This is a genomic window from Vibrio cionasavignyae (assembly GCF_050337155.1).
Taxonomy (GTDB): domain Bacteria; phylum Pseudomonadota; class Gammaproteobacteria; order Enterobacterales; family Vibrionaceae; genus Vibrio; species Vibrio nomapromontoriensis.
This window is the reverse complement of the sequence record NZ_JAKJSR010000030.1, coordinates 1-57,671: the sequence shown is the minus strand read 5'-3', so window position 1 is coordinate 57,671 and position 57,671 is coordinate 1. Positions and strand designations below refer to the sequence as shown.

55 protein-coding genes (1 of these 55 running past the window's edge) are annotated in these 57,671 nt (G+C 44.4%); 24 read left to right on the top strand and 31 right to left on the bottom strand.

Features of this window, described 5'->3' with window-relative positions; genetic code table 11:
• On the top strand, nt 1-668 hold the 3' portion of the coding sequence (locus L4D74_RS21805) for an anhydro-N-acetylmuramic acid kinase (protein WP_428754599.1). The gene continues 451 nt to the left of window position 1, outside the view; the window shows 668 of its 1,119 coding nt (coding positions 452-1,119); the start codon falls outside the window, past its left edge; its stop codon occupies nt 666-668.
• 8 nt (nt 669-676) lie between these two features.
• Nucleotides 677-1,621: an N-acetylmuramic acid 6-phosphate etherase gene (gene murQ, locus L4D74_RS21800; RefSeq protein WP_428754598.1), complete on the top strand. Its 945-nt coding sequence runs from the start codon at nt 677-679 to the stop codon at nt 1,619-1,621.
• 122 nt (nt 1,622-1,743) lie between these two features.
• On the opposite strand, the gene L4D74_RS21795 is transcribed toward murQ, so the two are convergent.
• A complete protein-coding gene (locus L4D74_RS21795; RefSeq protein ID WP_428754597.1) occupies nt 1,744-2,085 on the bottom strand; it encodes a DUF2799 domain-containing protein in 342 nt (113 codons plus the stop codon).
• Between the two features lie 276 nt (nt 2,086-2,361).
• Between L4D74_RS21795 and L4D74_RS21790 the strand changes: the two genes are divergently transcribed.
• The gene (locus L4D74_RS21790) at nt 2,362-3,846 is read left to right on the top strand and encodes a carbon starvation CstA family protein (RefSeq protein ID WP_428754596.1); all 1,485 of its coding nucleotides are present in this window, start codon (nt 2,362-2,364) and stop codon (nt 3,844-3,846) included.
• Between the two features lie 166 nt (nt 3,847-4,012).
• On the opposite strand, the gene ispH is transcribed toward L4D74_RS21790, so the two are convergent.
• From ispH to murJ, 6 genes are all read right to left on the bottom strand, one after another.
• Complete coding sequence (ispH, locus tag L4D74_RS21785) at nt 4,013-4,969, bottom strand: 4-hydroxy-3-methylbut-2-enyl diphosphate reductase (protein WP_428754595.1); 957 nt, start codon at nt 4,967-4,969, stop codon at nt 4,013-4,015.
• A 49-nt stretch (nt 4,970-5,018) separates the two neighbouring features.
• Nucleotides 5,019-5,450 carry an FKBP-type peptidyl-prolyl cis-trans isomerase gene (gene fkpB / locus L4D74_RS21780; protein WP_428754594.1) on the bottom strand — a complete coding sequence of 144 codons (432 nt, stop codon included), beginning with the start codon at nt 5,448-5,450 and terminating at the stop codon, nt 5,019-5,021.
• A gap of 132 nt (nt 5,451-5,582) precedes the next feature.
• On the bottom strand, nt 5,583-6,086 hold the full coding sequence (gene lspA / locus L4D74_RS21775; RefSeq protein ID WP_250617531.1) for a signal peptidase II: 504 nt from the start codon (nt 6,084-6,086) through the stop codon (nt 5,583-5,585).
• An 8-nt stretch (nt 6,087-6,094) separates the two neighbouring features.
• Nucleotides 6,095-8,935 (bottom strand): isoleucine--tRNA ligase, encoded by a 2,841-nt coding sequence (gene ileS / locus L4D74_RS21770; protein ID WP_428754593.1) that lies wholly within the window; start codon nt 8,933-8,935, stop codon nt 6,095-6,097.
• Nucleotides 8,936-8,997: 62 nt separating this feature from the next.
• Nucleotides 8,998-9,933, bottom strand: a complete 936-nt coding sequence (gene ribF / locus L4D74_RS21765; RefSeq protein WP_428754592.1) for a bifunctional riboflavin kinase/FAD synthetase — start codon at nt 9,931-9,933, stop codon at nt 8,998-9,000.
• Between the two features lie 69 nt (nt 9,934-10,002).
• Entirely contained in the window at nt 10,003-11,565 is a 1,563-nt protein-coding gene (murJ, locus tag L4D74_RS21760; protein ID WP_428754591.1) for a murein biosynthesis integral membrane protein MurJ, read from the bottom strand.
• A 258-nt stretch (nt 11,566-11,823) separates the two neighbouring features.
• Between murJ and rpsT the strand changes: the two genes are divergently transcribed.
• Entirely contained in the window at nt 11,824-12,084 is a 261-nt protein-coding gene (gene rpsT / locus L4D74_RS21755) for a 30S ribosomal protein S20 (RefSeq protein ID WP_102469934.1), read from the top strand.
• A 123-nt stretch (nt 12,085-12,207) separates the two neighbouring features.
• Here rpsT and L4D74_RS21750 read toward each other — a convergent pair whose 3' ends face one another.
• The gene (locus tag L4D74_RS21750; RefSeq protein ID WP_265676406.1) at nt 12,208-12,507 is read right to left on the bottom strand and encodes an ArsR/SmtB family transcription factor; all 300 of its coding nucleotides are present in this window, start codon (nt 12,505-12,507) and stop codon (nt 12,208-12,210) included.
• Between the two features lie 157 nt (nt 12,508-12,664).
• The gene (gene nhaR, locus L4D74_RS21745) at nt 12,665-13,558 is read right to left on the bottom strand and encodes a transcriptional activator NhaR (RefSeq protein ID WP_428754590.1); all 894 of its coding nucleotides are present in this window, start codon (nt 13,556-13,558) and stop codon (nt 12,665-12,667) included.
• Nucleotides 13,559-13,953: 395 nt separating this feature from the next.
• Here nhaR and L4D74_RS21740 point away from each other — a divergent pair, with 395 nt between their 5' ends.
• Nucleotides 13,954-15,099 carry a Na/Pi symporter gene (locus L4D74_RS21740; RefSeq protein WP_428754616.1) on the top strand — a complete coding sequence of 382 codons (1,146 nt, stop codon included), beginning with the start codon at nt 13,954-13,956 and terminating at the stop codon, nt 15,097-15,099.
• A 110-nt stretch (nt 15,100-15,209) separates the two neighbouring features.
• On the opposite strand, the gene L4D74_RS21735 is transcribed toward L4D74_RS21740, so the two are convergent.
• Nucleotides 15,210-15,782: a Slp family lipoprotein gene (locus tag L4D74_RS21735; protein ID WP_428754589.1), complete on the bottom strand. Its 573-nt coding sequence runs from the start codon at nt 15,780-15,782 to the stop codon at nt 15,210-15,212.
• 260 nt (nt 15,783-16,042) lie between these two features.
• Between L4D74_RS21735 and L4D74_RS21730 the strand changes: the two genes are divergently transcribed.
• Together L4D74_RS21730 and L4D74_RS21725 are read left to right on the top strand one after the other, a co-directional pair.
• Nucleotides 16,043-16,363, top strand: a complete 321-nt coding sequence (locus tag L4D74_RS21730) for a YMGG-like glycine zipper-containing protein (RefSeq protein ID WP_428754588.1) — start codon at nt 16,043-16,045, stop codon at nt 16,361-16,363.
• A 99-nt stretch (nt 16,364-16,462) separates the two neighbouring features.
• On the top strand, nt 16,463-17,203 hold the full coding sequence (locus L4D74_RS21725) for an SDR family NAD(P)-dependent oxidoreductase (protein ID WP_428754587.1): 741 nt from the start codon (nt 16,463-16,465) through the stop codon (nt 17,201-17,203).
• Nucleotides 17,204-17,255: 52 nt separating this feature from the next.
• Here the strand turns inward: L4D74_RS21725 and L4D74_RS21720 are convergent, their stop codons facing one another.
• The 5 genes from L4D74_RS21720 to rppH are packed head-to-tail and all read right to left on the bottom strand — an operon-like array spanning nt 17,256 to nt 22,550.
• Nucleotides 17,256-18,107, bottom strand: a complete 852-nt coding sequence (locus L4D74_RS21720; RefSeq protein ID WP_428754586.1) for a thymidylate synthase — start codon at nt 18,105-18,107, stop codon at nt 17,256-17,258.
• An 11-nt stretch (nt 18,108-18,118) separates the two neighbouring features.
• Nucleotides 18,119-18,934 (bottom strand): prolipoprotein diacylglyceryl transferase, encoded by an 816-nt coding sequence (gene lgt, locus L4D74_RS21715; RefSeq protein WP_428754585.1) that lies wholly within the window; start codon nt 18,932-18,934, stop codon nt 18,119-18,121.
• 32 nt (nt 18,935-18,966) lie between these two features.
• Complete coding sequence (locus tag L4D74_RS21710; RefSeq protein WP_428754584.1) at nt 18,967-19,758, bottom strand: sulfite exporter TauE/SafE family protein; 792 nt, start codon at nt 19,756-19,758, stop codon at nt 18,967-18,969.
• A gap of 21 nt (nt 19,759-19,779) precedes the next feature.
• Complete coding sequence (gene ptsP, locus L4D74_RS21705) at nt 19,780-22,029, bottom strand: phosphoenolpyruvate--protein phosphotransferase (protein WP_428754583.1); 2,250 nt, start codon at nt 22,027-22,029, stop codon at nt 19,780-19,782.
• A 2-nt stretch (nt 22,030-22,031) separates the two neighbouring features.
• Nucleotides 22,032-22,550: an RNA pyrophosphohydrolase gene (gene rppH, locus L4D74_RS21700; RefSeq protein WP_250617519.1), complete on the bottom strand. Its 519-nt coding sequence runs from the start codon at nt 22,548-22,550 to the stop codon at nt 22,032-22,034.
• A gap of 619 nt (nt 22,551-23,169) precedes the next feature.
• On the opposite strand from rppH, the gene mutH reads away from it, so the two are divergent.
• On the top strand, nt 23,170-23,844 hold the full coding sequence (gene mutH, locus L4D74_RS21695; protein ID WP_428754582.1) for a DNA mismatch repair endonuclease MutH: 675 nt from the start codon (nt 23,170-23,172) through the stop codon (nt 23,842-23,844).
• Here mutH and L4D74_RS21690 read toward each other — a convergent pair.
• Complete coding sequence (locus tag L4D74_RS21690; protein WP_428754581.1) at nt 23,836-24,144, bottom strand: DUF6482 family protein; 309 nt, start codon at nt 24,142-24,144, stop codon at nt 23,836-23,838. The genes mutH and L4D74_RS21690 overlap by 9 nt on opposite strands.
• A 163-nt stretch (nt 24,145-24,307) precedes the next feature.
• Here L4D74_RS21690 and L4D74_RS21685 point away from each other — a divergent pair, with 163 nt between their 5' ends.
• A complete protein-coding gene (locus L4D74_RS21685) occupies nt 24,308-25,342 on the top strand; it encodes an NADP(H)-dependent aldo-keto reductase (protein WP_428754615.1) in 1,035 nt (344 codons plus the stop codon).
• 89 nt (nt 25,343-25,431) lie between these two features.
• On the opposite strand, the gene L4D74_RS21680 is transcribed toward L4D74_RS21685, so the two are convergent.
• From L4D74_RS21680 to xerD, 8 genes are all read right to left on the bottom strand, one after another.
• The gene (locus L4D74_RS21680; protein WP_428754580.1) at nt 25,432-25,686 is read right to left on the bottom strand and encodes a DUF1127 domain-containing protein; all 255 of its coding nucleotides are present in this window, start codon (nt 25,684-25,686) and stop codon (nt 25,432-25,434) included.
• Between the two features lie 107 nt (nt 25,687-25,793).
• Nucleotides 25,794-25,919, bottom strand: a complete 126-nt coding sequence (locus L4D74_RS21675; RefSeq protein WP_428754579.1) for a hypothetical protein — start codon at nt 25,917-25,919, stop codon at nt 25,794-25,796.
• Nucleotides 25,920-26,363: 444 nt separating this feature from the next.
• A complete protein-coding gene (locus tag L4D74_RS21670) occupies nt 26,364-27,692 on the bottom strand; it encodes a sigma-54-dependent transcriptional regulator (RefSeq protein WP_428754578.1) in 1,329 nt (442 codons plus the stop codon).
• 213 nt (nt 27,693-27,905) lie between these two features.
• On the bottom strand, nt 27,906-29,423 hold the full coding sequence (gene lysS / locus L4D74_RS21665; RefSeq protein WP_428754577.1) for a lysine--tRNA ligase: 1,518 nt from the start codon (nt 29,421-29,423) through the stop codon (nt 27,906-27,908).
• Nucleotides 29,424-29,452: 29 nt separating this feature from the next.
• Nucleotides 29,453-30,551 (bottom strand): peptide chain release factor 2 gene (gene prfB, locus L4D74_RS21660; protein WP_265676420.1). Its coding sequence is split into 2 segments (ribosomal slippage): nt 29,453-30,475 and nt 30,477-30,551, totalling 1,098 coding nucleotides; the frame shifts between segments, so codons are not numbered across the junction.
• 104 nt (nt 30,552-30,655) lie between these two features.
• Nucleotides 30,656-32,395, bottom strand: a complete 1,740-nt coding sequence (recJ, locus tag L4D74_RS21655) for a single-stranded-DNA-specific exonuclease RecJ (protein ID WP_428754576.1) — start codon at nt 32,393-32,395, stop codon at nt 30,656-30,658.
• 37 nt (nt 32,396-32,432) lie between these two features.
• Nucleotides 32,433-33,221: a bifunctional protein-disulfide isomerase/oxidoreductase DsbC gene (dsbC, locus tag L4D74_RS21650; protein ID WP_428754575.1), complete on the bottom strand. Its 789-nt coding sequence runs from the start codon at nt 33,219-33,221 to the stop codon at nt 32,433-32,435.
• A gap of 74 nt (nt 33,222-33,295) precedes the next feature.
• Complete coding sequence (xerD, locus tag L4D74_RS21645) at nt 33,296-34,204, bottom strand: site-specific tyrosine recombinase XerD (protein WP_428754574.1); 909 nt, start codon at nt 34,202-34,204, stop codon at nt 33,296-33,298.
• 157 nt (nt 34,205-34,361) lie between these two features.
• On the opposite strand from xerD, the gene fldB reads away from it, so the two are divergent.
• Nucleotides 34,362-34,880: a flavodoxin FldB gene (gene fldB, locus L4D74_RS21640; RefSeq protein ID WP_428754614.1), complete on the top strand. Its 519-nt coding sequence runs from the start codon at nt 34,362-34,364 to the stop codon at nt 34,878-34,880.
• 126 nt (nt 34,881-35,006) lie between these two features.
• Here fldB and brnQ read toward each other — a convergent pair whose 3' ends face one another.
• The gene (gene brnQ, locus L4D74_RS21635; RefSeq protein ID WP_428754573.1) at nt 35,007-36,317 is read right to left on the bottom strand and encodes a branched-chain amino acid transport system II carrier protein; all 1,311 of its coding nucleotides are present in this window, start codon (nt 36,315-36,317) and stop codon (nt 35,007-35,009) included.
• A gap of 296 nt (nt 36,318-36,613) precedes the next feature.
• Between brnQ and L4D74_RS21630 the strand changes: the two genes are divergently transcribed.
• On the top strand, nt 36,614-37,336 hold the full coding sequence (locus L4D74_RS21630) for a tRNA1(Val) (adenine(37)-N6)-methyltransferase (RefSeq protein WP_428754572.1): 723 nt from the start codon (nt 36,614-36,616) through the stop codon (nt 37,334-37,336).
• Nucleotides 37,337-37,431: 95 nt separating this feature from the next.
• Nucleotides 37,432-38,661, top strand: coding sequence for an ATP-dependent RNA helicase SrmB (srmB, locus tag L4D74_RS21625; protein ID WP_428754571.1), 1,230 nt, complete (start codon nt 37,432-37,434; stop codon nt 38,659-38,661).
• Nucleotides 38,662-38,746: 85 nt separating this feature from the next.
• On the opposite strand, the gene yaaA is transcribed toward srmB, so the two are convergent.
• Together yaaA and L4D74_RS21615 are read right to left on the bottom strand one after the other, a co-directional pair.
• Nucleotides 38,747-39,520: a peroxide stress protein YaaA gene (gene yaaA, locus L4D74_RS21620; RefSeq protein ID WP_428754570.1), complete on the bottom strand. Its 774-nt coding sequence runs from the start codon at nt 39,518-39,520 to the stop codon at nt 38,747-38,749.
• Between the two features lie 113 nt (nt 39,521-39,633).
• A complete protein-coding gene (locus tag L4D74_RS21615) occupies nt 39,634-41,076 on the bottom strand; it encodes an alanine/glycine:cation symporter family protein (protein ID WP_428754569.1) in 1,443 nt (480 codons plus the stop codon).
• Between the two features lie 702 nt (nt 41,077-41,778).
• On the opposite strand from L4D74_RS21615, the gene L4D74_RS21610 reads away from it, so the two are divergent.
• From L4D74_RS21610 to L4D74_RS21565, 10 genes are all read left to right on the top strand, one after another.
• Nucleotides 41,779-41,964, top strand: coding sequence for a DUF3545 family protein (locus tag L4D74_RS21610; RefSeq protein WP_250617504.1), 186 nt, complete (start codon nt 41,779-41,781; stop codon nt 41,962-41,964).
• A gap of 218 nt (nt 41,965-42,182) precedes the next feature.
• Nucleotides 42,183-43,103: a helix-turn-helix domain-containing protein gene (locus L4D74_RS21605; protein WP_428754568.1), complete on the top strand. Its 921-nt coding sequence runs from the start codon at nt 42,183-42,185 to the stop codon at nt 43,101-43,103.
• 122 nt (nt 43,104-43,225) lie between these two features.
• Nucleotides 43,226-45,367: a TonB-dependent siderophore receptor gene (locus L4D74_RS21600; RefSeq protein ID WP_428754567.1), complete on the top strand. Its 2,142-nt coding sequence runs from the start codon at nt 43,226-43,228 to the stop codon at nt 45,365-45,367.
• Nucleotides 45,368-45,464: 97 nt separating this feature from the next.
• Nucleotides 45,465-46,187, top strand: a complete 723-nt coding sequence (locus L4D74_RS21595; protein WP_428754566.1) for a siderophore ferric iron reductase — start codon at nt 45,465-45,467, stop codon at nt 46,185-46,187.
• A gap of 312 nt (nt 46,188-46,499) precedes the next feature.
• Nucleotides 46,500-47,267 carry a DUF3450 domain-containing protein gene (locus L4D74_RS21590; RefSeq protein ID WP_428754565.1) on the top strand — a complete coding sequence of 256 codons (768 nt, stop codon included), beginning with the start codon at nt 46,500-46,502 and terminating at the stop codon, nt 47,265-47,267.
• On the top strand, nt 47,267-48,610 hold the full coding sequence (locus L4D74_RS21585) for a MotA/TolQ/ExbB proton channel family protein (RefSeq protein ID WP_428754564.1): 1,344 nt from the start codon (nt 47,267-47,269) through the stop codon (nt 48,608-48,610). The genes L4D74_RS21590 and L4D74_RS21585 overlap by 1 nt, the downstream gene beginning before the upstream one ends.
• Complete coding sequence (locus L4D74_RS21580) at nt 48,600-49,193, top strand: MotA/TolQ/ExbB proton channel family protein (RefSeq protein WP_265676433.1); 594 nt, start codon at nt 48,600-48,602, stop codon at nt 49,191-49,193. Before L4D74_RS21585 ends, L4D74_RS21580 begins: the two co-directional genes overlap by 11 nt.
• Nucleotides 49,190-49,594 carry an ExbD/TolR family protein gene (locus L4D74_RS21575; protein WP_265676434.1) on the top strand — a complete coding sequence of 135 codons (405 nt, stop codon included), beginning with the start codon at nt 49,190-49,192 and terminating at the stop codon, nt 49,592-49,594. The genes L4D74_RS21580 and L4D74_RS21575 overlap by 4 nt, the downstream gene beginning before the upstream one ends.
• Nucleotides 49,594-50,220 (top strand): energy transducer TonB, encoded by a 627-nt coding sequence (locus L4D74_RS21570; protein ID WP_428754563.1) that lies wholly within the window; start codon nt 49,594-49,596, stop codon nt 50,218-50,220. Before L4D74_RS21575 ends, L4D74_RS21570 begins: the two co-directional genes overlap by 1 nt.
• Complete coding sequence (locus tag L4D74_RS21565) at nt 50,217-51,404, top strand: tetratricopeptide repeat protein (protein WP_428754562.1); 1,188 nt, start codon at nt 50,217-50,219, stop codon at nt 51,402-51,404. Before L4D74_RS21570 ends, L4D74_RS21565 begins: the two co-directional genes overlap by 4 nt.
• Nucleotides 51,405-51,464: 60 nt before the next feature.
• On the opposite strand, the gene L4D74_RS21560 is transcribed toward L4D74_RS21565, so the two are convergent.
• From L4D74_RS21560 to nfo, 3 genes are all read right to left on the bottom strand, one after another.
• Nucleotides 51,465-52,016: a hemerythrin domain-containing protein gene (locus tag L4D74_RS21560; RefSeq protein ID WP_265676439.1), complete on the bottom strand. Its 552-nt coding sequence runs from the start codon at nt 52,014-52,016 to the stop codon at nt 51,465-51,467.
• An 85-nt stretch (nt 52,017-52,101) separates the two neighbouring features.
• On the bottom strand, nt 52,102-52,788 hold the full coding sequence (ung, locus tag L4D74_RS21555) for a uracil-DNA glycosylase (RefSeq protein WP_428754561.1): 687 nt from the start codon (nt 52,786-52,788) through the stop codon (nt 52,102-52,104).
• Nucleotides 52,789-53,139: 351 nt separating this feature from the next.
• Nucleotides 53,140-53,991 carry a deoxyribonuclease IV gene (gene nfo / locus L4D74_RS21550; protein ID WP_428754560.1) on the bottom strand — a complete coding sequence of 284 codons (852 nt, stop codon included), beginning with the start codon at nt 53,989-53,991 and terminating at the stop codon, nt 53,140-53,142.
• Nucleotides 53,992-54,360: 369 nt separating this feature from the next.
• Between nfo and grcA the strand changes: the two genes are divergently transcribed.
• On the top strand, nt 54,361-54,738 hold the full coding sequence (gene grcA / locus L4D74_RS21545; RefSeq protein ID WP_428754559.1) for an autonomous glycyl radical cofactor GrcA: 378 nt from the start codon (nt 54,361-54,363) through the stop codon (nt 54,736-54,738).
• Nucleotides 54,739-54,944: 206 nt separating this feature from the next.
• Here the strand turns inward: grcA and tyrS are convergent, their stop codons facing one another.
• Complete coding sequence (tyrS, locus tag L4D74_RS21540; protein WP_265676219.1) at nt 54,945-56,132, bottom strand: tyrosine--tRNA ligase; 1,188 nt, start codon at nt 56,130-56,132, stop codon at nt 54,945-54,947.
• Between the two features lie 129 nt (nt 56,133-56,261).
• Here tyrS and shyC point away from each other — a divergent pair, with 129 nt between their 5' ends.
• Nucleotides 56,262-57,551 carry a peptidoglycan DD-endopeptidase ShyC gene (shyC, locus tag L4D74_RS21535; RefSeq protein WP_265676221.1) on the top strand — a complete coding sequence of 430 codons (1,290 nt, stop codon included), beginning with the start codon at nt 56,262-56,264 and terminating at the stop codon, nt 57,549-57,551.
• Nucleotides 57,552-57,671 lie beyond the last annotated feature (120 nt).

The window sequence follows — 57,671 nt, the reverse complement described above, 5'->3', positions numbered from 1 at the left end:
CGTTTCACCGCTACTTGTATGGCACCAATACTTCCTCACTCGTGATTCTTAATATTGGCGGCATCGCCAACGTATCGATTCTTCAGCCCAATGGCTCTGTCATAGGGTTTGATACCGGACCTGGAAATACTCTAATGGATACCTGGTGCTCAACTTTCCTCAACAAAGCCTTTGATGAAGATGCACAAGAAGCCAAGCAGGGTCTGGTTAACCAACCATGGCTAACACAGTTACTGACTGATGAGTACCTATCTCGTCCTGCCCCTAAAAGCACCGGTCGAGAATACTACCACCAAGAGTGGCTAGACTTACAATGTGCTCAACAGACGCCTTTACTATCGGTTCACGATACCTTGCGCACACTCACTGAGTTTACGGTACAAACGATCGTTGCTGCGCTGATTCCATACCAACAAGGCACACACCCTAAACTATTAGTTTGTGGCGGCGGCGCTAACAATCCAATCATTATGCAGCGCCTCAATGCGCTCCTTGATGGTTGGCATGTAGCAAAAACCGACAGTGAAGCCATCAGTGGTGATTATATGGAGTCCATGGCATTTGCATGGTTAGCGCATTGTTATATTCACCAAATTCCAAGCAACTTACCTTCAGTAACAGGCGCAAGTAAGGCCGTGCCACTTGGCGTGCTTTACTCCGCAAACTAGGAAACATTATGACTAACGACGCACTACTGCATGCCCTGACTCAATTGGTTTCTGAAGGGCGCAACTCTGACACGATGGATATCGACCTGTTATCAAGCCAAGATATTGTCCAGCGCCTCAATCAGCAAGATCGTCTCGTCCCACTCGCGGTGGAACAAGTCATTCCTGACATCGCGCGAGCTGTAGATACTATTACTCATGCTTTCAAAAACAATGGTCGGCTTATTTATATCGGAGCTGGGACCAGCGGACGCCTTGGGGTATTAGATGCTTCAGAGTGCCCCCCTACTTTTGGAACGTCACCGGAGATGGTGGTTGGCATTATCGCAGGCGGCAATGATGCCATGTTTAAAGCAAAAGAGGGCGCGGAAGATGATCCTGAATTAGGTCAGGGCGATCTTATCAATATCGAGCTTAACGCCAATGATGTCGTTGTTGGCATCGCCGCTAGCGGACGAACCCCTTATGTGATTGGTGCACTCGAGTATGCCAATGAGATTGGAGCAGCAACTGTCTCACTATGTTGTAACCCAGATTCGACATTGGCGACTATCGCCTCTATTGCTATTAGCCCGGTTGTGGGACCAGAAGCGTTAACAGGCTCGACAAGACTCAAGTCTGGAACCGCGCAAAAGCTGGTGCTCAATATGTTAACAACTGCCAGTATGATTCGTCTTGGTAAAAGCTATGAGAACCTTATGGTGGACGTAAAAGCCACAAATGCGAAATTAATCGCCCGCGCCGCTCGTATCGTTATGCAAGCAACAGACTGTACTGAACACGTTGCCAAGCAAGCCTTAAAAGACACAGACCACAATGTCAAACTTGCCATTTTGATGATCCTGACAGGCCTTAATAAACAGGATGCACAACAACAGTTAATGGAAAAAGAAGGCTTCTTACGAAAGGCTGTCAACGCCAATACAAATACTTCCAACACGAAGACTTCTTGAGACTGATAAGAACCCGGCGTCAAGCTAGCCTATGCGCTAAAAAAACAACCTACAGCAGAAAGAGTAATGGGAGCATTAGATCCCATTACTCTTTCAAATTGAGGCTTAATACAAATAGAGGCTTAATTCGAGTACTCGCTCCAACCGCGCTGCCATTCCATGCGAAAGCGCTGTGCGTCGGGAAGCCCTTCACAAGCGCCTGTATAATACTGCCCAGAAAGACCAATCTGATAAGCAAAATCCGCATCACAAAACTCGATGACACCGATTTGATAGCCGCGTTCATATTCAGCATGGTTAGCAGGACCGAGCTCTTGTAACGCGGAGTATGTGCGAGGTAATTGCCCTCTCACGCCATCTTGATACCCTATTTTATTCCAGCTTCCCTGCTTGGCGAGCTCTTCAACACCATTGGCGCACCCAAATAATAATAGCCCAGCAAGTACAGTAATAATGGCTTTCATCGTCATCCTTTGTATCACATATGAATGCTGACACAATGCCAGTATTCCCTTAAGAAAGCCACTACTCACAGGCTTTAGTGATGCAACTCACGCTTCTCTACGACCGCTCAACCTATTATTTAGACCTCTTAAGCGACCATAAAACCACTTAACCTAGCTATTGACCACTTAATCAGCTATTTCACCACTCACCGAATAACAGCCGATCCTAGCCATCAAGTCACGTTATGATCACTGACAGATTTTAATACTATTACAAACAAAGGATAACAAACTATGTTGTGGTTCTTAACCTGCGTTGCCGCACTGATTGGCGGTTATTTTCTTTACGGCGCTTTTATCGAGAAAGTGTTTGGCATTAACGAAAAGCGTCAAACTCCCGCCCATACCAAAGCTGACGGCGTGGATTACGTTCCCATGTCGACAAAGAAAGTTTACTTAGTGCAACTGCTAAATATAGCGGGTGTTGGTCCAATCTTTGGTCCAATTATGGGTGCACTCTATGGCCCTGCTGCAATGCTTTGGATTGTACTTGGCTGTATCTTTGCCGGCGCAGTGCATGATTACTTCTCTGGCATGCTATCCATTCGCAACGGCGGTGCTTCCGTACCCACTATCACAGGTCGATACCTAGGCAATGGCGCCAAACATTTTATGAACATTTTTGCCATTGTCCTGCTATTGCTCGTTGGTGTCGTGTTTGTCTCAGCCCCTGCAGGCATGATCACCAACTTGGTCAACGACCAGTTTGATATGTCTATGAGCATGACAACCATGGTTATTGCAATTTTCGCGTATTACATCATCGCAACGATTGTACCAGTTGATAAAATCATCGGTCGCTTCTACCCACTGTTTGGCGCGCTGCTTATCTTCATGTCGGTCGGTCTAATTACTGCTGTAGCGATGTCGAGTGAGCACACGGTCATGGGCAACTTTGAAATCAGCGACATGTTTAGCAACATGAACCCGAATGACTTGCCGTTATGGCCTGCGCTATTCATTACTATTGCTTGTGGTGCGATTTCAGGCTTCCACGCGACGCAATCTCCATTAATGGCGCGTTGTATGGAAAATGAGAAAAATGGTCGTTTCGTTTTCTACGGAGCAATGATTGGTGAAGGTATTATCGCGCTTATCTGGTGTGCACTTGCGTTATCATTTTTTGGCTCAGTCGATTCATTAGCAGAAGCGGTGAAAAATGGCGGCCCAGGTAATGTTGTCTACAGTGCTTCATTTGGTCTACTCGGTGTATTTGGTGGCATCCTAGCCTTCCTTGGTGTTGTTATCTTACCGATTACCTCTGGTGATACCGCGTTCCGTTCTAGCCGTCTTATCCTTGCTGAATACTTCAACATGGAACAGAAGACGCTGCGTAACCGCCTACTTATGGCACTACCACTATTTGTTATCGGTGGCATCTTGACTCAAGTTGACTTCGGTATCATCTGGCGCTACTTCGGCTTCGCTAACCAAACAACAGCGGTAATGATGTTGTGGACGGCTTCCGCTTACTTACTACGTCACAATAAACTGCACTGGGTCACGACAGTTCCAGCCATGTTTATGACAACGGTTGTTATCACTTTCATCCTAAATAACAGCACGCTAGGCTTTGGACTACCAATGCAACTATCCACCATCCTTGGTATCGTAGGTTCACTTTCTATCACTGCATACGTGATGAAGAAGTCGAAAGGAAAAGGCGATATTGAAGCTGAGGAAGAAGAAAAACCACAGGGTAAAACTGAAACAGCCTAACCCTTATAGCGCTTCCCCCTAAAGACGCTATTCAATCCGAGTCCTGTTCATGGGCTCGGATTTTTTTGTCGTTAATACTACCCTCGTTGATTCCCATATAACCAAATAATAAAAAGCCCCAGCTGCAATACAGTTGGGGCTTGTTTAACGTATTCGAAATTGGGTGTTAATCGATTTGCTTAATCTGTAACTCTCTTGGCACTTCAAAGAACATGTTCTCTTCACGCCCTAAAACTTCTTCAACATCGCTCGCCCCTAAATCTCGAATGCGATCGATGATTTGATTAACCAGCTCTTCCGGAGCAGAAGCCCCCGCTGTCACACCAACAATCACCTTACCTTCAAACCATGCTGAATCGATAAGATCTGGAGTATCGGTTAAGTACGCTGGTGTACCCAACTTTTCTGCAAGCTCTTTTAAGCGGGTAGAGTTCGAGGAATTGGTCGATCCAACGACCACCATGACATCCACCGCTTCGGCTAATTCACGCACCGCATCTTGACGATTTTGAGTCGCATAGCAAATATCATCTTTACGCGGCCCTTGGATCTCTGGGAAGACTTCTCTCAAACGCTCAATAACATCGGCCGTTTCATCCACAGACAAGGTGGTTTGACTCACGTAATGCAAGTTACTTGGATCTTTGACTTGCAATGAATCCACATCAGCGGGTCGCTCTACTAAATACATGCCGCCTGTGCTACTGGCATACTGCCCCATCGTCCCTTCGACTTCAGGGTGGCCAGCGTGCCCAATAAGCACCACTTCCATATTCTTACGGCTCGCACGAGCCACTTCCATATGCACTTTTGTCACCAACGGGCAGGTCGCATCAAAGACCGTGAGCTCACGTTCTTTGGCTTCTTTACGAACAGCCTGAGAAACACCATGCGCCGAAAAAATAACGATATTGTCATCAGGAACTTCCGCTAGCTCCTCGACAAACACGGCACCGCGCTGCTTAAGGCCTTCAACGACAAAACGGTTGTGCACCACTTCATGTCGAACATAAATCGGTGGCTGATATAGCTCAAGCGCGCGCTCTACGATACTAATTGCTCTATCGACTCCAGCACAAAAGCCGCGTGGATTTGCTAATTTAATTTTCATGTCATTACTCATCAGTACACACCGATTGTTGCTTACTCTTTAGAAACAGGGCGACGAAACGTTATTCTACGGTGAGAATCTCGACTTCAAATGTTACATCTTGTCCTGCAAGCGGATGATTAAAATCCACCGTCACAGAATCCCCAGCAATGTCAGTAATAATGCCAGGAATTTCCATCCCGTCTGGGCCAGAAAAAGCCATTATTGTACCGACTTCCACCTCAGAGTCACCCACAAACTTGGCTCGGTCCATATGGTGAATATTATCGGGATTTGGTTGGCCAAACGCGTCTTCGGCTTTTAGTTCTATCGCTTGTTGGTCTGTTTCAGACATCCCAATCAAGCACTGTTCAAAGTTGTCACTCAGGCTACCATCACCAATAACAAGCTTGGCAGGCTTGCCCATGTTATGAGTGCTATCTGCGACGGAACCATCTTTAAGTTTAATGGTGAAATGCAGCGTTACTGCGCTATCTTGCTTTATTGTTGTCACGTTACGGCTTCCTTGTAATCAAGCGCTTATTATCAAACGACTACTTTCAAAATTACTGTTATCAAACGCTGTTATATAAAAAAGCGCCGTACGAATCAACGTACAGCGCTTAAGGTTATTCAAATTATGTCGCTAACTCGGCTGTTTTTTGCGGAAACTGTCGAGAATAATCAGGCCCGCACCAATACAAATAGTCATATCAGCCAGGTTAAAAGCAGGCCAGTGGTAAGTTCCCCAGTAAAAATCTAGGTAGTCCACGACATAACCATGTACCACACGGTCAAATACGTTACCAACAGCACCACCAATAATCATGGCGTAAGCAATATTGTTCCACTTTTCCGTTGCCGGTAATTTGCTCATCCAGTAGGTCAGCATTCCCGTAACAACAAAAGCGATACCAGTAAAGAACCAGCGCTGCCAACCTGCTTGGTCACTTAAAAAGCTAAACGCAGCGCCGTAGTTATGAACATATAAGAGGTTGAAAAATGGCAAAATCTCAATACGATTTGCCCATCCATACCCCATGCTGTCCATCACAACTAACTTGATAGCAATATCAGCAACGAAGATGAGTGCCGCTAGCCATAGCCAGCGGACTCCAGATTGTTTTAATGAAAACGTCTGCTCTGTCATTATATCGTTTAGGCGAACTTACGAACTTCGCCTTCACCTTCTACGTTAGTCACACAACGACCACAAATTTCTTCGTGACCTGCAATAGTGCCAACATCAGGCGTGTGATGCCAGCAACGATCACATTTCTTAGCTTCCGTCGCCGCGACTTCAACGAACAGACCTTCAACGTCTGTACTGTGTGCTGCCTCTGATTTTTCACTCAACGGCTTCACTTGCGCTTTCGACGTCAGAAGAACAAATCGTAGCTCATCTTCTAGCTTGTTGATCGTCGTTGCTAAAGCATCATCAGCAAAAATAGTCACTTCTGCTTGCAGTGAACCACCAATAGTTTTCTCTTTACGAGCGTCCTCTAACAGCTTGTTCACACTGCCACGAACCGCTTGAATTTGAGTCCAAAACTCATTGTTCAGCTCTTCACCTTCAGCAAGGTCAAACAGACCTTCATACCACTCGCCAGTGAATACAAATTTATCACGAGCGCCTGGCATTTCGTTCCAGATTTCATCTGCAGTAAATGACATGATTGGCGCCATCCAACGAACAAGCGCTTCAACAATGTAGTAAAGCGCACTTTGACAGCTGCGTTGAGCGTGACCGCCCTGCTTTGCTGTGTATTGGCGATCTTTAATCACATCCAGGTAGAAAGAACCCATTTCGATGGAGCAGAACTGCATAAGACGTTGAGTCACACCGTGAGTGTTGTATTCACCGTAAGCTTTAACAATCTCTTCTTGCGCCGCAAATGCACGACCCACAGCCCAGCGATCCAACGCCACCATTTCTTCAGCAGGCACCAAGTCGGTCTCAGGGTTGAAGCCGTTTAGGTTAGCCAAGAAGAAACGTGCTGTGTTACGAATACGACGGTACGCATCCGCAGAGCGCTTAAGGATTTCATCAGAAACCGCGACTTCACCAGTGTAGTCCGTTGAAGCAACCCATAAGCGAAGGATATCAGCACCAAGCTTGTTAGTGACATCTTTCGGTGCCACAACGTTACCGATGGATTTAGACATCTTACGTCCATTACCATCAACAACGAAGCCGTGCGTTAGCACTTCTTTGTAAGGTGCTTCGTCTTTCATCGCAATGGATGAAATTAATGAAGACTGGAACCAACCACGGTGTTGATCTGAACCTTCTAGGTAAAGATCGGCACTGTGACCGTTGTACTCTTCGCGAGAATCCACTACCGAGTAGTGCGTCACGCCTGAGTCAAACCATACGTCTAGCGTATCCAATACTTTTTCGTATTTATCAGCGTCTTCAGCACTCATCAGCTCTGCAGGATCAACATCCCACCACGCTTGAATGCCTTTTTCTTCAACTAATTTAGCCACTTTCTCGATAAGAGCTGGGCTCTCCGGGTGTAGTTCTGCAGTTTCTTTGTGAACAAACAGAGCAATTGGCACACCCCAAGTACGCTGACGAGAGATACACCACTCAGGGCGACCTTCAATCATACCTTCAATACGGCTTTGACCCCATTCAGGCATCCACTCAACATTCTTAATCGATTCTAGTGCTTTAGCACGCAGACCAGCTTGATCCATTGAAATGAACCACTGTGGTGTTGCACGGAAGATGATTGGTGTTTTATGTCTCCAACAGTGCGGGTAGCTGTGCTCATACGCGTGATGGTGCAATAGCGCCCCTTTCTCTTTTAGCACTTCTAAAACAGAATCGTTCGCTTTGAAAACGTGCTGGCCAGCAAACAATTCCGTGTCTGGCAAGTAAACACCGTTAGAACCTACAGGGTTCGCAACTTCCAAGCCGTATTTTTTACCAACAATAAAGTCTTCTTGACCATGACCAGGCGCAGTATGGACTACACCAGTACCAGAGTCTGTCGTTACGTGCTCACCAAGAATGGCCGGTACAGTAAAATCATAAAACGGGTGATTAAACTGAGCTAACTCAAGATCTTCACCTTTTGCGAAACCAAGATTATGGAAGTGCTCGATACCCGCACGGTCCATCACATCTTTCGCAAGTTCAGATGCCACGATGATACGTTGCTCTTGCTGTTCACCTTTGGCTTCAACTTGAACCAATACATACTCTAAATCGTCACGTAAACATACTGCACGGTTAGCAGGCAGCGTCCAAGGCGTCGTTGTCCAAATAACAATAGACAACTCACCTTGACCAGCGTGGCCTTCAGCTAGAGTAAATTTCTCTAGTAGGGCAGCTTCATCTGCGGCAGTAAATTTAACATCAATAGATGGCGACACTTTATCTTTATATTCAACTTCTGCTTCAGCCAGCGCTGAACCACAATCCGTACACCAGTGAACGGGCTTAAAGCCTTTCAACAAGTGACCGTTGTCGGCAATTTTGCCTAACGCACGAATGATGTTCGCTTCGGTACCAAAGTCCATTGTGCGATAAGGCTTATCCCACTCACCCATGATACCAAGACGCTTAAAGCTCTCTTTTTGACCTTCAACTTGGCCAGCGGCATATTTACGGCACTCTTCGCGGAATTCAGAGGCAGAAATCTTCTGTCCTGGCTTGCCTTTTTTCTTCTCTACCATCAGTTCGATAGGAAGACCGTGACAATCCCAACCTGGAATGTAAGGCGCATCAAAACCAGAAAGGGTTTTGGATTTAATAATAATGTCTTTAAGAATCTTGTTCAGTGCGTGGCCGATATGAATATCACCATTCGCGTATGGAGGGCCATCATGTAAAACAAATGACTTTTTGCCTTTTTTAGCCTTACGGATTTCACCGTAAAGATCTTCTTTATACCAACGCTTCAGCATCTCTGGCTCACGATTAGCCAGATTACCGCGCATAGGAAACCCTGTTTCAGGTAGGTTCAGGGTATCTTTATACTCACTCATCGATTCTTAATTCCGTTGTATTGGGCGACAGTTAGACATTATGTTAGCGGTGGAATCTCCCACTAACCCATACACTGAAGTAGCCACACCCTTGCGACTTCAGCATCCAATTCTATTTGCTGTTTTAACAGCTGCAACGAGTCAAATTTCTTCTCATTGCGTATTTTGTGAAGCAATGCGACTTCAATTTGCTTTCCGTACAGATCGCCTTCAAAGTCAAACACATGTACTTCTAAATCTTGCTTGGTACCATTGACAGTTGGTTTATTTCCGATGTTAGCTATGCCGCCTCGTGGTATAGAGTCTATCCCCATCACTTGTACCGCATAGACACCACTTACCGGTGAAACATGACGCTTCAAAGAAACGTTAGCCGTCGGAAAACCAAAATCACGCGCTAATTTTTGACCGTGAGCGACACGGCCCGATACGGTATAGTCCCGCCCCAGCATTTTTGCACTGGCATCAAGTTCATCATTCGCTAATGCTTGACGAATCGCCGTACTGCTGACCCGTGCCTCACCGACACGAAAACTATGTGTATTGACGACCTCAAAGCCAAACTGTTCTCCAGCTTGCTTAAGCATGTCAAAGCTACCTAGTCGGCCTTTACCAAACCGAAAGTCATCACCAATTACCAAGTATTTAACACCGAGCTTACTCACCAATAAATCACGTATAAATGACTCTGGTGACAAATCCGCAAAATGACGATTGAAATTAACACAAAGCAAACGGTCTATGCCCATTTGCTCAAGCAATTCAAACTTATCACGTAAGCGTGTTAAACGCGCCGGTGCTTTATCTTTGGCAAATAACTCCATCGGTTGCGGTTCAAATGTCATTACCACAGAAGGCAAATTCAAAAGCTGTGCTTTCTCTTTTACCTGTTCGAGTACACGTTGGTGACCTAAATGTACACCATCGAAATTACCAATCGTCAACACACAGCCATGATGTTGATCTCTTAGGTTGTGGATGCCTCGAATAAGTTCCATGAAACGACTAAACCACCTGTTGAAGTTAATAATAGCAGTGTGAAACCGACGGATTATAACGAAACATTGCTAATCTGTCGCTGCTTTTAAATCCTTCACTCTAATGCCAAGTAGCAAGAGTGTAAATAGGTAGGTTGCCCCACCAAGCACAATCAACATTGTTAGCGTTGTAGCGCGCTGTGCGAGCCCCCAAGATAACCACTGTTGCATGTCATCTAAACGCCACACAACTACCGCCACCATCACGATGGCACTCACGGCTAGTTTGGCAATAAAAATCAGCGTTTGCTTAGTTACTCGGTATACCTGCTGAATATGAAGACCTCGATACAACAGCACCATATTGACCAACGCCGATAAGGCTGTCGCCATCGCAAGACCAACATAGCCATAGAAATAAGCGAATATGGCATTAAACACCATATTAGAAGCCATCGCGATAATGCCGTACTTAACTGGCGTTTTGGTGTCTTGTCGCGAGAAATACCCCGGAGCCAGAACTTTAATCAACATAAAGTTAAGTAGCCCTGACGCATAAGCCAACAAAGACATCGAAGCTTGCTCTACATCATGAGGGGTAAATTCACCACGCATGAATAACACCATCAGCATTGGTTTAGCGAGTACCATCAAACCAAGCATGGCTGGCAACCCAAGCAACACCACCATTCTTACTCCCCAATCCATCGTCGATGCAAACCCTTGGCTATGGGCATCGACATGTTTTCGAGATAAGGCGGGAAGAATAACGGTGGCAATCGCAATACCAAATAACCCTAACGGAAACTCTAGTAATCGATCGGAGTAATACAGCCAACTGATAGAACCCGTAGCAAGAAAGCTGGCAATAAACGTATCAAACAACAAATTAATTTGGCTGACCGACACACCAAAAAGAGCAGGAATCATTAACGTTCGAATTTTAACAACGCCAGGATCACGCCACCCCCACTTAGGTTTCACTAATACCCCAGCCTTAACTAGGAAGGGAATTTGAAACACAAACTGCACAAAGCCACCAAGAAAAACACCAATCGCCAAACCAATTTCGGGCTGTTCAAGACTTGGGGCAATAAACCATGCGCTGCCAATAATCATCACGTTTAAGAAAACAGGTGTAAACGATGAGACCGCAAATTTCCCCAAGGTATTGAGAATGGCACCGGACAAGGCGACAAAGGTAATAAACCATAAATAGGGAAAGGTGATCTTCAACATCAAGCTGGCTAGCTCAAACTTAGGCGCAGCAGGCCCATCATTAAGCCAATCTAGGAACCAACCAAAACCAAATAACGCCGTCACGACACCGGAACCGAGGACACCAAACAGTGTCACTATCGATACAAGCACACCAAGCGTCCCTGACGCCTTGGCAATAAGATCTCGAGTTTTCTCTTTATCACCCGCGGCATGGTACTCTGTTAAAACGGGTACGAAAGCTTGCGAAAATGCCCCTTCAGCAAACAAGCGACGTAAAAAGTTAGGTATTTTGTTGGCAAAAAAGAACACATCCGCACTGGCACCGGCTCCCATTAAATTTGCCACGACAACATCGCGAACCAGTCCCAATACTCGGGACACAAGTGTCATTGCACTCACAATCATGCCTGACTTAAGAAGCCTTTTACTCACTTGAACCCCTAATTACCTTGCTAATACCTTGTCACAGAAAGGTTTCTATCGTCTTTGTTATTGAAGAGCGGATTAGTATTAGCATTGGTTGAAAAATACTGTTAGAATCCCCGCCATCTTAACCGCGAAGACCTCCAGATATCAAAACTTGTTTTATATCGTTGGGTTTTTGCACAAATCAGTTGACATTTAAGTGCAAATAGAGGATATTCCTCGCCCTTAAATTGTCACCGAACTAAGTTTTTGGGAGTTAGACCCTTGGCAAACAGTAAATCTGCTAAGAAGCGCGCTATCCAAGCTGAGAAACGTCGTCAGCACAATGCTAGCCGTCGTTCTATGATGCGCACTTACATGAAAAAAACTATCGCTGCTATTGAAGCAGGCGATAAAGAAGCAGCAACAGCGGCACTAGTTGAAGTTACACCTCTTCTAGACCGTATGGCGACTAAAGGCCTTATTCATAAGAATAAAGCGGCTCGTCATAAGTCTCGCTTCACTGCAGCAATCAAAGCTCTTTAATTAGAACTTGATTTGCATTAAAAAACCGGCCTTGGCCGGTTTTTTTGTATCTATTACTTTTATACTTCGTTGCTAATGAAGGACTACGTTCACGCAACGATAATCCTCCAACACCGTACTGCTTTACTCTTCTTTGCAATACAAGCCATGTAGTAGCTCAATCATTTGACGAACTTCGACACTGCTTAATGTGTAGAAGACAGTCTGAGCCTCTTTGCGTGTCGACACTAGCCCATCCCGACGCAGCCACGCCAAGTGCTGAGAAAGCGCTGATTGGCTTAGCTTTAAATAATCGCACAACTCACCAACTGACAACTCAGTATTATGCAGCATGCAAAGTATTTGCAGACGACGCTCGTTGGCCATCGCTTTTAGGAGAACAACCGCTTGTGGTGCGTTTTTTTCCATCTCCTGCAAATTCATATTTTACCTCTTTCTTTTCAGCAACGTCAGACACGAGCTTTTGTCTTAATAGCCATGCCTTGTCAATTAGTACAATTCATCACATTTTACATGGCTATAATCAAACTGCGTAACAGTTTTTAAACAAATTCATGGCTCTTTAACGATAGACAATTTCCTAAACGTTTAACAACTCGCTAAAGTCTGCTTCGCATACCCCTTTCACCGCGGGGTGCTGAATCATTCTCTCTGCAAAAATGACATAATATTCTTCTTTAAGATCATCAATATCACCAATATGCTGAAGTGGGCGCCGATCGGAAATCTCGGACATATACAAGCTTGGAGCCAAAAAGATGACGTCTTCTTTATACATGGAGAAAGCTTTCATCAAGGCGACATCATCAAATTCGCCTAAAATGTTGGGCTGAATGCCTTGTCGATCGAACCATTGGTGAATTTTTCGTCCCATCGATGTTCGACTTCCGGGAAGAAGGAGCTTTCTTTGCTCCAATATTTCAGGGAAATGCCCCCCCTCAACATGGCCGGAAGTAAAGAAACTCATACGACTTTCTCCAAGCTTTTTACTAAATAGCCCAGGGCTTTGACTGGAATCTACTGGACAGTCCGACAAAATCATATCCAGTTTATGTTGAGAAAGCTGTTCTAATAACATTTCGTGAGTCGACTCAAAACACCTTAAGTGAATACTGTTGTCATCAGGAATAGTAGTCATGAGTATTTTGCTCACTAAACGTTTTGATAATGCATCTGCTACGCCGACATCAAAAAGAATATTTGAGCGTTGGCTGTAATTGACAATATCGAGCATTTCATAACTCAAGCCAAACATGCGATCCGCGTATTTATAAACAAGCTGGCCTAACTCTGTCGGCTCAACGCTTCTTCCATTTCGCTTCGTTAGCTTGCCATCCATTCTTTCCTCTAGTGCTTTGATCTGCCCAGTCACCGTTTGAGGCGTTAAAAATAGAGCATCTGCCGCCTTAGTTACCGAGCCTTGTTTGCACACCATCCAGAAATAGTACACGTGGTTATAGTTTAAATGTGACATGACTTACCGCCTTAAAATTCTCCACACCTTTATAGCAAAATCTCTCGAACCCATCAATTATCGATAAAACCGAACCAAACAAACACAAACATCGTTTTTACCGAATAAGTCACAGTCATAGCTGTCATATTACTATCGCTATAAAACGATAAAATCGAATTTACTCATTAAAAATCGTCTATTTATCTATTTTTCTCACGATCAACAAACCAATTAAAAATCAATAGGTTAAAACAAAACCGCTCGATTAGTACTTTAAAAAAACCACAAATATCGCAGTTATTAACGAGCGACACATTATCGTCATATTACTGTCATATTTCAGATCTACTATCGCTGCAGATTCAACTACAGACCTACAACAAACTTATTAAGGTCACACGGAGAAAACTATGATTAACCAAGCAACGACAGCTGCGACACCTACGTCGAATTCGACACGTTGGCTACGCTGGGCTAACTTGGCATTCATGCTGTATTTACTACTTCTTGCTGTATCTATGGTAGGCAGTGGATTTAAGATCGCAACGGGTGAACAGGCTAAGGTCTTGTTTGAGTTTGCATCTCATCCTATTGCTGGGTTAATGATTGGTCTCGTCGCTACGGCCCTGATCCAATCATCAAGTACCGTTACTTCAATCATTGTTGGTCTTGTTGCCGGCGGACTTCCGGTCACCGTCGCTATTCCGATGATCATGGGTGCAAATATTGGCACCACGGTAACCAATACATTGGTTAGTCTTGGCCACGTGCGCTGCAATACTGAATTTAAACGTGCCTTTGCAAGTGCCACTATTCATGATTTCTTTAATCTATTAGCCGTCCTCATTTTCTTACCACTAGAAATGATGTTTGGCATTTTTGAAAAAGTCTCCCATTGGCTAGTTTCACCAATGCTTGCAACAGGTGATATGAGTATGGGTGGTTTGAACTTTATCAAGCCAATGACAAAGCCTGTCGTCTCTGCTATCCAAGAGCCATTAATGCAATTTGGTAACGTGACAGGCGGTGTACTACTGATTGTGCTTGGTATCGCCACTATCTTTGTCGCTATCACCGTGATGGGCAAGCTAATGAAGAGCCTAATGGTAGGACGTGCTCGTGAAATCCTGAAAAACGCGATTGGTCGTGGCCCTATCCACGGTATCGTTTCGGGCTCTATCGTTACGGTCTTAGTTCAGTCTTCTTCAACAACAACAAGCTTAATGGTTCCACTTGTTGGTACTGGTACGTTGAAAGTACGCGATGTTTACCCATTCACTCTGGGTGCTAATATCGGCACGTGTATCACTGGCCTGCTTGCCGCGACTGCTGTTTCTGGAGAATTCGCTATTTTCGCTCTTCAGATTGCTCTGGTTCACTTGGTCTTTAACGTATTCTCAACCATCTTTATCTTTGGTATTCCGTTCTTAAGAGAGCTACCAATTAAAGGGGCAGACTACCTTTCTGAGATGGCGATCAAAAACAAAGCCGTAGTTGCTGGATACCTTGCTTCTATCTTTGTTGTGATTCCGGGTACGATCCTCGCACTAACAGCATAAGCATAAAACCAAGAACGACACCGCTCCACATAAAGTGGTGAACGAAAAAACGAAGCCCAACTTACGATAAGTTGGGCTTTTTCGTTATCTGTTACCAATTGTGGGCATAGCTAGTAGTCACCATAGTCATAGGCATCGTACACGTCATAGTGTTCAATCAAATCCACTTCATCCACGTAATCCCAATAATAATGGCGGTCGTAATAGTAGTCATAATAGGGATCGCCTACATAGTAGGTTTTAATACGCTTATCATTGGTCCATAGATAGTAATTCGATGCTTTAAGCACCGGAACTTGTAACACTTGCTGACCAACCTTAATCGTCTCACTGGCCGCTATGACCCCGACAAATGTCATCGGTTTTCCTTGCATAAACACCGCAGGGTCTAAAAATCGTTCCACCTTAACGACAAAACGCGAAGAGCCTTGCTGTGTTTCATCTGGCCTTCCTTTGTCATCGAGTTCAAATTGGCTGATTTCTACTACACTTGAACCCTCTGTAGGGTTGCTGACTTTCGCAATAACCCCTCCCCATCTGGCTGGCTGGCCAACGACACTATTTCCATCACTCACTGCCGTTTTATAGGCCACTAATTGCTTTTCATCCGCGACTTTTATTTCCGAGGGCGCACTGCTGCAACCCGCTAACACCACCAACAATACAAGTCCAAACCATCGCATAATATGCTCCTTTGCAAACGCCTCTTTTACTATTATGAGCGACACAGACCGTTGCTCGCAAGGTGAAGGGGCTATTCAGCCTATTAATGTCTCAGCCCCAAAACGCCGACAGTGATGCGAGCACCCGATACAAGCAAGCTAATTATCACCAACAGCAATAAACACACACGATGCTGACTAAACGTTTACCTGCGGTGGGTTATGTTTTTCTCAGCGGTTATTTACCCTACCTCAAAGTCCAATAACAATGTGAATTCCTTATGAAAATCAAAACACTTCTTCTTATCGCTATGTTGAGCTCGCCTTCTTATGCATATTACTGTGATCAAACCTCTGATGGTGCTATCGACGGCGCGGTTGATGGAGCCATTACTGGTGCCGTTGTGGGCGGTATCGTGGATGGTGGCTCAGGCGCGGCGGCAGGAGCGGCTATTGGTGGTGGTGCAGGCGCGGTAGGCGGTGCAATCGATGGCGCTTACGATGAAGAAGCTTGTGAAGTGGTCGGTGATGTAGTGGAAGAAGATGTCATTGAGGAGGAGATCGTCGAAGAAGAGATCATCGAAGACGAGTACTACGACTAACTGTTACCTATGTAACTAAAGTAACCTTGAGTTTGTTACTGACCGTAATAAGAAATTTATCTTACACTGCCTAATAATTAAAACGGGAGTATGGTCATAATGAAAAAGATTGCTTTAGTTACTGGTGCTTATCAAGGTCTTGGGCTAGCCACTTCGGCTCTATTAATGGAACAAGATTACCATGTCATTATGGCCGATGTGCAATCTTGTAGCCCACTTGCCAATCAGTTTCGTCGACAAGGCTACTCTGCCTCGCACCTAAAGCTCGATCTTGCCATGTCCTCAATATTTCCTGCTATCGCCAATCTAATTGATGAGCAATTTGGTCAACTGGATGTATTGATCAACAATGCCGCTATCTTAGTCGATATGGGGCAGCACCCCTCCCAACTGGATGAAGATACGTACCGCAGAGTGCTTGAGATCAACCAAATAGGTCCGTTCTTGTTAACGAAAGCGCTAACGCCTTTGCTAAAGAATGCCAAACAAGCGCGCATCGTGAATGTCTCCAGTCAAGTTGGGCAACTCGCGCAACTTTCGGATATGAACTCCCCGATTAAAGAAGATATTTGCGCTGCCTACCAAGCATCAAAGATTGGGATTAATGCGAACACTGTGCTCTTTGCCAAAGAACTTGAGCCCTATGGTATTAAAGTCAATTCTTGCTGCCCAGGGTGGGTTGACTCCGCTATGAATAGCGATGACTTACCAGACTATGGTGATAACGTAAGACCAAAGACACCACGAGAAGGCGCTGATACCGCCGTTTGGCTAGCGACACTCAACGAAGATGGCCCAACGGCAGGATTCTTTACCGATCGAACTCGTATTGATTGGTAGCCTCTCCGTTAGCACCATATAAAAATGGCCGAGTAATGCTCGGCCATTTTTGTTACACAGAAAACGGATATTTTATTGGCTCATGACACTGATAGTCACGGACCTCAAAGTCATCGATGGTCACCCATGTCTCTAAATCTTTTAATGATTTAATCTTGGGGTTAATGTGGAACGTTGCAGCAGAAAGCGGTTCACGCTTTAACTGCACATCACGCATAAGTTCGAGTTGATCTTCATAAATATGCCCATTGACGATTTTATGATAAGCCTTACCGGGTTTCTTACCAGTGATCTGCGCCATGATGGCCAAAAAGACATAGACTTGCACCATGTTAAAATTCAGCCCCAGCGGAACATCACATGAACGCTGCGTACTGTTTAAATGCAACGTATCACCAAGCAATGAAAAGTGGTGGCTGTACATGCACGGGCGTAAACAACCCATGTGGAATTCACCTGGATTATAAAAATTTAAGATTTCACCACGATCATCAACACCACGCGTTAAATCATCCACAATTTTGCCAAGTTGGTCGATATGCCCCCCATCGGGTTTCGCCCAAGCACGCCCTTGAACACCATACACACGTCCCATATCGTCTTCACCTTTACGATATGAATTGTTCAACCAAGCTTCATTAAGGTTCGCGTTCGCATCCCAAGTTTTTGTGCCTAACTTACGAAAATCTTCCGCATTATCATAGCCACGAATATAACCAAGCAATTCAGCAACCGCAGACTTCCAGAAACTTTTACGAGTCGTCACTAAAGGAAACGCATTGCCCGCAACATCATAAGTAAGATCTGCGTTGATAACGGTTAAACAGCGCTTCCCTGTTCGTTCATTTTCAACCCAAACGCCTTCATCAACAATACGCTGACATAAATCCAAATACTGCTTCATAACAATTCCTACTACTTTGCTGCGTTATGTGTCGTGTTGCTATTGACCTTGTAGGCCCATGCCACCATCAAGGCACCTAAGATAACCATCGGCAACGATAAGATCTGCCCCATTGAAATGAAGCCACCAAATAGGCCTAAATGCGCATCAGGTTCACGAACATACTCAATAAGGAATCGGAAACAACCGTACCCTAACAAGAATAAGCCAGATACCGCACCTTCAGGGCGTGGTCGTTTAATAAACCAATTTAGAATAAGGAAAAGCACCACGCCTTCTAGCGCGAACTCATACAGCTGAGACGGGTGCCTTGGAAGCGGGCCGCCATTAGGGAATACAATCGCCCAAGGCACGTCGGTTACACGCCCCCAAAGTTCACTGTTCATAAAGTTACCAATACGTCCCATCCCTAAACCGAACGGCACAAGTGGCGCGATAAAATCAGCAACATTGAAGAATGTACGACCATTCTTACGGGCATACCACAGCATGGCAGTAATCACGCCAAGTAGCCCACCATGGAAAGACATACCGCCTGTCCAGACTTTAAATAGGTATAATGGATCTTGTATTAAGGTATCAAATCCATAAAACAACACGTAACCTACACGGCCGCCGATCACCACCCCTAAAAAACCCGCGAAGAGCAAATCAGATACCTGCTCACGAGTCCAGCCAGAACCGGCCTTATCTGCACGCCTATTCGCCAACCACATCGCGAAAGCAAAACCAACTAAATACATCAAGCCATACCAGCGAACTGAAATAGGGCCAATCTCGAATAAAACGGGGTCAATACTAGGAAATTCAATAAATCCCTGAGACATAAACTGCTCTCTTAACGTTTGGGTAATAAAGGCTAAAACATCATTGAAAATGATACGAATACTAAGAAGACCGCGAAAATCTTTTTAAGTTTCGGAGTTGGTATTGTTGTCGCCAACTTAGCGCCAAATCGCGTCGTCAGCATCGAGGTCATCGCGATTGCTAACAATGCAGGTACATACACATAACCAAGGCTATATTCTGGTAGCCCATCAGCCTTGGTGCCATGGAAGATGAAGCCTATCATACCTGAGATCGCAATCACACAACCACACACTGACGAAGAGCCGACAGCTCGACGCATTTCTACACCATGCTTACTTAGAAAGGGCACCGACATCGAACCACCGCCAATGCCCGCCAAGCTCGATACCATGCCAATTATTGCCCCATACCAACTTGTCACTACCGGGGAAGGGAGTGGACGAGTCGATGTCGAGGATATCGACAAAATCATCTGGATCGCTAATGCCAATACAATCAATGCAAAGAGTTTAGGTAAGTATTGAAAAGGGACCCAATCCGCGACAAACGAGCCAACCAAACCGCCAACAATCACACCAGGCAACAGCCACTTAATGACGAAAATATCCACATTGCCAAGTTTCAGATGATTCAACGCGGAAGAACCGGAAGTAATAATGATAGACGCGAGTGAGGTAGCCAGAGCGATTTGCATCACCAACTCTGCAGAAATGCCAAACATCGGCAGTAGATAAGCCAGCGCAGGTACTACGATCAAACCACCGCCAATCCCCAGCAAACCCGACATCGTGCCAACTACTGCTCCTAAAATAAGCAGCATAAAAAGAAGTTCAAAGTTCATAATATTTCCAACAGGCAGGCGCTAAGATTTACCGGCACGAATAAAGCCAGCTAAGCCTTTTTCCTCAAAATAGTCACGCATCTGATTGTAAATCGAATTGCCATACGGTTGCAGCAATGCTTGGCTGGCTAAGTGTTTCAATTCTTCCATTGTGGTTTGACGAAGAAGATACTTCACTTTAGCTACATTTGAGGTATTCATACTCAATGTGTCATAGCCTAAGCCAACCAACAATAAGGCGCCTATCGGGTCACCCGCTAATTCACCACAGATGCACACGGGTAATTGATAAGACTGACATGTTTGGAAAATATGCTTCATCGCCGCTAACACCGAAGGATGTAATGTCTCATAGATATCAGCGACTTGTGCATTATTTCGATCTACTGCCAGCAAATATTGTGTCAAATCGTTGGTGCCTACTGAAACAAAATCGACTTTTTCCGCCATAAATGGCAGTAAATAAAGCATGGAAGGAACTTCGATCATCACACCGATCTGCGGTGGAACAATATCTTGCTGTAATTGCGCGACTTCATCATAAGCTTGATTAATCAGCGTAATCGCACCATCTAGCTCCTGAACCGAAGTCACCATTGGTAACAAAATACTTAGATTATCAAGCCCTTGACTGGCTCTTAGCATGGCTCGTAATTGAATAAGAAAAATATCGGGGTGGTCGAGCGTAAATCGAATACCGCGCCATCCAAGAAATGGATTATCCTCTTCAATCGGCAGGTACGGCAGCGCCTTATCTCCCCCAATATCCAGCGTTCTCATCACAACGCGTTTCGTCGGATAAGCCTGTAATACCGAGCGATATTGTTGCACCTGCTCTTCTTCTGAGGGAAACTGCTGCTGCAACAAAAAGGAAATTTCTGTTCGATATAGCCCGACACCATCGACACCCTTGTTCAATGAAATGCTGGTATCGGCGCTTAATCCAGCGTTGAGCAACACCTGAATGCGTTGACCATCTTTCGTGGCCGCACTCAAATCAAGCGTCTGCTCAACCATGCGAGACAACTCGCTCTCTTCCGTCACCAATTCACGGTATTCGCTTAACAGCTCTGCGCTTGGATCCGGGAATATCTCACCGCTATAACCATCAACAATTGACAGTTTGCCGCTTAAAAGCTCTGGGTTAATACTCACGCCCATGACCGCAGGTATGCCCATTGCTCGAGATAAGATAGCCGCATGGGAGTTCGCTGCACCCTCAAGCGATACGACCGCAAGCAACTTATCTTTGGGTACTGACGCTAAAATAGAGGCGGTTAGCTCTCTAACAACCAAAATTATCGGCTCAGAAAATTCGTGTACTGGCTGTTCAGAATTGTGGAGGAAAAATAATAATCGCTGACCGAGCTCTCGAACATCTTGTGCTCGCTCACGAAGGTAAATGTCGGACATTTTGGCAAAACGGTTCGCATAACTCTCTACCACTTGGCGAAGTGCCCAATCGGCTCTATCCCCCTTTGCTATCTGAATTTTCAGATCTTTTCGCAACATGGGATCATTCAGCAAATGGGTAAAGAGATCAAATATTGCTAACGCATCTTTGTTGAGTTCAAGATCCAGCTTCTTACGCATTCGCTTGAAATCTGCTAAGGCATTATCAATAGCAAGCGATAGCAGCTCTTGTTCACGATTTATATCTAACGCAGAGGCTGGAAATACGTTACTTAGCTCAGGCTGCGTGTTGTCCCACCACATAGGACCGATTGCAACCCCTGAAGAAGCCGCAATTCCTTTAACCACCGTTAGCTGATTATCGTCAAAAAAACCAAGCCCTTGTGATTTGGCATGGGCAATAAGTACCGCAACTTGCGCCGCAAGTGTTACTAAAAACGATTCTTCTGTTTCACTAAATTGACGGGATTGTTTTTGTTGAATAACAAGCACCCCTAGCACCTGCTTGCGGTGAATGATAGGGGTTCCTAGAAATGCATTGTAGGTATCTTCCCCTAGCTGAGGGAAAAATTTAAATGCGGAATGCTTGGCCGCTTGCGCGATATTGATCGGCTCAGCCGTGCGCTTTACTAGCCCTACCAGACCTTCGTCAAAGTTGATATGGATAGTATCACCTTGAAACGTTAGGCCTTGGGTCGCCATAAGCTCTAAGCGCTGTTGCTGCTCGTTAGCCAGATAAATTGTGCAGCATTCCGTATGCATAGCTGCACAAGTCTGTTTAACTAAGATTTCGAGGGCCACATGCACATTATCTTCTTTAGATACGTGCTCAACTATTTCCCTTAGTTGCGAAAGCATACTTACCCTCTTCGGTGTTTTCTTTTGCCTTTAAACTTACGTTCCTTAAAAGGCATTGCGAGAGAAGCAAATTCTTTCATCGCACGACGATACACATCACGCTTAAAAGAGACAACTTGCCTAACAGGATACCAATAACTTACCCAACGCCAACCATCAAACTCAGGGGTGCTACCGCGCTGCATATTAATCTTAGATTCATCACAATCTAAACGCAGTAAGAACCATTTCTGTTTTTGTCCAATACAGACAGGCTTCGAGTCCCAACGAACCAATCGTTTAGGTAGCTTATACCTTAGCCAATGGCGGCTAACACCGACAATTTTTACATCATCTTTTGTTAACCCGACTTCTTCGTATAATTCTCGGAACATGGCCTGCTCAGGGGATTCACCTTCGTCAATACCGCCCTGAGGAAACTGCCATGAGTGTTGCCCGTATCGTTTAGCCCAGAAGACCTGACCATGGTTGTTACAGATTACAATACCCACATTTAGTCGGTAACCATCGCCATCTATCACTGGCCAACCTCAATTAAATTTTCATTACCTTGATTTTTCCACATATCCCCAAGTTGAGCAAACGTAGACATCCGTAAATTTGAACATTTACCAGTTAATCGAACTTCTATGGATAAGTTTTGCTCACTGCATTACTTATCAACATCACAATGAGACCTAGACCACATTTATTCACCTTTTCTGTGAATAACCATGTGAAGAATCTTTGATCTTCTACTCTAACTCATCAGTGTTTTCTTACTCATCATCATGATAAAAATCACCACCAAAAAATAAACCCAGTAATAACAACGTATTAAACAGGCACAAAGAAATATAGAGCGTAAATAGATCTGCACTTCAAAGCAGGATCTTAGATCGGTCAAAGATCGACCAAAGGCAAGCTTATCCACACTCAGTAAGCTAACAATTTTATCAATCACGAATAATCAAGCATTAGTTTCACCAGTATACCTGTTTATTCATACAGACAATCAAAGATAAAAGAAATAAAAAATCAAGCTGTGGATAACTCATACATAGATCCAAACCGCCTCTCTTGTGATCTTTTTTTGTACAGGCAGCCACCATACTCCATGGTAAACTAAACGGGTCATTCATCTTTATTACATTCATTATTATGAAAGCAACCCCAACATCTGAAGCCGAATTACTTGCCCGAGCCCGAGCCATTGCTGGCCTGACATTTGGTGAACTCGCACAAGAAGCGAAAATGCACGTCCCAGAAACACTAAAACGAGATAAAGGTTGGGTTGGACAATTGTTGGAATGGCACCTTGGCGCAAAAGCGGGGAGTAAGCCAACCCAAGATTTTCCCGACATCGGTATAGAGCTTAAAAGCATTCCGATTAGTTATTCAGGAACACCATTAGAATCGACATTTGTCTGCGTCGCCCCACTTGTTGGTGTGCACGGACTGACATGGGAGCGCAGCCACATTCGTAATAAATTATCGCGCGTGCTTTGGTTGCCGGTAGAGGGTGAAAGAGAAATTCCGGTCGCAGAGCGACGAGTAGGGTCACCTTTAATTTGGAGCCCGTCAGCAGCAGAAGAACTAATGCTAAAAAATGACTGGGAAGAGTTGATGGAACACATCACGCTAGGTCAAATCAATCAACTTACTGCGCACAATGGTGAAATCTTGCAGATACGACCAAAAGCCGCTAACAGTCGCGTAACGACTGGCGCTTATGGAGCAAACGGTCAACCTATCAAAACCTTACCGCGTGGTTTCTATCTAAGAGCCAAGTTCACGGCTTACATTCTTGAGACCTACTTTAGTCGTTCAATGTAGTTTCAGTTCGATATCGCAGTAGCGATTCATTTCCCCCGCACTACCACACTCATCATAGGCGTTGTGTAAACGAAGATAGGCCTTTTCAACACCCAGTTTTTGTAACACTTCTTTTACTGAATCAAGGGACTCAAAATGAATAGGTTCATCATCTTCCTTAATAGGTTCTAGTTTATGTTTATATTCCACTGCTAATAAATAATGTGAAATATCAGCACAACCAATTACAAAGAGTTTAGGTGGGGTATAGCTGTCTTTATGATACCCATGTAACCACCGATCGAGCTGATGTTTTTGCATATTCCACCTCCTTTAGTCATCCATGTGGACAATGCTTTACTGCTTTAATTCTTTATTAATAAACTACAGTTTAGTAAAAGAAATTCAGAAGTGTCGGAATTAAACAGAAGTTTTAGTTAAAAGCGGTATAGTGAAAGAAAACCATCGCAACAAGGAAGGCTCAATGAAATATCATTCACTCCCTCATTCCTCTCTTGAAGTTAGCAAAATCGCCTTGGGCACAATGACGTTTGGTGAACAAAATACAAAAAAAGACGCATTCAACCAACTGGATTTTGCCCTAGAGCGCGGCGTCAACTTTATCGATACTGCCGAAATGTACCCGGTACCACCTAACTCAACAACACAGGGGCTAACTGAAAGCTACATCGGAGATTGGTTATCACAATCAGATAAAAGGCAAAAAGTCATACTTGCAACTAAAGTCGCAGGCCCAAGATCCCTCCCTTATATTAGAGATAATATGAGTTTAGATCGTCGTAACCTTCATCAAGCAATCGACGATAGTCTCACACGGCTCAAAACCGACTATATCGACCTCTATCAGCTTCACTGGCCTCAAAGGCAAACCAACTGCTTTGGTCAATTAAATTATCCCTACTCTGAAGGGAACGAAGGCGTCTCTTTGATTGAGACATTAGAAGCACTCAGTGAATTAATTAACGCTGGAAAAATCCGCTATATTGGCGTTTCAAATGAAACACCTTGGGGTGTAATGTCGTTATTAAAATTAGCTGAAAAACATAATTTACCGAGAATTGTTTCCATACAAAACCCTTATAATTTGCTCAATCGCAGCTTCGAAGTCGGCCTGTCTGAAATAAGCCATCATGAAGGTGTTGAGCTGCTCGCATATTCCCCTCTTGCTTTTGGATGCTTAAGCGGCAAATACCTTAATGGTCAAAGACCGAAAGGGGCTCGTTGCACCGAGTTTGAACGCTTTGTTCGTTATTTCACACCGCAGGGTATTGCTGCAACACAAGCGTATATTGACATCGCAAACAAACATAATATTGATCCTTCACAAATGGCACTCGCATTTGTTAATCAACGTCCTTTTGTGGCATCAAATATTATTGGAGCCACAAATTTATCTCAACTTGAAGCAAATATTAATAGCATTGACATTACGCTTTCTGATGAACTTATGAGCGATATTCAAGAATTAGGGACACGTTATTCAAACCCATGTCCCTAATTGACGTTAACATTTTGAGCCTAAGCTCACGCTCTGCTAACTAAGCAAAAGTGTATTTCTAGGCGGGCAATATCACAGCCCGCCTAGGATTACGTCGCTATTGTTGACCGTAACACCCTTCGAAGATGACGAGCTTTACGTTTGGCAACAACAGCCGGAGCAACCGTCACTGTGCCGAGTGGACGACCTTGGCTATCTAAGCCAATATCTCGCAGCAAATGCTCATTGTGCAGAGGAAGCTGATAAGCATTGCGGCGATAGCGACGTTTCCATTCCCTTTCTTCATGGTGAAGATCCGCTTTAATTAACCAAGTAGCAAGAGTCAGATAAACAGATGTACGCATAATAGTGTCTCCTAAATTTACAAATATTGAGGAGAGAAATAGCGATCTAAAGAAAATTTTCAGTGACTTTGAGACTGCTATTTCCGCAGCCTCTAGAGGTACGGATATTAAAGTTTATTGGTATCAGACATAGATGCAGGGCTAGCTGAAAACAGCGCAATATGCATCCATTGTCGTTTCATACACTCACATGGAAGTGCGATAGTCTTGATAGTAATGTTACGATTCATCATTTACGCCTCCACGTTAACTTAATAATCCGAAATAATTTGAATGGTGTGAGCTCGAAACTCATGGTTAATTTTCAATCAAAGCGTCGCTATTTTCAACAAGTTTGTTACAAAAAAAAACAATAACATGAAATATTCTATATTCTTGCGACTAAGCCACGCTAGGATGAAGCAATACATTGTATATAGAAGCCTTAGTAGTGATTCATTTCAACCGAACAAATAACAACCAGATCAATAAAATAATTCCGTTGCTAAAACACACTTCACAAAAATAATGTAATTAAGAGCAAAGCTTATACAAATCGCCATACGACACATTTAAAAAAACGGTTATACATTGCAGATTGGTACATAAAAGAAAGGACTGGCTGTGTACGGTTCCAGATAGTGATAAAAAAAACCACCGCAATCAAGCGATGGTTTATAACTGGAACAGGTAACTATTTACAACGTTTCTTCCGCGATCAAGTTATGCTTATTTAGCAAACGATACATCGTCGCTCGCGATATGCCTAACTCCTTGGCAGCAAGTGTTACCTGACCATTGTGGCTGTCGAGTACCAATATTAGTGCATCTCGCTCAGAGCGCTCTCTAATGCTCTTTAAGCTACGCTTACCAGAATAGGTACCTGGTAATTCAAAGTGCTTCTTAGACAGCACTTCTTCTTCAGTCATCAGCACCGCTCGCTTAACTTGGTTCAACAGCTCTTTTACATTGCCGGGCCAATGGTAGTAAGTCAGGGTTTTAAGAGCATCATCGTCGATAGATTTAACTGGAGAATTAAATTCTTTAGAAAACTGGCCAATATAATGATTCACCAATAATCCAATATCCGTTGCCCGCTCTTTCAGACTCGGAACATTAATTCTAAGAACATTAATACAATGGAACAGCTCATCATTAAACAAACCGTCACCAAGCGCTTTTTCGATATCGGATGAATCTGCCGCTAAAATGCGAATATCATACTCTTTCCAGCCATTGACCGTCTCTACTTTGCCCTCTTGATAAAACTTCAGTAAGTTCATTTGTTGTTTGGGCTGCAAGGTAAATATGTCATTAAGTAGGATCGTGCCTCCCGCCGCTTGCTCAAGCAACGAAACCTGATCTGGGTTATGTAGGCCAAAAAATTCATTTTCAAAGCGAGCGTCAGAGAAAGCACGACAATTAACCGCGATAAAGGGTTTTTGCGAGCGGGAAGAGCAACGATGAATAGCCTTCGCCACCGTTTCTTTGCCACAGCCCACCTCACCATGAATCATAATACTGACATCTGTTGGGCCGATACGCTTAATTTGATCTCTCAATCGCCTTACAGGTAGAGATTGCCCAACAAGACCAAGATCATGATTATTGCCATTATGCGGCCAAACTTTCTGCTCAAGTTTAAGCATACCAAGTTGGTGACCAATCGTGCCCATTAAGCGTGAGTCTGGAATAGGTACAGTAAAAAAGTCGATACAGAAATTCACGATAAATTGGCATATGGTGTCTGAACTTAATTGAGACTCTCTGATAAAAGCAATCCACCTTACCTGTTTATGGGTGCTCACCAGTTTTGCAATCCCATTTAAGCTAAAGTCATCTCGTGTTAAATCCACAATACCAATACAAGGACCTATTTCGGAGAAAATGGCGTCCGCTTTACGTAGATCAGAACACTGCGTACATCGCCAACCAGCTTGTTCTAAAACTGATAACCATGGCTCGTAGGTCCCCCCCACTACCACTAAAGCGCCGGGGATGGAATCCATCTTAAACTCGGTTCCCATTACATCATTCCTTATTATTACTTTTAGGATTCAACTGGTTAATTCTATTGAATAGGACTATTCTCACAAGGTAACTCTTACATTATTGCCGACTTTACCTGTCTCATATTTAAGACTAGTGCACAGTTTTTTATTTTTCTACAAAAGTTCTTGATTTTTTGGCATAAAAAAAGCCTCTCAATAGAGAGGCTTAAAATATTTATTGCCAGTTAATTACTGCTGAGGACGCATCGCTGGGAACAAAATAACGTCACGAATAGTATGAGTATTCGTAAATAGCATAGCCAAACGGTCAATACCGATACCCTGGCCAGCCGTTGGCGGTAAACCGTGTTCTAGCGCTGTAATGTAATCAGCGTCGTAGTACATTGCTTCATCATCACCCGCGTCTTTTGCATTCACTTGCGCTTTAAAGCGTGCATCTTGATCTTCTGCATCATTTAGCTCAGAGAAACCATTTGCCACTTCACGACCGCCGATAAAGAACTCGAAACGGTCAGTAAAGAACGGGTTATCATCGCTACGACGAGCCAATGGCGAAATATCTGCTGGGTAGCCAGTAATAAACGTTGGTTGCATCAACTGAGGCTCAGCTGTCTCACCAAAGATTTCTTCTAGTAGCTGACCGCATGTCCAGAACGTTTCAACATCGACATGGACCGATTTAGCAATAGAAACCATAAGCTCACGATCTTGCAAATCTGCTTCGGTTAGCGCTTGGATTTGCACATGATCTGGGTTGTACTGCTTAATCGCGTCAAACATACTTAGACGTGCGTAAGTACCACCAAACTCAACCGTTTCATCACCGTATGGCATTGATGTAGAACCCAGCACATCCATTGCTGCCGTACTTAGCATCTCTTCAGTCAAATCCATAAGATCTTTGTAGTCTGCGTACGCTTGGTAGAATTCCATCATGGTGAATTCAGGGTTGTGACGAGGAGACAATCCTTCGTTACGGAAGTTACGGTTGATTTCGAATACACGATCAAAACCACCCACAACCAAACGCTTCAGATATAGCTCTGGCGCCACACGCAGATACATGTCGATATCCAACGCATTATGATGAGTCACGAATGGACGAGCGGTTGCACCACCAGGGATCACGTGCATCATTGGCGTTTCAACTTCTAAGTAACCTTTTGAACTCATAAAGTTACGGATAGAAGATACCAGCTTAGAGCGAATGATAAATGCACTACGAGAATCTTCGTTTACGATCAGGTCAACATAACGCTGACGGTAACGCATTTCTTGATCCGTTAGACCGTGGAATTTCTCAGGTAGCGGACGAAGTGCTTTAGTTAGCAGTTCAAACTCTTCCATATTCACGTAAAGATCACCTTTACCTGACTTATGAAGTGCACCTTTAACACCAATGATGTCACCAATATCAAGACCTTGATATTTTTCTTTTAAAACCTTCTGAACATCTTTTGCTGCATAGGCTTGGATACGGCCAGAGGTCTCTTGAATCGCTAGGAATGGACCACGCTTTGCCATTACACGACCGGCAATAGACACAATGTGGTTCAGCTCTTCTAGCTCTTCTTTCGATTTTTCACCGAACTCAGCCTGCAGATCGCCAGCGAGATGCTCACGACGGAAATCATTTGGGTGGCCATTCGCTTTGCAGCTTTTGCGGATGTGATCCAGCTTGCTACGACGCTCAGCAATTAACTTATTTTCTTCTTGTAGGTTTTCATTTTGAACAGCATCAGTCATTTGGATGTACCTGTTAAGTTGCTAAAAGCTTACAGACCTGATTTCAGGCTAGCTTCGATAAATTTGTCTAAATCACCATCAAGAACCGCTTGTGTATTACGGTTCTCAACGCCTGTTCTTAAATCTTTAATTCGAGAGTCGTCCAATACGTATGAGCGTATTTGGCTGCCCCATCCAATATCTGATTTCGCATCTTCGTTCGCTTGTTTTTCAGCGTTCTGCTTGTGGACTTCTAACTCAAACAGTTTCGCTCGAAGCTGCTTCATCGCTTGATCTTTGTTCTTATGCTGAGAACGATCATTTTGACACTGAACCACGGTATTGGTTGGTACGTGGGTAATACGCACCGCAGATTCTGTGGTATTGACGTGCTGACCACCCGCGCCAGAAGCACGATATACGTCGATACGAAGATCAGAAGGATTAATATCAATCTGAATGTTGTCATCAATCTCAGGATAGATAAACGCAGAAGCAAAAGAGGTATGGCGTCGACCACTGGAATCAAATGGTGATTTACGAACAAGGCGATGAACACCTGTTTCAGTACGTAGCCAGCCGTAAGCGTATTCTCCGCTAATACGGACCGTCGCCCCTTTCAAACCAGCCACATCACCGTCAGACACTTCAATGACTTCCGTCTTAAAGCCCTTGGCTTCAGCCCAACGCAAGTACATGCGCAGCAGCATTGATGTCCAATCTTGTGCCTCAGTACCACCAGAACCCGATTGTAAATCGATATAACAATCAGACGCATCGTGGTCACCAGCAAACATACGACGGAACTCAAGCTTTTCAAGCTTAGCTTCGAGCTCAGCCAATTCTGGCTCAATTTCGTCAAAGGTTTCTTGGTCTTCTTCTTCAACCGCAAGCTCGAGTAATCCAGCAACATCCTCAACCCCTTGGTCAAGTATATCGATAGTTTCTACGATCGCTTCAAGTGATGAACGCTCTTTGCCCAACGCTTGTGCGCGCTCTGGCTCATTCCATACATCCGGTTGTTCTAATTCTGCGTTAACTTCTTCTAGACGCTCTTTCTTGGCATCATAGTCAAAGATACCCCCTCAGGATATTCGTGCGCTCGGTCACGTCCTGTAGGCGGTTTTTAATAGGATTGATTTCAAACATATTCGCTCAGCATTTATGAGTAGAATTTAACCGAAGAATTCTACTCAAAAATGTGATGAAGATACAGAAAAATATCGATTTAGCTTGCGGTTTTAAAAGAGCCTCTATCGAGGCTCAATATGATCCACCATGAGCTGCAGAGATTGATTTCCACGGAACTCATTAATGTCCAACTTGTAGGCGAGTGTCACCGTTTTTACCGACGCATCAGGCCAGCGACGTAAATCCACATTAAAAGCAATGGCATCCAACATAATATTGGTGCCAAAGCCTTTATGCATAGGCTCAACCATTAGCTTCAAATGCTTCTCGCCCACCAGTTTTTGATGCAGAACTTTAAACTCACCATCAAAAATAGGCTCAGGGAAAGCTTGCCCCCACGGTCCACCAGCACGCAGTGTTTCCGCTGTATGCATGGAGAATTCCTCTGGTGACAATTCACCATCCGATAAAATCACCCCCTTTAACGCCGTTTCACCAAGCTCATCACGAACAATTTGATCAAATAGCTGACTGAAACGTTCAAAGTCTTTCTCTTGAATCGTTAAACCTGCCGCCATAGCATGGCCGCCAAACTTGGCAATTAGACCCGGATTTTGTGTGTCGATACGGTCAAGAGCATCACGCATGTGCAAACCTGGGATTGATCGGCAAGAGCCTTTAATGGTTCCCTCACCACCGTCGGCAAATGCAATCACTGGGCGATGGAATTTATCTTTTATTCGTGAGGCTAGAATGCCAATGACGCCTTGATGCCAATCTCGTTGAAATAACGCTAAACCATAAGGCATAGTGGCTTTATCGCTGATCTGAAGACGCTCACAAAAAGCCAGCGCTTCTTGCTTCATGCCCTCTTCGATTTCTTTTCGAGTTTGGTTCAATCCATCCAATTCACTGGCCATGCGTCTCGCCGCATGGATGTTGTCACTCATTAAAAGTTCAACACCAAATGACATGTCATCGAGTCGACCCGCAGCATTAATTCGGGGGCCAAGCGCAAAACCAAAATCCGTTGCCACTAACTTTCTAGGGTCTCTTTTGGCAATTTCAATCAAGGCTTGAATACCCGGTCTCGCTTTACCAGCGCGGATACGCTGCAAACCTTGATGAACTAGTATCCGGTTATTTTTATCCAGCGGTACCACATCAGCAACCGTGCCCAACGCAACCAAGTCAATAAGCTCCATAAGCTTAGGCTCTGCCATGCCTTGCGAGGCAAACCAATTTTGCTTTCTCATTGCAACGCACAACGCCATCATCAAATAAAAAGCAACGCCGACTCCCGCTAGCGCCTTAGAAGGGAAGCTGCACTCATTGAGGTTAGGGTTAACCATTGCGTCTACTTCAGGAAGCTCACCACCAGGAAGGTGATGGTCAGTAACAATCACTTGTAGCCCTTTCTCTTTCGCGTATTTCACACCCGAAATCGATGAAACCCCGTTATCCACCGTCATAATGACTTCAGCACCGATCTCTAATACTTGATCGACGACTTCTGGGCTCAAACCGTAGCCATCTTCAAATCGGTTCGGCACTAAATAGTCTACGTTACGGCTACCAAGCATGCGCAGTGCCAATACTGACAACGCTGAACTCGTCGCTCCATCAGCGTCGAAGTCTCCCACGACGATAATGCGCTTTTGCTCGCGAATCGCTTGAAACAGCAGCTCTACTGCCTTATCAATACCCGCTAGCTCAGTGTAAGAATGTAACCCCTTAGCGGCTTTTTCTAATTCTCCTAGGTTGGAAATACCACGAGAAAGATACAAGCGTCTAAGAATTTCAGGAATCGTCTCAGGCAGCGCAGAGACATCGACAGGATCGCGACGTTGAATTTCTATCATAAAATCAAAAGGGCTCAATAATGAGCCCATTTCCTAATTATTTTTTAATGCTTTCAAGGCGTTTAAGAAGATCAGCAGGCGGTAAATACCCTCCCACCATTTCACCATTCGGTAAGAAAATAGCCGGTGTGCCGCTAATGCCTAACTCACGACCTAAATTATAATGTGTCGCGATCGTGGCTTTACATTGGGTCAAATCCCCATCAAAGCTTGGTTGTTTGCGGTTAACCTTTGCGTCATGCATAGCGGTATTTGGATTCTCATCACACCAGATCTTTGCCATATTTTCAGCAACTTGACCATTAGCCCCTTCACGAGGATACGCTAAATAACGCACAGTGATACCTAAGTCGTTATAACCCTGCATCTGACTGTGTAGTCGTACACAATAACCACAGGTAATGTCGGTGAAGATGGTTACGGCGTATTTCTCATCATCCGCTTTATACTCAATCATGCTATCGCGATATTGAGCGATTTTCTCTGCATTCAGCGGCGCTTGGCGCTCAGCAATGATGTCTTTGTAGTTGCCATCTTTATCCAATGCATACAAGGTCCCTGCAATAAAGTGGTCACCATTTGGTGAGGTGAACAACACCCCACCTTCCGTACGAACTTCCATCAAGCCATTAATATCAGACGGTACAATCTCAAGTACTTCAATACCAATCTTAGCAAAACGAGACGTAATGGCAGCCTCATCGGCAGACACTGTTGCCGCGACTTCAACCTTCGCTGGCTGTGAGGTTGGTTGAGATTCTTCTGCACCACAAGCGGTGACAAAGAAAGGAAGAGAAAAAAGAGTCAAACAGCGCATTACGCTCATTAAAGTCACCATAATTTCAAAAATATAGAGTTTTATACGGTTTTCGAACGTGAAAAACGTTCAAAAAGGTAAAATTAAGCCCTTGGATGATGCTGGCTATGAATGTTTTTCAACCTTTCAGTTGCAACATGAGTATAAATTTGTGTGGTTGATAAGTCACTATGTCCTAATAACATCTGTACGACACGTAAATCAGCCCCATAGTTCAATAGGTGCGTCGCAAACGCGTGTCTAAGCACATGCGGTGAGAGTAGCTCAGTATCAATGCCCGCTAATACAGCATAGTACTTTATCCGATGCCAGAATGTTTGCCGTGTCATTTGCTTAGCTCGTTTACTGGGGAAAACCACATCGGAGGTTTTCTCTCCAAGTAAGTCTGGTCGCCCATTTTCAATAAATTCACCAATCCAATCAATAGCGTTTTCCCCCATTGGAACCAATCTTTCTTTATTTCCTTTACCGACGACACGAACCACCCCTTGCCGAAGGCTAATATTCTCCATAGTGAGACTAACGAGCTCAGTAACACGAAGCCCTGTCGCGTACAGTAACTCCAGCATGGCTTTATCACGAAGCTCTAGTGGGTTATTCAAATCTGGGGCATCAAGAAGCGCCGTCACCTGATCTTCCGATAAATCCTTAGGAAGACGTTTGGGCAACTTAGGGCTAATAAGTAGCGCGGTAGGATCATCAGCACGCAATTTTTCACGATGGATATATTGAAATAGACGACGAATGGCAGACAGCATCCGAGCTCGAGAGCTTTGATGATAATCTTGGTCAACTAGCCATGTTTGGTATTCTTGTAAACCCGAGAAGCTGATGAATTGCAGCTTATAGTGATGCTTATTCATCCAAACCAGTAATTTGATAAGGTCATTTCGATACGACGACAACGTATTCTCAGCTAACCCTCTCTCCATCCACATTGAGTCCAAAAATTGCTCGATCAACCCTTGGTCTTGAATATTGACGTCACTCACAGCAACCTCTTGTATGTTTATACAGTACTAAAAACAGAATATTCGACTTAAGGTGAGAATGCCAATAAAACTCAATAAATCCTCGATAACCGCTGCAACGCTAAGCAAATTAGAGGTAGAATCCGATACAACAGACTCACAAACCATGCGAACGATTATGAAAATAGGACTATTTTACGGCTCATCGACTTGCTACACCGAGATGGCCTCAGAGAAGATACGCGATATTATTGGCCCAGATATCGTTGATATATTTAATGTAAAAGATACCCCTATTTCGCAAATGAGCGACTATGATTTACTTATCTTAGGGATCTCTACATGGGATTTTGGTGAACTCCAAGAAGACTGGGGCGGGATATGGGATCAAATCGCTGGCGTATCACTAAAAGGCAAGTACGTCGCGCTGTTCGGACTCGGCGATCAAGAAGGCTATGGCGAGTGGTATCTGGATGCGATGGGAATGCTTCATGATGAACTCAAACCCACCGGCGCTAACTTTATTGGCTATTGGCCGAATGTGGGTTATGAATTTGAAGCATCTAAAGCCCTCATTGACAACAATAGTAAATTTGTCGGCTTAGCCCTCGACGAAGACTCACAATATGAACTAAGTGATGAACGGATTGCAACTTGGTGTGAGCAAATTCTATTAGAGTACCAAGCCTCGTTATAAGCCGATACTCACCTAACTACAGTGTAGTGTTGCGCGCTATATTGAAACGACCAGTGACGGTATAAAATGAAATAAAAAACGGCACACAAGGTGCCGTTTTTAGTGCTAACTATTAAGCTGCTTTGACTATGCAGTTTCTTCCGTCAACTCATCAGCACTACGACCAATAAAGCCCATACAAATGATAGCGGCGGTTGTTGGTAGTACCCACCCCATGCCAACACTGAACAATGGCAATACGTTAAAGAACGAAACATCAAGGCCAGCGACTTTAGCTGCATCAATTAGCGCAAACGCCAACGACACTAAAATCACGACTCGATAAGCTAGCTTAGGGTTTGGCAAGAATTTGCGTACAAATGTCAATGCAACCAAGGCTATCGCAACAGGATAAAGGGCAAATAACACCGGAACTGACAACGAAATAAGTTGAGCAAGACCAATATTCGCAACGAGTGCACAAGCAGCACCAAGAATAACAACCCACTTCTTATAAGTGACTGAAGTAATGGTACTAAAGTAGTCAGAACAAGCTGAAATGAGGCCAATAGCTGTTGTCAAACAAGCAAGCAATACAATAACCGAAAGTACGATTTGTCCATACGGACCGAACAGCGCTTGGACATACTGGCTTAACACGGCACCACCATTATCCGCGCCCGCAGCAACGGTTGCGCTTGTCGCACCAAGATAAAACAGCGAAATGTATACAAATGCCAAACCCGCAGCGGCAATGAAAGCGGCATTGATCAAGTACTTCGTTGTCGCACTTTGCTCAGTGATGCCCTTTTTACGTAACGCATCAACAATCAGCATACCAAACATCAAAGAGCCGAAGGTATCCATGGTGTTATAACCTTCAAGGAAACCGGTTGTTAATGGTTGTGTCGCGTAGTCACCAACAGGCGCAATCATCTCACCTTGCGGGTCAACAAATACTGCGACAGCAAGAATAATCAGCCCCACAAAGAGCGCAGGCGTCAGTACCTTACCAATGACATCAATCAACTTGCCTTGTGACCATGCAAAACACATAGCAGCAGCAAAAAACAAAATAGAGAACACCGTTAGGTGTATTTGCGTCGCTTCCAAAAAGAATGGACGAATCGCCATTTCATACGCTACTAGGCCGGTACGCGGCGCAGCAAATGCAGGACCAATGATGATAAAGATAAGCACTGCAATTAACATAGCTGCACGCTTGGGAAGATCTTTAGTCAGGTGCTCCCAAGAGCCCCCAGCAACTGCGACAGCAATAATGGTAATAAGAGGCAGACCTACCGCAGTGAGAAGAAAACCCGTCATTGCAGGTAACAAGTTCTCACCTGCTAGCTGACCAGCAAGAGGGGGAAATATAATGTTGCCCGCACCTAGAAAAAACGCAAACAGCATAAAGCCGACTGCTATAATATCTGTTGTTTTTAAGCTCTGATTCACAGATATACCCCTATAAGTTAATGTTGTGTGTTATCGAGAAAATCGTTGTTTCCTCGTATAATTTAGGGCGGCATGATGACGAATAGGCTTAGGATTAGCAATAGAGTCAGAAAAAAACACTACATTAATTTACAGAACCAAGACGAAAGCAGTTTGTTTCACCAGCTTTAATTAAAAAGCCAGTATATAATCTCGATCATTTATCAAAACAATATAAGCACAATCAGAACATATATCCATACAAATAATTAACAATAGATTAATTCACTCAATAGCAATCGATTAACCATATAATCATGACATCTAAAACCAGTAAAATAAAAAGCTTTGCATTCAAGCAGTTCAAGATCCATTCAGGTGGAGCAGGTATGCCTGTCAGCACCGACGGCGTGATGCTTGGTGCATGGGCAACGTTCCAACATGCTGACCCAATCCTTGATATTGGCGTCGGTACCGGACTGCTAACATTAATGCTGGCTCAGCGTTATCCTGAAGGGGTGATCCACGCCATTGACATCGAAGACAGTGCAATCAAAGACGCCAGCAACAATGTTGAACACTCGCAATGGCAAGAGCGAATTCATATCATTAAGGGGGACATTCTTAACCATAACTTTGAACACGCATTTTCTGGCATTATCTGTAATCCTCCTTACTTTAATTCTGGCGAGCAAGCCGCACTCCAGCAAAGAGCCACTGCCCGACATACCTCTAGCCTCAATCATACCGAGCTGCTGTCGCGCTGCTATCAGCTGCTCAACAACGACGGTGAAGCCAGCTTTATCCTGCCGATTACAGAGGGAGAGCAATTCATCACAATCGCTCAAAATAAGGGATGGTTTCTCAGCCGACGCTGCTTAGTTCGTCCGACACAAACAAAGCCAATAAACCGAGTTCTTTTCACATTACGCAAACAAGAAATCGCTACCATCGAAGAGCAATTAGTCATTCATAGTCCTCATGGAGGCTATTCTGACGCCTTTATTCAGCTAACTGGTGACTTTTACCTTAAAATGTAAGTGCGCTTAGCGAGCGTTTGAGTATAATAGCCGCCCTACTTTTCCTGTGTCGTATTTTTGAGCAGGTACACCCTCAGTCTTGTGGAGACACGATAGTGATCAGAACATTCGCCGAATTAGATTTAGACCCAATCCTTTTAGAAGCGATTGAAGACATGGGCTATGAGCGCCCTACTCAGGTTCAGGCAGAAGCCATTCCACAAGCTTTAGAGGCAAAAGACATCTTGGCATCCGCTCCAACAGGAACGGGTAAAACGGCTTCTTTTGCAATCCCTGCTATACAGTACCTGCTTGACTTTCCAAGAAAGAAAGCCGGACCTGCACGTATTCTTGTGTTAACACCAACACGTGAACTTGCGATGCAAGTAGCTGAGCACACTAAAGCTCTGGCAAAGAATACACATCTAAAAGTGGCGACCATTACTGGTGGGGTCACATACGACACTCACGCAGATACACTGGCACAAACGCAAGATATCGTAGTAGCAACTCCAGGTCGTCTAATGGAATATATCGAAGCAGAACGCTTTGATTGTCGCGCTATTGAGTGGCTAGTTCTTGATGAAGCGGATCGCATGCTTGATATGGGCTTTGGGCCAACGGTTGATCGCCTATCGGCAGAATGTCGCTGGCGTAAGCAAACACTGCTATTTTCAGCGACACTGGAAGGCCGTGGTGTAGAAGGGTTTACGACTGATCTTCTAAAGAACCCAGCAGAAATTAAAGCAGAGCCGTCTTTACGTGAACGAAAAAAAATCACGCAATGGTACCACCGCGCCGATACAGCTGAGCACAAACTCACTTTGCTTAAGCACATTTTAACCGAGCAAGCTGAGCGTACCATTGTATTTTTGAAAACACGTGAACGTCTTGCCGATCTTCGCCAACAACTTGATAGTGCTCAAATTCCTTGTGCCTGGATCCAAGGTGAAATGCCACAAGATCGCCGTAATAACGCTATCAGCCGATTCAAAGATGGCTCAGTCAACGTACTGCTTGCCACTGATGTCGCAGCGCGTGGTATTGACCTTCCAGATGTGTCACACGTGATCAACTACGACTTACCTCGTACTGCAGATGTTTACTTACACCGTATTGGCCGTACTGCTCGCGCAGGCAAGAAAGGCATCGCGATTTCTATTGTCGAAGCACACGATCAGCCAATGATGGAACGCGTAGCTCGCTACACCAGCGAAACCATCAAAGAGCGCTTCATCGACGGACTTCGTCCTACGCACAAAAAGCCAACCTTCAAGAAAAAGAAGAAAGTGAAAAAAGACGACAAGAAAAAGACCGTCAAGAGAAAAGCAGCGAAAAAGAAGTAACTCGCGCTTAGAACCGTACTTTTGAAAAAAAATGCCCCACTCATGAGTGGGGCATTTTTTATAATCAGACTCGAAATGGTTTAAATCACTGCTCCTCGCGCTTAAACACCAATTCATTTGCCGTTGATTCATCCGCAACAAAGTAATAACCAGCGACATCAAAATTCTGTAGGGCTTCAACGGAATCGATTTGGTTATCAATGATGTATCGAGCCATCATTCCGCGCGCTTTTTTCGCGTAAAAGCTAATCACTTTGTATTGGCCATTTTTGCAATCTTTAAACACAGGAGTCACCACCTGAGTGTTTAATTGCTTAACTTTTACCGCTTTAAAATACTCATTGGAAGCTAAATTAACTAATACGTCACTCTCATGCTCGGCCAGTGCTTGATTTAATTTATCCGTAATGAGACTTCCCCAAAACTGGTATAAATTGCTACCACGCTCATTGGCCAACTTCGTTCCCATCTCTAGGCGATAAGGCTGCATCAAATCCAAAGGTTTTAATAACCCATATAGACCCGATAGCATACGCAAATGCGTTTGAGCGTAGTCAAAATCCGCTTCTGACATACTTGCTGCATCCAACCCGGTATACACATCCCCTTTAAATGCAAGAATAGCTTGGCGTGCATTCTCTGTCGTGAAGTTTGTTTGCCATTGCTCAAAGCGTGCGACATTCAGCCCTGCAATCTTGTCACTCACCTTCATCAACGCCGAAACATCAGCAGGCGTCAGCTTACGGCATACCTCAATCAATTGAGCTGATTGCTCGATAAACTCCGGCTGTGTGTAACGTTCCGTCGCCAAGGGCGATTCATAGTCCAGCGTCTTCGCTGGTGAGACAACAATTAGCATAACTTTACTCTTATCATGATTATTTGTTCCTAGTATAAAAAAAGCCACGCCTGATCTTCAATGAAATCATGCGTGGCTTATTCTATTTCTGAGATAGAAGGAAACTATTAAGGCTATTTCACCGTTTTGTCCGCTTTCGTGTTATCCCAAATTCCAGGCTCTAACTGAGACTTTAATTCTGGGTAATCGTTAGCATCAAACGTTGGAACCTTACCCGCTTTAAGCTGTTGGTTGTAATCTTTGGCCAACTTAACCACGATACCCGACAACAAAATTATCGCCACTAAGTTAACCAGAGCCATCAAGCCCATAGAAACATCCGCTAACGCCCAAATCATAGGTAGCGTTGCGACTGAACCAAACAACACCATAGCAAGCACGACAAGACGGAATAGACCAAGGCCCGCTTTATGATTGTGCTCTAAGAAAATCAGGTTTGTTTCCGCGTACGAGTAGTTAGCAATGATTGAAGTAAAGGCGAAGAAGAAAATCGCTACCGCAATGAAAATGCCGCCCCAATCGCCCACTTGTGAGCTCAATGCACGCTGCGTCAATTCAATACCAGTCACTTCACCATGAGGGACGTATTCGCCAGACATTAAAATGATAGCAACTGTTGCAGAACAGATAACGATAGTATCGGTAAAGACACCCAACATCTGAACATAACCCTGTGACGCTGGATGCGGAGGGTATGGAGTAGCTGACGCTGCAGCGTTAGGAGCCGAACCCATACCCGCTTCGTTTGAGAACAGTCCACGCTTAATACCTTGAATCATGGCTTGTGCAATGGCATAGCCCACACCACCAGCCGCAGCTTCTTGAAGGCCAAAAGCACTCTTGAAGATGTAGGCAAGGATTTCTGGCACTTTTTCGATGTTCATGAACACCACGTAAAAGGCAAGTAACAAGTAAGCTAGCGCCATGATAGGTACAATCAATTCAGCCGTACGAGCAATTTTACGAATGCCACCAAAGATGACAAACGCGGAAATCAAGGCAATGAAGATACCTACATACAAAGGATCAAAACCAAAGGCTGTTTGCATCGCATTAGCAATAGCATTCGCTTGAACCGCATTGAACACTAGACCAAATGCAATAATTAGGAAGACAGAGAACAATACCCCCATCCAGCGCATGCCCAAGCCTTTTTCCATATAGTAAGCTGGACCACCACGATAATTACCATCGTCATCACGCGTCTTATAAAGCTGAGCAAGCGTACTTTCTGCAAACGCTGTTGCCATACCAAGCATGGCAATCAACCACATCCAGAAAATCGCACCCGGTCCACCAAATGTTAAGGCAACGGCAACACCTGCCATATTACCTGTACCAACACGTGCCGCTAAACTAGTACAAAGTGCTTGAAAAGATGAGATACCAGCAGCGTCGGATTTACGACTGTTTTTCAGCACACTGAACATGTGGCCGAAATGGCGGAACTGAATGAACCCAAGGCGAACTGTAAAATAGATCCCTACGCCTACGAGCAGATAAACCAGAATCGATCCCCAAAGAAGATCATTCATTAAACTAATAATGTCTGTCACTTTAAAACCTCTTTTAAAATTAGAGCGCCGCCAGCACATCCTGTGCTAACTAAGTTGCTGAGGTTATACCCATCCGTGTGGTTTTGATTAATTTACTGTTTTTCACGGCAACTTAGCTTGTATTTCTCACCTATTGGGAACGGAATACAAATCGACATATCATTTGACGGAGCGGATTTTGCAGGGATGCTCGACAAAAATCAATACGCAACTAGATTGACATCAAAGGTATTTTTCACTGAACCATCACGTTCCCTTAACACTAACCGTAACAATTGCATTACCAGCACCCCCCATTTAATCTTCCTTACGATAACAACTAGTAATCATAGCAATGAAAACGGATCTTACCGCACCATTCACGGGTAAACCTTTGTTCATCAGACGTGGAGGCGTATTTATAGAATGGAATGCTTTTTAATCATTCTTGTCGAATGAGAATGTTTCTCGTAGAACCTTGTGCCCCTTAATTAACTCTCAGTGGACTCACGTTAACAATCATCGCCAACTAATTCTTTTTCATTATTTGAATCAAACGGTCATTTTTTAATCTACATATGGAATTAAAACTGTGAGATTGAGTTCAGTTTGGCATAAAACATTCATACTAAAGAAACAAATGAGAAATAAATCAAAGTTATTCTGCCTAGGAGTATGGTACTTAAAAGTCTCCGTGAGGAGATAAATACTAAGAGGTAGCTTATGGATGGCTTTGAACTAAACGATATAATGGAAATGGATGCTCCCCGGACTCGAGCATCTCGATCAAAACCACTAAAGCGTAAATGGCGCGAAATAGAAGCAATAAAAGACAAACGACGTTTACAAAAAGAACTCAACGATATGGATATCGGACTTGATTTCGCATACGAAGATATCAAGCTTTAACTCACCTAATTTTCAGTGATTGAGGAGCCTGAACCCTATTCACTGGACTTAAAATAGCGCCCTCAATAGAGGGCGTTACCTTGACTACCACCCCTACCTATCCGATAAAAGCTGAACACGCTCCCATGAATGGAGCTCATCAAACTCGTACATTTATTCGACGACTGGTATCAAAAGTGCCAAAATGCCAGCATCTAGCCACCGAGTAAGCACATACTATGGTCTCCAAACGAAAACCGATTCACCTCAATCGAGTTGAAAAAGTGGTTGAGTACATCAATAACAATTTGGATAAGCCATTAACCGTCGCAGAACTTGCCAGCATTAGTTGCTGGTCTCGCTGGCAACTCCAACGCGTCTTTCAAGAGCAAACAAAGCAGAACATCGCTCAATATGTTCGCCAACAGAAGCTTAGCCGCGCAGCGGAACACCTTCTGTCCAACGAAAGTAAGATCACCGATATCGCTTTGCAGTTTGGCTTTAACTCAGAGGTCAGTTTTAGCCGCGCCTTTAAACAGCTTTTTTCTGTTTCACCACGACAATACAAACAGCAAGGTATTCTAAAGGGCATCCGCTTACCCTTAGTCATGAGTCCTGAACTGCCGCTTGAGCAAAGTGCTAGCCAGATCGTGTGCATCGAAACTCGCGCGGCCAGTACTTTTTGGGGCATGCATGCCCCCATCGATACCATTTACTCCATAGACCCTCAATATAGCACTCAAGTTGCACATATTTGGCGTCAGTTTGCCCAAGCAACACTTGGTCATCGCCAACACTCTGAAGCTGTATTTGGCATTATTGACACCATTCACCCTCTTCCCGAGACCCAACTCATATACTGGGCGAGCTGTGACCAAGCTACACTTAATGCTCAGCAATTAGAGCATGCCAAAGCACATATGGATCAATTAAGCATTCCAGAGCAAACCTATGCGGTCATCACGCATATCGGTCCCATTGCAAACTTCCCTAAAACATTAGAGTGGGTACTTAACCATTGGTTACCCGCTTCAGGTTTTCATGGAGAAGAAGGTTATGAACTTGAATACTACCCCAATCATTACAATCCATTGAACTTAGATGCTCAAATGGAATTCTGGCTGCCCATTTGCCCCGCCACTGTCAAAGCCCACCTTTAATCGCAGACATTATCAATAAAACTTGCACCAAATTGTTAAGTATCACAGAATCACACGCGATAGAATGAAAATGAAACTAATTATCAATCACATTCACAATTCGTTAAATAAATTCTTTGATTATGTTAAAAACAAAAATATCCCCAATAGCAGTAATGGTATCCATAGTGTTGTCTTCACCAAGCGTTTTGGCGACAACATCAAATTCAGAATCTTCATCCACGACGACGGATGAACAAATGACCGTATTGGGGAAAACGTATCGTAATACGGCCACCAAAACGTCTTTATCACCAGAAGAAACCCCGCAGACGCTGAATGTGATTGAAAGCGAAGAAATGGAGCAGCGCGGGGTAAAATCAGTAATGCAAGCATTGCGTTATGCCCCTGGTGTTTCTACAGAAAACAAGGGTGGCGCAGTCGTATTCACTGACTTTGTTACTATTCGAGGATTTAGTTCTTCGCAAAATTACTATGATGGTTTGATGCTACCTGAATTGCCAGGATGGAATGCCAAGCCACAAATCGATCCTATTGCGATGGAACGTCTAGAGATTTTTAAAGGTCCAACATCGGTTCTTTACGGCTCTATGCCTCCGGGTGGCATGGTGAACATCATTGCAAAAGCACCAAGCTTTGAAGAAAAAACCAAAGTCAATGTCGCAACAGGTTTGAACAACCTAATGGAAGCTTCCATTGATAAAACAGGCGCTCTAAGCGACAACGTTTCTTATCGCCTGATCGCACTTGGTCGTAAAAAAGACGCGACAATTGATCACGTAAAAGAAGAACGTTACGTTTTTGCACCATCGGTGAACTGGAACGTTTCAGACAAAACACTGGTCAATTTCAACCTTTACTACCAAAATGATCCAAGTCTAGGCCAGAACGTTACCGTCCCTATCGAGGCGATTGAATCCGGAAAAATGTCCGCCTCTACTTTTGCAGGTGATACGAACTTTAATGAGCTTAAGCGCGAATTCGTTGTGGCTGGCTATAAAATTAACCATGAGTTCAACAACGATTGGACCTTCTTACAAAACTTCCGTTACACGGAAACTAAGTTCGATCAAAAAACGACGCAAAGCGCGGGTAGTGACGGGTTTAACGCCGCGACAGGTGAACTACAACGTACTGCCTATACGACAGATGAGCAATCTAAAGGTCTTAGTATTGATAACCAACTTTCTGGTTTTGTAAATACTGGAAGTGTCGATCATTACCTATTGTTTGGCATCGATTATCGCTCTGTCGAAGGAGATTCGGCCTATAACAGTTTTGGTAATGTCGATAGCATCAACCTATACAACCCAGATAATAGTAAACTTAACCCGAACGACTTCACCCCAGGTTATTACTCCAACACCGATGTTTCTATTAAACAGCTCGGCGGTTATTTTCAAGATCAAATGCTTGTTGATAACTGGGTTCTGATTGCCGGGGGCCGCTACGACGTAGTTGAGTCTAATACCGACAAATCAGAAAACGGCGGCGCTAAAAACAATACGACTTCACGTGCGAGCAACTTCTCGTATCGTGTCGGGGCTATGTATCAGTTCGACAATGGCATCTCTCCGTTTGCCAACTTCGCGACCAGCTTTGAACCAAACGCAAAAATTGACGCTAATGGCAAAAACCTTGAACCTGAAAAAGGCGAGCAAGTTGAAGCAGGTCTGAAATTTACCTCCTATGATTCAACCACAACGGCCTCAGCAGCTCTCTTCCACATCAAAAAGCAAAATGTAGGTGTGCGCCGAGATGGTAATGCACCATGGGAAGCTGTCGGCGAAGTTCGCTCTCAAGGCTTAGAACTAGAAGGGCGTTCAGCGATAAACGACAATCTCGATATTATCGCAAATTACACTTATACCGATATGGAAATCACTAAGGACGAAGACCAGGCAAACGTTGGTCAGAGCGCAATTTACGTCCCAGATCACGCAGCAAACCTTTGGGCTAACTACACCATGCACGAAGGCGTAATGCAGGGATTAAGAGTGGGTGGTGGGGTTCGATATGTCGGTAATACTGTATTGAACAATGGCACAACTAATTTAAATCAAGGCTCAGTCCCCTCTTATACGTTGGTCGATCTGTCTATTGGTTATGACCTTGGCCAGATAAGCAATAGTATGCATGGCGCAACCGCAAACCTGATTGCTAACAACCTATTTAATCAAAAGTATTATAGCTGTTATAGCCAAAGCTATTGTTGGATGGGCCAACAACAAACCGTCGAGTTAAACGTCAAGTTCGACCTATAGCGGGCAAAGAGCCCCCTCCCTAGTTAAGCAGCACAATGTATTTGCGCTGCTTGCTTTTATTTACTCAGTTTGCTTATAGAAATCGAAGACTATGGCTATGACACATTCTCAAAAATTGCGGACGCTTACCGATATTTCCATACAAATATCTCCATTATTAGTACCGATTTTAAAGACTGCATCTATCATTGCTCCTCATCAAAACAGCCATGAACCACTAAACGCACTTTATCGATACTGGAAAGAGCACTACCCAGAAGCAGGGCAGATTTACTGGCTAACCAGAACCTGGACAATGCTGATTTGGCAACCTATCACCATTGCGCTTATTACTACTTATTACTCAGATTCCGTTCCAAAGATTAGCCGAATGAGACAAGGACTTAACCTTGATAATGGCATTGTGGGACACTTCGATTTCGCTTCTGAACAATGGCAAGAAGGCGATCAACATCAACGATTACTATTGGCTGCAACAGAACTCAAATCATTACTGACACAACTTGCTGAGCAATTTGACGATATCATTCGCATGAGCCCTAGCACCCGTGAAAAGCTTCTCGCTGACACCATCATGGAAATGCTACTTCGCGGCCTAAAACACATGGTCAACCGTCAATTACTCGCCAATAAACATCTACACCCTACCTTTGCTCATGAATTGCAGCACTGGCAACAGGCTCTTGATCTTCCAATCACAAGGTTTGGACGCTTAGATGTCACTCAAGAAGGGGATTATGTTATACAACGCCGAGCCTGCTGTATGCACTATCGCCGCCTTGACGGCAGCTACTGCCAAGGCTGTCCGCAAAAAAAATAGCGCTCATTACCCAGATGGCTTTTATTTCATCATGATATTCAAGCAACAACGAAAATAGTGGTATTTTTTTACATCAAATTGATTAAGAGATAACAAATGATAACTCATATCAATATCATTTAGACTGTATTTCTTACATGAGTTGCAATACAATAAGCGCGCTTAAAAAGCGCATAAAGGTAGTACAGCACCTCTAACGCGCCGTGCTTGATAGCGCGATTAAATAGACAGACTCACCAAGCCTATTGAGTGTGTTTGCCATCAGAATTCAATTAAACAACTGGTACTTTCTAGTAGAAGAAGGCTCTTGAAATGAACAAAACGCTCGTTCGCGCCGCATTGTGCACCCTCCCTCTGCTCCTTAGCAGTGGGCAGACGTTTGCCAACGACCTCAACAATGCAAGAAATGTTGAGGCTCAGACCATTACTCAAGGCGCGCAAAGCCAACAACGAATCAACAAAAGTAGTGATAAAGCGTTTGAACTTAAGTCGGAAATCGCGGCACTGGAACAAGAAGTCTCCAACTTGGAAGTTTACCAGCGTCACCTACAATCAGTGGTGGATAACCAACAGCAAGAGCTATCGAGCATCGAAACACAATTAGTTCAGATCAACGATACCCGTCAAGGTGTTGTCCCTCTGATGTACAAGATGTTAGCTGGCCTTGAACAGCACATTCAGCAAGACAAGCCGATTCGTATCGATGCTCGCCTCGCCCGCTTAGATGAACTCAAATCTCTGATGCCGCAAGCTGATGTCAGTGATGCCGAAAAATATCGTCGTATCTTAGAAGCTTACCAAATTGAAATGGATTACGGCATCAAGCTAGGCAGCTACCGTTCACGAATCGATGTGGGCAGTAGCATAGAAGCAGAACAGCTTTACCTTGGGCGCCTATCGCTCGTCGCTCGTAGCCTAGACAGAAATCAGTACTGGTCATGGGATCACGACAAAAAAGCGTGGGTGAATGTTGAAGCTTCGCTCTCATCCTATATCGACCAAGCGTTTGCAATTGCAAACAAACAAACGTCACCAACTTTAATGACGCTCCCTGTTTCTCTTGCTAAGGATCCGAGCTAATGCGTTACCTAACTTTATTGATCGCCCTATTCACAGTTAGCTTCTCACCACTGACCCTTGCAGCAGGCACACTCACCAGCGAAGCAAAAACGGCGCAGCAACAAGAGAAGCAGCATAACGCATCGCGTGAAGCCAAATTTAAGCAAGAGCAGCAAGCGCTTTTAGCTAAGAAAAAGCAACTTGCCGAACGCAAAGCGCAACTGGATGCGGCCATTACTTCGCTCAGTGATCAGTTTTCAACCAATGAGAAAACATTAGCAGAGCAACAAAAGCAGCTTCACCTGCAAACGGGCAGTTTGGGTGAGCTTTTTGGTGTCGTCCGTCAATCAGCTAAAGAGCTTCAAGTCGAACTGAGCCGCTCTGTCGCCAACACAGAACAAACCCAACAACGTGCTGACATCGACACTATTGTGGCTGCGAAAACCTTGCCATCCATCCAAGAGCTAACCACGTTATGGCAAGCTTTTAACGCTCAAATTATTAGCAGCGGAACCTACGCGACTATCACGGTTCCATTCGTAACAGGCGCAGGTGAAGTCACGACTATTGACGCCGTACGATTAGGTAACTTCGCTCTACTTGCTAAACAGGGGCCGATTAACTGGGACGGGCAACTAGCCAGCGACTTCCCCCGCCTACCTGATAATGTATCTCGCTATGAGGACGCTAATAACATAGTCACTGGACAGACCGCCGTTATTATCGATCCAAGTCGTGGCGATATTTACCACCAACTGGCTGAAAACCCGACGCTTACCCAACGTTTTGAGCACGGTGGTGTCGTGGGTAAGATCATTGCAGGCCTATTCCTAATTGGTCTTGTCATTGCGCTTTATCGTGCCGTGGTACTCCTGCGCATCGAGCAACAAATTGGCAAGCAGCTAAAAACACCTGAAGCCCCAACAAATAACCCATTAGGTCGCGTTCTTAGCGTATATAACCACGATAAAAAGATGAATGTTGAAGCGCTTGAATTACGTCTTCTTGAATCAATAATGGACGAACAACAACACCTAGAGCGCGGTCTTAGTATGCTTAAATTGATTGCCGCACTCGCGCCAATGCTGGGATTACTTGGTACGGTAACTGGCATGATTGAAACGTTCCAAGTTATCACACAGTTTGGTAACGCCGAGCCTCGTGTCATGGCCGGTGGCATCTCCATGGCACTGGTGACAACCGTCCTCGGTTTGATTACCGCTATGCCACTGCTGCTAGCCCATAACTTATTGAGTTCAAAAGCTGACGCAATTCGCAATATTCTAGAGCGTCAAAGTGTTGGCCTTGTTGCTGAGCAGGCCGAAGTGCACTCGACCGAGCAGAGAGCGAGCTATGCTGCATAATTTGGCCCAATGGCTACCTGGCTCAGAGCATCTGAGCCAATTTATGAATCAAGGCGGGCCTATTCTTTGGTGGCTCGCTGCGGTTGTTATCGTTTTTTGGATGGTCGCATTTGAACGCGTGCTCTACTTTTCTCGATACTTCCCACAGCAAAAGCGTGTTTGGACACAAAAGTGGTCTCAACGTAGCGACCACTTTTCATGGTATGCCCGCGCTCAGCGTGACGCCATACTTAGCGACGCTGAAAACCAATTAAAACAGCACCTCAACTTACTAAAGTGCCTACTGGCGTTGTGCCCTATGCTTGGGTTGCTGGGAACCGTAACCGGCATGATCACCGTCTTTGATACCTTAGCCGCCCAAGGAAGTGCTCAGCCTCGCCTTATGGCGGCTGGCATTTCCATGGCAACGATTCCAACCATGGCCGGTATGGTCGCTGCACTTTCAGGAATGTTAGCTTTTTCCCGTATCCAAAAGTGGAGCAATAAGCATTTGTTCCAATTAGAACAATTACTGAGAAGTGACCAAAGCAAAGCGACTGACTTGCAAACGGTCACAGATAATCGCATAGGAAATACACAATGAGACTTGGCCACCGTAAAAAACAGCAAGAAGAAGCCAATATCGACATGACCTCAATGCTTGATATCGTTTTCATTATGCTGATCTTTTTCATTGTCACCAGCTCCTTCGTTCGAGAGTCTGGCGTCGATGTGAACCGCCCGCAGGCCAGCCACGCGGTAAGCCAAAAAGACGCGGGAATTTTTGTCGCGATCACCGCCAATAACGAAGTGTTCATTGATAAACGTCGTGTCGACGTTGAACGTGTACAAGCCACTATTGAGAAGCTTCTTCTCGAGCAACCTAGCGCGTCCATGGTCATTCAAGCAGACAAGCATGCCTTCAATGGTACCGTCGTACAGGTGATGGACAGTGCAAAAGGAGCTGGGGTAACCAAAATTGCTTTGGCAACGGAGAGCCGATAATGGTGCGCTTTCTATTAAGCATTCCTTTTGCTATCGCTTTCGCATTTACGCTGTTTTCCTTTATGAGTTGGATGATAGACATTGGTCCTAAATCCAAGCCAGAAGAGTCTGCTCGCCTTAGCTATGACTTAGTGATGATTGAACCGGAAAGTGAAACAGCACGACGTACACGCGTGCTTCCTGAACCTCCCAAAATGCCAGCGACACCACCAGCGGCAGCCGCAGTCGAGCAAAGTTCACAGACCTCGTCGGTACAGACACCTAGCACACCGCAACTGCCGAATATTGCGATATCAACACAAGTTGCTGGCGTGGCGATGAACGCACCAAGTGTGCCCGATATTGGTCGCAACCAACAAGTCATGCCGCTTCACCGCAAAGAGCCACGCTATCCGCGCCGAGCCATTCAACGAAATATGGAAGGTTACGTCGTGATGTCATTTACTATTGACGTCAATGGCCGCCCAACCGACATTAAAGTGGTTGAAGCCCAACCAAAGCGGATCTTTGAGCGTGAAGCCATGGTGGCTCTCAAACAGTGGAAGTATCAGCCGATGGTCGTCAATGGCACCGCGCAGCCACGAGTAGGCCAAACGGTTAAATTGGAGTTTAAATTAAACCAATGAACAAACTAATCTCATACATTGGACTTGTACTAGTTTGTAGTCTGTCGTTTGCTCAAACCGCAATAGCAAAACAAGAGCTAGGAATGCGCACCGCCACGCAGGTGTCAAAAGCCTATTCGCTGGAGCAGGAAGATAAGCTCAAAGATGCTATTACCTTACTAGAGAAACTCAAGCCAAGCGCCAACTATGACCAAGCTTACGTCGCAAGAATGCTCGGCATTTATTACTGGCAAGCCGAGCAAAGTGAACTGGCAATCAAACAGTTACAAATTGCCGTTAATACTGGCGCCTTTACTGGTGAACAAGGCTGGCAAACAGAACGAATGCTAGCTGAACTGTTATTATCAGAAACCAAAGCTGAGCAAGCACTTGTCCACTTTGACGCTCTTGTGAAATCAGCGGGCAGTCTCGATATCCCTAAAGAACAGATAACCACCGCCTGGCTCAATACCGCTCGAAGCCACTACCTATTACAACAATGGACACCATTGCTGACGGCTATTAAGCAGTATCACAAATTAGATAGCACTCCGAAGCTACAGCCACTAAGTCTACAACTCAGTGCCGAGCTGCAACTGTCTCACTTAAAAAGCGCGATCATCACCAGTCAAAAGCTGCTGGCTCTTCAGCCTAACAATGCCATGTGGTGGCAGCAGCTCAGTGCCCTCTATATGCAGACTAAACAGTATAAACTGGCACTCGCGACACTGGTCTCCGCGCAACGAGCTGGCATTGATATGCCGGAATCGATGCAAGTTAGCATGGCACAATTGTATGCCCAACAAGGCATTCCTGAAAAGTCCGCTCACCTCTATTCTGACTTGCAAGTTAATGACACTGATATTGAAACCATCATCAAACAAGCGACACATTGGCAGATGGCAAGGGAATGGCACAACGCTCAGCGTTCATGGCAAGCCGCGGCGCGCTTAAATACAAAATATTACGAGCAAGTTTCGCGACTTGAACTTCAGCAAGGCGCGTTTGACGCAGCCTTAATATCACTGAGTAAAGTGACAGGCATAAGCTTGCAAGAAAAACAGATTTTACAGATACGAGCGTATGTGGGCCTGAAGCAATATGAGGCAGCAAAAAAACTCGCGCAAGCAGCGCACAGAGAAAAGCCTAGCTCTCAAACCTCTGATTGGCTGGACTATCTAGACCAAATGACCAAGACGCGCTAACAGAAATCCACAAAAAATGGCACCGTCGTGGTGCCATTTTTATAAGAGTTCAACCGTGAATTACACGCTCTCATTCTCATTTTGTCTCACCCGATCCGCAAGTTGCTTGTACTGATCAGCAATGGTGTCGCCAAATACCGGATCGTCATCCACTTCGGTCCACAACGCTTCTACTGCTTGCCAATCCGCAGTCGTAAACTTTTTCTCAATCAACGGCAGCACCGACTGCTCTTCAAGATCAAGGTGTTGCTTTTGATTGCGAATGAATTCCGCTAACTTAGTGGAAAAAATCTCATGAGGCACCACCGCGTCTTGTAAAATCATCTCGACAATCGCGAGAAAATCATGGGTTTTATCCGACAATTCATGGTGCTCTATTTCAAGATTTGAAATCGTCACTTGCTGCCCGTAGTGCTCAATAAAATAACGATAGAGGATATCTTCTTTCGGGTGGTGTATCTTTTCAGAGTGCACCGTCAGATAATCGACAATCTCTTTGATGAGTGAATAATTGACGGGCTCCTCACGTTCCAGCAGGTGCAACTTACGATTCAGTATCGCGAGCAAACGAACCATATAGCCGTGCTCGCGCCTTATTCTTTCGATCATCATCGCCTATCTCCCTTAAGTCCCTATTCTTAATAAGTGTATAGGAGATTTAGAAAGTGTGCTTTGACTATGCTCGAAAAACAGACAATTAGCCTTCGCAACTAACAAGCTTAGGCTGCCAATCAATAGCGGTTTTACCCATACTTTTCAGCAGCATATTAGTTTGAGAAAAGTGCTGGCAGCCAAAAAATCCGCGCCGTGCAGAGAGAGGAGAAGGGTGTGGGGCGGTAAGCACATGATGGCGTTCACGATCAATCATCATACCTTTTTTCTGAGCATGCGCGCCCCAGAGTAGAAAGACAACGCCTTCACACTGTTGGTTAAGGGTATCCACAATATGATCGGTAAATACCTCCCAACCTGCTTTGGAATGAGAATGAGCAGCCCCTTGCTCGACAGTTAAGACCGTATTTAGCAGCAATACGCCTTGTTGTGCCCAGCTTTTTAAATAACCATGCGTAGGAATTTCAAACCCAGAGATATCCTCAGCCAATTCTTTATAGATATTGACCAGCGAAGGAGGCGTTTTCACACCGGGCAAAACGGAAAAGCACAAACCATGAGCCTGCCCCTGCCCATGATAAGGATCTTGGCCTAATATGACGACTTTAACCGCATCAAGCTCGGTCAGTTCGAAAGCATTAAACACGTCTTCTTCAGGTGGGTAAATAACCTTTCCCGCCTGTCTTTCTTGCGCAACGAAAGATAACGTCTGCTTAAAGTACGCTTGCTGATGTTGGCTTTCTATAACATCACGCCATGTTAGTGTCGTCACTCGTATTCCCCAGAATTTAAAACTCTGGGGAGTTTACCATTTCAAAAGTCACCATCTCTACTGATTTCACAACAGTAGCCTCGAACGTCGCGATTAATGACCTTTTTGCTGTGGCGTTCGAAAATGTCCCTGCCCTGTCACGTGGCGGTTTGGAACAGGATAGCGGCTTGCGCGCATGGCGTGGGGTTGGGAAGCGATAGATCGAGACATAATGGCACCTACTTATTCACACTACTTAAATTCACACTATTATTGTTGATGATTCGTTTTTCAGAATCACACTTTTATGCAACGTGCATGAAACTAAGTATGAAAGAAAGATGCCAAAGATCCATGTGATGATGAAAAAAATCAGTTTTTAATAGTAAATTGTCTCAATTGTTGGATTTCATCCACCCAGATCTCAGGCTCAATTGTCTCTAAAATCAACGGAATAGAATCAAACCTCTCATCTTGCATAATATACTCAAAACACGCCCAGCCGATCTCACCTTTACCTAAGGATTGGTGACGGTCAACACGATCTCCCAAAGCTATCTTTGAATCATTAAGGTGCATCGCGCGCAAATAGTGCATGCCAACCACCCTATCAAATTCCGAAAATGTTGAATGGCACGCTTGCTTGGTTCGTAAATCATAGCCCGCCGTAAAGGTATGGCAGGTATCAAGACAAACCCCAACACGGCTTTTATCCTCAACTTTATCAATAATGTGAGCAAGGTGTTCAAAGCGCCATCCTAAGTTAGTTCCTTGACCAGCCGTATTTTCAATCACAGCGACGACATTCGGAATGCGTCTGTGGGCAATATTTATCGATTCCGCTATCCGATCTAAACACACGTCCTCAGCTATCTTTTTCAAATGACTGCCTGGGTGGAAATTCAGAAGTGTTAAACCTAACTGCTCACAACGTGCCATCTCATCGACAAAGGCTTCTCGAGACTTTTCCAACTTATCCAACTCTGGTGCCCCTAAATTAATCAGATAAGAGTCATGTGGCAGTATTTGCTCAGGAAGAAAGCCATATTTACGGCACTCAAGCTTAAATCGGTTAATGGTCTCTTCGGTTAGCGGTTTTGCTACCCACTGTCTTTGATTTTTGGTAAACAGAGCAAAAGCATTAGCGCCAATTTCCGCCGCCCTTTGTGGCACATTATCTACCCCACCAGCCGCCGACAGATGCGCCCCTATAAATTTATTCATACTTTAATAACCCGATCTATATCACATATTTAAAACTGTTATTTAGCGATCTTATACTTTCACATTTAACTATTGAAGCCCTTGTTTTCCGGTAATCTAGCGCATCCAATAAACCAAAATGTAGTTTTATTACTACATTTGACGTTTAAAATAAATTTTAATGTATAAAATATTGTTTTAACGCTACTATTTAAGAGGGTTTGTTGATATAGGTCAACAAAACAACCTTACTATTATTAATGTTTTTTGTTGTAATTTGATCTAAATCAATACTAAAATACCCATTATTAGGTATATATAGCTCAGCTCAACAAAATTTGAAAAATAACACCACAACAATACCGCTTTAAAGTGGTTCAGGAGATAGTGATGATTCAAGGTATCCAAATTACTCAAGCAGCAAACGACGACCTACTAAATTCAATCTGGTTGCTTGACGGTGAAAAGAACGAAGCTCGCTGTGTTGCAGCAAACACAGGCTTTGAAGCAGACCAAGTCATTGCAATCAGTGACCTTGGCGAATACGAAAGCCGTGAAGTTGCGATTGAAACTGCGCCTCGCATTGAAGGTGGTCAACACCTAAACGTCAACGTTCTTAAGCGTGAAACGCTAGAAGACGCAGTTGCACACCCAGAGAACTATCCTCAGCTAACTATCCGTGTATCGGGTTACGCTGTACGTTTTAACTCTCTAACGACAGAGCAGCAACGTGACGTTATCGCTCGTACCTTTACTGAGTCTCTATAATTAAAGACGTCAAGTAAATGAATAGTGAAAACAGACGCTTCGGCGTCTGTTTTTTTATGCCTGTAGATAATCCTCTCTCGATACATCATCTCCTGATACAAAAAAACCTCCCGGAGGAGGTTTAAAGACAACTCTAAAATAAACATCAGAGTCTTAGGAATGTCATCCCGCTAGGCAAGAATGACAAATACTAAGTACCGTTGCAGTTACTTCAGCGTCACTCGCGCAAACTTTCGCTTACCAACTTGGTAAACCGCTTGACCCGCTGCTGGCACTAATTTGGTATCTTCTACTTTTTCACCATCGATCTTCACTGCGCCTTGACGAATCATGCGCATCGCATCTGAGGTTGAACCGACTAAACCGGCTTCTTTTAGCAGGTTGTTGATCGCAATTCCCGCTTCCAGCTCTAGCTCTGGCATTTCGTCCGGCATTGCGCCTTTTTGGAAACGGTTAATGAACTCTTGCTCAGCCGCATCAGCATCCGCTTGTGAGTGGAAACGTGCAATAATTTCTTTTGCTAGCAGTATTTTAACATCACGTGGATTTTTGCCCGCTTCAACGTCAGCCTTAAATTGCGCAATCTCTTCTAGTGGACGGAAAGACAGCAGCTCGTAGTAGCTCCACATCAGTACATCTGAAATTGACATGATTTTGCCAAACATTTCAGTTGGGACTTCACTCACACCAATGTAGTTGTGAGCCGACTTAGACATTTTCTTCTCGCCATCCAAGCCTACCAGCAGTGGCATCGTCAAGATAACCTGTGGCTTTTGACCATGTGCTTTTTGCAGTTCACGACCCATAAGCAGGTTGAACTTTTGATCAGTACCGCCTAACTCTACGTCCGTTTCCATCGCTACTGAATCATAGCCTTGCAGCAACGGATACATAAATTCATGAATCGCGATTGGCTGTCCATTGCTGTAACGCTTTTTAAAGTCATCACGCTCAAGCATACGCGCAACCGTCTGGTTTGCCGCTAAACGAATCATGCCTTCTGCACCAAGCTCAGACAGCCATTCAGAGTTAAACTGAATTTTTGTTTTCGCTGGGTCCAAAATTTTGAATACTTGCTCTTTATAGGTCTCTGCGTTACGAAGCACATCTTCACGAGTCAGTGGTGGTCGAGTGGTGTTTTTACCCGTCGGATCACCGACCATGCCCGTAAAATCACCAATAAGGAACGTCACGTCATGACCTAAATCTTGGAACGTACGCAGCTTATTCAAAATAACGGTGTGTCCCAAGTGAATATCCGGTGCTGTAGGATCGGCACCTAGCTTAATACGTAGAGGACGGTTCTCTTTAAGCTTTGCAATGAGCTCTTCTTCTGGAATTAGCTCATCAACACCACGTTTAATTTCAGCCAATGCTGCTTCTAGGTTCGCCATTCTTGTTCACTCCCACAGATTTGGCAAAAATATAATAGTTGGACATCTTACTTGAATAGCGATGTTTTTTGAAACCAGTTAGACTAAATGGTTCAGGAAATTTAGAAAATAATGTTGAATTAATCACTCATGGTATCTGTTTTTAAGCGCCTCCCTTGGCTTCACCGAGCTCTTATCGCTTTTTTTACGGCGCTAATTGTTGTGGCACTCTTTCTGCCCGACGCCGCCGATCTTCACGACGACCCCAATAAACTGGAGGTAGGTAAGTACTACCCTCTGAAAATCAAAGCGTCGGCGTTAAGCATTGTTAACGAACAAGTCCCTACCGTTGTACTCAATTGGGAAGAGCATTCTGTTCGCTCAGGTGAAAGCGCAGCGATTCTTTTTCAACGGGTCGGTTTGTCCGCTCGACTGCTTTACGATCTCGTGAATACCAACAAAGACATTGAAAAACAGTTATCCAGGCTTCGACCAGGTGACAAGCTGATATTTGGCTTTGATGAAAATAATGAGTTACTGCAGCTAAAACGAAAGATCAGCGACTACGAAACGTTTGTTATCACTCGCACTGACAATGGTTTTCGCTCTGAGCTCAGCAAGAAAGAGATTGATTACCAATATAACTATGCTGAAGCGGATATCACCTCAAACTTCTGGAACGCGGGCATAGGGGCAGGACTAACCGCCAATCAAATCATGGAACTTGCCGGTATATTTGGTTGGGACATCGACTTCGCTCTAGACATTCGCTCAGGTGACCATTTTGAGTTGCTGTATCAAGAGAAAGTAGTGGAAGGTGAAGTGATTGGGCGAGGTAAAATTATCGCGGCGGTATTTAAGAACCAAGGTGATACGTTTAAAGCTATCCTCGATGACAATACTGGCAGCTATTATGATGAAAATGGTCGCGCCATGAAGAAAGCCTTTTTACGCTCTCCGCTTGATTTCCGTCGCGTTACGTCCAATTTCAACCCCACTCGTCGCCATCCGGTCACCGGAAAAGTAAGGGCGCACAGAGGAACGGATTACGCAGCACCAGTGGGAACGCCTATTTGGGCGGCCGGAGACGGGGTGGTACAAAAATCCAGTTACAACCAATTTAATGGTAATTACGTCTTCATTAAGCACAGTAATACCTATATCACTAAGTACCTGCATTTGACCAAACGTACAGTAAGAACAGGACAAAGGGTTAAGCAGGGGCAAACTATTGGTACATTGGGTGGCACAGGACGGGTTACCGGACCTCACTTGCATTACGAGTTCCTCGTCAACGGCGTGCACAAAAACGCAAGAACGGTCAAACTGCCGCAATCAAAATCGCTCGCAGGTAAAGCTAAGCAAACCTTCTTAGCCAATGCAGAAGTGCGCCTAAACAAAATGGAGCGTTACAGCGAGTTGCTGTTAGCTAAACCGTAATTGGGTTCTATGGTTCTATGGTTCTATGGTTCTATGGTTCTATGGTTCTATGGTTCTATGGTTCTATGGTTCTATGGTTCTATGGTTCTATGGTTCTATGGTTCTATGGTTCTATTAGAT

Bases quoted from the DNA above. Each gene is read 5' to 3' on its own strand.
- ileS (WP_428754593.1), bottom strand. From the start codon at position 8,935: ATGAGTGAGTATAAAGATACCCTGAACCTACCTGAAACAGGGTTTCCT.
- L4D74_RS21790 (WP_428754596.1), top strand. From the start codon at position 2,362: ATGTTGTGGTTCTTAACCTGCGTTGCCGCACTGATTGGCGGTTATTTT.
- L4D74_RS21580 (WP_265676433.1), top strand. From the start codon at position 48,600: ATGCTGCATAATTTGGCCCAATGGCTACCTGGCTCAGAGCATCTGAGC.
- L4D74_RS21685 (WP_428754615.1), top strand. From the start codon at position 24,308: ATGAAATATCATTCACTCCCTCATTCCTCTCTTGAAGTTAGCAAAATC.
- lspA (WP_250617531.1), bottom strand. From the start codon at position 6,086: ATGACAGAGCAGACGTTTTCATTAAAACAATCTGGAGTCCGCTGGCTA.
- L4D74_RS21725 (WP_428754587.1), top strand. From the start codon at position 16,463: ATGAAAAAGATTGCTTTAGTTACTGGTGCTTATCAAGGTCTTGGGCTA.
- dsbC (WP_428754575.1), bottom strand. From the start codon at position 33,221: ATGAGCGTAATGCGCTGTTTGACTCTTTTTTCTCTTCCTTTCTTTGTC.
- L4D74_RS21690 (WP_428754581.1), bottom strand. From the start codon at position 24,144: ATGCAAAAACATCAGCTCGATCGGTGGTTACATGGGTATCATAAAGAC.
- L4D74_RS21610 (WP_250617504.1), top strand. From the start codon at position 41,779: ATGGATGGCTTTGAACTAAACGATATAATGGAAATGGATGCTCCCCGG.
- L4D74_RS21590 (WP_428754565.1), top strand. From the start codon at position 46,500: ATGAACAAAACGCTCGTTCGCGCCGCATTGTGCACCCTCCCTCTGCTC.
- L4D74_RS21605 (WP_428754568.1), top strand. From the start codon at position 42,183: ATGGTCTCCAAACGAAAACCGATTCACCTCAATCGAGTTGAAAAAGTG.
- L4D74_RS21565 (WP_428754562.1), top strand. From the start codon at position 50,217: ATGAACAAACTAATCTCATACATTGGACTTGTACTAGTTTGTAGTCTG.
- L4D74_RS21670 (WP_428754578.1), bottom strand. From the start codon at position 27,692: ATGGGAACCGAGTTTAAGATGGATTCCATCCCCGGCGCTTTAGTGGTA.
- lysS (WP_428754577.1), bottom strand. From the start codon at position 29,423: ATGACTGATGCTGTTCAAAATGAAAACCTACAAGAAGAAAATAAGTTA.
- shyC (WP_265676221.1), top strand. From the start codon at position 56,262: ATGGTATCTGTTTTTAAGCGCCTCCCTTGGCTTCACCGAGCTCTTATC.
- mutH (WP_428754582.1), top strand. From the start codon at position 23,170: ATGAAAGCAACCCCAACATCTGAAGCCGAATTACTTGCCCGAGCCCGA.
- lgt (WP_428754585.1), bottom strand. From the start codon at position 18,934: ATGTCTCAGGGATTTATTGAATTTCCTAGTATTGACCCCGTTTTATTC.
- tyrS (WP_265676219.1), bottom strand. From the start codon at position 56,132: ATGGCGAACCTAGAAGCAGCATTGGCTGAAATTAAACGTGGTGTTGAT.
- murQ (WP_428754598.1), top strand. From the start codon at position 677: ATGACTAACGACGCACTACTGCATGCCCTGACTCAATTGGTTTCTGAA.
- nfo (WP_428754560.1), bottom strand. From the start codon at position 53,991: ATGAATAAATTTATAGGGGCGCATCTGTCGGCGGCTGGTGGGGTAGAT.
- L4D74_RS21735 (WP_428754589.1), bottom strand. From the start codon at position 15,782: ATGCGATGGTTTGGACTTGTATTGTTGGTGGTGTTAGCGGGTTGCAGC.
- L4D74_RS21680 (WP_428754580.1), bottom strand. From the start codon at position 25,686: ATGCGTACATCTGTTTATCTGACTCTTGCTACTTGGTTAATTAAAGCG.
- L4D74_RS21720 (WP_428754586.1), bottom strand. From the start codon at position 18,107: ATGAAGCAGTATTTGGATTTATGTCAGCGTATTGTTGATGAAGGCGTT.
- L4D74_RS21560 (WP_265676439.1), bottom strand. From the start codon at position 52,016: ATGATGATCGAAAGAATAAGGCGCGAGCACGGCTATATGGTTCGTTTG.
- ribF (WP_428754592.1), bottom strand. From the start codon at position 9,933: ATGGAACTTATTCGAGGCATCCACAACCTAAGAGATCAACATCATGGC.
- L4D74_RS21675 (WP_428754579.1), bottom strand. From the start codon at position 25,919: ATGATGAATCGTAACATTACTATCAAGACTATCGCACTTCCATGTGAG.
- L4D74_RS21585 (WP_428754564.1), top strand. From the start codon at position 47,267: ATGCGTTACCTAACTTTATTGATCGCCCTATTCACAGTTAGCTTCTCA.
- L4D74_RS21795 (WP_428754597.1), bottom strand. From the start codon at position 2,085: ATGAAAGCCATTATTACTGTACTTGCTGGGCTATTATTATTTGGGTGC.
- L4D74_RS21710 (WP_428754584.1), bottom strand. From the start codon at position 19,758: ATGAACTTTGAACTTCTTTTTATGCTGCTTATTTTAGGAGCAGTAGTT.
- nhaR (WP_428754590.1), bottom strand. From the start codon at position 13,558: ATGTCACATTTAAACTATAACCACGTGTACTATTTCTGGATGGTGTGC.
- ispH (WP_428754595.1), bottom strand. From the start codon at position 4,969: ATGAGTAATGACATGAAAATTAAATTAGCAAATCCACGCGGCTTTTGT.
- recJ (WP_428754576.1), bottom strand. From the start codon at position 32,395: ATGATAGAAATTCAACGTCGCGATCCTGTCGATGTCTCTGCGCTGCCT.
- L4D74_RS21595 (WP_428754566.1), top strand. From the start codon at position 45,465: ATGACACATTCTCAAAAATTGCGGACGCTTACCGATATTTCCATACAA.
- L4D74_RS21575 (WP_265676434.1), top strand. From the start codon at position 49,190: ATGAGACTTGGCCACCGTAAAAAACAGCAAGAAGAAGCCAATATCGAC.
- L4D74_RS21570 (WP_428754563.1), top strand. From the start codon at position 49,594: ATGGTGCGCTTTCTATTAAGCATTCCTTTTGCTATCGCTTTCGCATTT.
- L4D74_RS21730 (WP_428754588.1), top strand. From the start codon at position 16,043: ATGAAAATCAAAACACTTCTTCTTATCGCTATGTTGAGCTCGCCTTCT.
- L4D74_RS21600 (WP_428754567.1), top strand. From the start codon at position 43,226: ATGTTAAAAACAAAAATATCCCCAATAGCAGTAATGGTATCCATAGTG.
- L4D74_RS21630 (WP_428754572.1), top strand. From the start codon at position 36,614: ATGACATCTAAAACCAGTAAAATAAAAAGCTTTGCATTCAAGCAGTTC.
- yaaA (WP_428754570.1), bottom strand. From the start codon at position 39,520: ATGCTAATTGTTGTCTCACCAGCGAAGACGCTGGACTATGAATCGCCC.
- ptsP (WP_428754583.1), bottom strand. From the start codon at position 22,029: ATGCTTTCGCAACTAAGGGAAATAGTTGAGCACGTATCTAAAGAAGAT.
- grcA (WP_428754559.1), top strand. From the start codon at position 54,361: ATGATTCAAGGTATCCAAATTACTCAAGCAGCAAACGACGACCTACTA.
- L4D74_RS21750 (WP_265676406.1), bottom strand. From the start codon at position 12,507: ATGAATTTGCAGGAGATGGAAAAAAACGCACCACAAGCGGTTGTTCTC.
- fldB (WP_428754614.1), top strand. From the start codon at position 34,362: ATGAAAATAGGACTATTTTACGGCTCATCGACTTGCTACACCGAGATG.